General features: G+C 35.9%; 41 protein-coding genes and 1 pseudogene. 12 read left to right on the forward strand and 30 right to left on the reverse strand.

What is annotated here, in order from left to right; translation table 11 throughout:
* The 13 genes and pseudogenes from VI621_RS00900 to truA all read right to left on the reverse strand — a co-directional run.
* Positions 1 to 281 (reverse strand): thiamine pyrophosphate-dependent enzyme (locus VI621_RS00900; RefSeq protein ID WP_324216507.1); only part of this gene is annotated, 281 nt, incomplete at its 3' end.
* A 24-nt stretch (positions 282 to 305) separates the two neighbouring features.
* Positions 306 to 1,823, reverse strand: coding sequence for a trypsin-like peptidase domain-containing protein (locus tag VI621_RS00905; protein WP_324216508.1), 1,518 nt, complete (start codon positions 1,821 to 1,823; stop codon positions 306 to 308).
* Between the two features lie 87 nt (positions 1,824 to 1,910).
* Positions 1,911 to 3,644: an acetate--CoA ligase gene (gene acsA / locus VI621_RS00910; RefSeq protein WP_324216509.1), complete on the reverse strand. Its 1,734-nt coding sequence runs from the start codon at positions 3,642 to 3,644 to the stop codon at positions 1,911 to 1,913.
* 4 nt (positions 3,645 to 3,648) lie between these two features.
* Complete coding sequence (locus VI621_RS00915) at positions 3,649 to 4,098, reverse strand: OsmC family protein (RefSeq protein WP_324216510.1); 450 nt, start codon at positions 4,096 to 4,098, stop codon at positions 3,649 to 3,651.
* Positions 4,099 to 4,139: 41 nt separating this feature from the next.
* Positions 4,140 to 4,895, reverse strand: a complete 756-nt coding sequence (locus VI621_RS00920; RefSeq protein WP_324216511.1) for an SDR family oxidoreductase — start codon at positions 4,893 to 4,895, stop codon at positions 4,140 to 4,142.
* 12 nt (positions 4,896 to 4,907) lie between these two features.
* Complete coding sequence (gene ppsA, locus VI621_RS00925) at positions 4,908 to 7,328, reverse strand: phosphoenolpyruvate synthase (protein ID WP_324216512.1); 2,421 nt, start codon at positions 7,326 to 7,328, stop codon at positions 4,908 to 4,910.
* Positions 7,329 to 7,714: 386 nt separating this feature from the next.
* The gene (locus VI621_RS00930) at positions 7,715 to 8,383 is read right to left on the reverse strand and encodes an FAD-binding oxidoreductase (RefSeq protein ID WP_324216513.1); all 669 of its coding nucleotides are present in this window, start codon (positions 8,381 to 8,383) and stop codon (positions 7,715 to 7,717) included.
* A 264-nt stretch (positions 8,384 to 8,647) separates the two neighbouring features.
* The gene (locus VI621_RS00935) at positions 8,648 to 10,540 is read right to left on the reverse strand and encodes an SPFH domain-containing protein (RefSeq protein WP_324216514.1); all 1,893 of its coding nucleotides are present in this window, start codon (positions 10,538 to 10,540) and stop codon (positions 8,648 to 8,650) included.
* A gap of 276 nt (positions 10,541 to 10,816) precedes the next feature.
* Positions 10,817 to 11,128 (reverse strand): annotated as a pseudogene (locus tag VI621_RS00940) (dihydrolipoyl dehydrogenase); the annotation flags it as partial.
* A 169-nt stretch (positions 11,129 to 11,297) separates the two neighbouring features.
* Positions 11,298 to 11,999 (reverse strand): FAD-binding oxidoreductase, encoded by a 702-nt coding sequence (locus VI621_RS00945; protein ID WP_324216515.1) that lies wholly within the window; start codon positions 11,997 to 11,999, stop codon positions 11,298 to 11,300.
* Between the two features lie 285 nt (positions 12,000 to 12,284).
* Positions 12,285 to 13,673 carry a dihydrolipoyl dehydrogenase gene (lpdA, locus tag VI621_RS00950; RefSeq protein ID WP_324216516.1) on the reverse strand — a complete coding sequence of 463 codons (1,389 nt, stop codon included), beginning with the start codon at positions 13,671 to 13,673 and terminating at the stop codon, positions 12,285 to 12,287.
* A 1,071-nt stretch (positions 13,674 to 14,744) separates the two neighbouring features.
* Entirely contained in the window at positions 14,745 to 16,502 is a 1,758-nt protein-coding gene (locus VI621_RS00955; RefSeq protein ID WP_324216517.1) for an ABC transporter ATP-binding protein, read from the reverse strand.
* 81 nt (positions 16,503 to 16,583) lie between these two features.
* Positions 16,584 to 17,324, reverse strand: a complete 741-nt coding sequence (truA, locus tag VI621_RS00960; RefSeq protein ID WP_324216518.1) for a tRNA pseudouridine(38-40) synthase TruA — start codon at positions 17,322 to 17,324, stop codon at positions 16,584 to 16,586.
* Positions 17,325 to 17,530: 206 nt separating this feature from the next.
* Between truA and VI621_RS00965 the strand changes: the two genes are divergently transcribed.
* Positions 17,531 to 18,028: a metallophosphoesterase family protein gene (locus VI621_RS00965; protein WP_324216519.1), complete on the forward strand. Its 498-nt coding sequence runs from the start codon at positions 17,531 to 17,533 to the stop codon at positions 18,026 to 18,028.
* On the opposite strand, the gene VI621_RS00970 is transcribed toward VI621_RS00965, so the two are convergent.
* The 4 genes from VI621_RS00970 to VI621_RS00985 form a co-directional block, all read right to left on the reverse strand.
* A complete protein-coding gene (locus VI621_RS00970; protein WP_324216520.1) occupies positions 18,025 to 19,803 on the reverse strand; it encodes an ATP-binding protein in 1,779 nt (592 codons plus the stop codon). The two genes, VI621_RS00965 and VI621_RS00970, sit on opposite strands and share 4 nt — an antisense overlap.
* Before the next feature lie 65 nt (positions 19,804 to 19,868).
* Positions 19,869 to 20,180 (reverse strand): hypothetical protein, encoded by a 312-nt coding sequence (locus VI621_RS00975; RefSeq protein ID WP_324216521.1) that lies wholly within the window; start codon positions 20,178 to 20,180, stop codon positions 19,869 to 19,871.
* A gap of 10 nt (positions 20,181 to 20,190) precedes the next feature.
* Positions 20,191 to 20,853, reverse strand: coding sequence for a response regulator transcription factor (locus tag VI621_RS00980; protein WP_324216522.1), 663 nt, complete (start codon positions 20,851 to 20,853; stop codon positions 20,191 to 20,193).
* Positions 20,854 to 21,014: 161 nt separating this feature from the next.
* Positions 21,015 to 21,428, reverse strand: a complete 414-nt coding sequence (locus VI621_RS00985) for a DUF4293 domain-containing protein (protein ID WP_324216523.1) — start codon at positions 21,426 to 21,428, stop codon at positions 21,015 to 21,017.
* Positions 21,429 to 21,604: 176 nt separating this feature from the next.
* Here VI621_RS00985 and rho point away from each other — a divergent pair, with 176 nt between their 5' ends.
* Positions 21,605 to 23,374, forward strand: coding sequence for a transcription termination factor Rho (rho, locus tag VI621_RS00990; protein ID WP_324216524.1), 1,770 nt, complete (start codon positions 21,605 to 21,607; stop codon positions 23,372 to 23,374).
* A gap of 159 nt (positions 23,375 to 23,533) precedes the next feature.
* Here the strand turns inward: rho and VI621_RS00995 are convergent, their stop codons facing one another.
* The 6 genes from VI621_RS00995 to VI621_RS01020 form a co-directional block, all read right to left on the reverse strand.
* Positions 23,534 to 24,631, reverse strand: a complete 1,098-nt coding sequence (locus VI621_RS00995) for an endonuclease (RefSeq protein ID WP_324216525.1) — start codon at positions 24,629 to 24,631, stop codon at positions 23,534 to 23,536.
* A 312-nt stretch (positions 24,632 to 24,943) separates the two neighbouring features.
* Positions 24,944 to 26,572: an endonuclease gene (locus tag VI621_RS01000; RefSeq protein ID WP_324216526.1), complete on the reverse strand. Its 1,629-nt coding sequence runs from the start codon at positions 26,570 to 26,572 to the stop codon at positions 24,944 to 24,946.
* A 166-nt stretch (positions 26,573 to 26,738) separates the two neighbouring features.
* Positions 26,739 to 27,953, reverse strand: coding sequence for an RsmB/NOP family class I SAM-dependent RNA methyltransferase (locus VI621_RS01005; RefSeq protein WP_324216527.1), 1,215 nt, complete (start codon positions 27,951 to 27,953; stop codon positions 26,739 to 26,741).
* Between the two features lie 113 nt (positions 27,954 to 28,066).
* A complete protein-coding gene (locus VI621_RS01010; RefSeq protein WP_324216528.1) occupies positions 28,067 to 30,028 on the reverse strand; it encodes a KUP/HAK/KT family potassium transporter in 1,962 nt (653 codons plus the stop codon).
* Positions 30,029 to 30,165: 137 nt separating this feature from the next.
* Positions 30,166 to 32,133 (reverse strand): KUP/HAK/KT family potassium transporter, encoded by a 1,968-nt coding sequence (locus VI621_RS01015; RefSeq protein WP_324216529.1) that lies wholly within the window; start codon positions 32,131 to 32,133, stop codon positions 30,166 to 30,168.
* A gap of 157 nt (positions 32,134 to 32,290) precedes the next feature.
* A complete protein-coding gene (locus VI621_RS01020) occupies positions 32,291 to 33,781 on the reverse strand; it encodes a hypothetical protein (protein WP_324216530.1) in 1,491 nt (496 codons plus the stop codon).
* A 187-nt stretch (positions 33,782 to 33,968) separates the two neighbouring features.
* Between VI621_RS01020 and VI621_RS01025 the strand changes: the two genes are divergently transcribed.
* Positions 33,969 to 34,967, forward strand: a complete 999-nt coding sequence (locus tag VI621_RS01025) for an oxidoreductase (protein WP_324216531.1) — start codon at positions 33,969 to 33,971, stop codon at positions 34,965 to 34,967.
* A gap of 31 nt (positions 34,968 to 34,998) precedes the next feature.
* Here the strand turns inward: VI621_RS01025 and VI621_RS01030 are convergent, their stop codons facing one another.
* The 5 genes from VI621_RS01030 to VI621_RS01050 form a co-directional block, all read right to left on the reverse strand.
* A complete protein-coding gene (locus VI621_RS01030; protein ID WP_324216532.1) occupies positions 34,999 to 35,457 on the reverse strand; it encodes a sensor of ECF-type sigma factor in 459 nt (152 codons plus the stop codon).
* A 67-nt stretch (positions 35,458 to 35,524) separates the two neighbouring features.
* Positions 35,525 to 35,938 carry a hypothetical protein gene (locus VI621_RS01035; protein WP_324216533.1) on the reverse strand — a complete coding sequence of 138 codons (414 nt, stop codon included), beginning with the start codon at positions 35,936 to 35,938 and terminating at the stop codon, positions 35,525 to 35,527.
* 30 nt (positions 35,939 to 35,968) lie between these two features.
* Positions 35,969 to 36,508: a sigma-70 family RNA polymerase sigma factor gene (locus VI621_RS01040; RefSeq protein ID WP_324216534.1), complete on the reverse strand. Its 540-nt coding sequence runs from the start codon at positions 36,506 to 36,508 to the stop codon at positions 35,969 to 35,971.
* A gap of 74 nt (positions 36,509 to 36,582) precedes the next feature.
* Positions 36,583 to 37,701, reverse strand: a complete 1,119-nt coding sequence (locus VI621_RS01045; RefSeq protein WP_324216535.1) for an SRPBCC family protein — start codon at positions 37,699 to 37,701, stop codon at positions 36,583 to 36,585.
* A 190-nt stretch (positions 37,702 to 37,891) separates the two neighbouring features.
* Positions 37,892 to 38,080, reverse strand: coding sequence for a hypothetical protein (locus VI621_RS01050; RefSeq protein ID WP_324216536.1), 189 nt, complete (start codon positions 38,078 to 38,080; stop codon positions 37,892 to 37,894).
* Between the two features lie 80 nt (positions 38,081 to 38,160).
* On the opposite strand from VI621_RS01050, the gene VI621_RS01055 reads away from it, so the two are divergent.
* Positions 38,161 to 38,544: a nucleoside triphosphate pyrophosphohydrolase family protein gene (locus VI621_RS01055; RefSeq protein ID WP_324216537.1), complete on the forward strand. Its 384-nt coding sequence runs from the start codon at positions 38,161 to 38,163 to the stop codon at positions 38,542 to 38,544.
* Positions 38,545 to 38,607: 63 nt separating this feature from the next.
* On the opposite strand, the gene VI621_RS01060 is transcribed toward VI621_RS01055, so the two are convergent.
* Entirely contained in the window at positions 38,608 to 39,675 is a 1,068-nt protein-coding gene (locus VI621_RS01060; RefSeq protein ID WP_324216538.1) for a branched-chain amino acid aminotransferase, read from the reverse strand.
* Between the two features lie 297 nt (positions 39,676 to 39,972).
* Here VI621_RS01060 and VI621_RS01065 point away from each other — a divergent pair, with 297 nt between their 5' ends.
* The 5 genes from VI621_RS01065 (at position 39,973) to VI621_RS01085 (ending at position 42,345) form a co-directional block, all read left to right on the forward strand.
* On the forward strand, positions 39,973 to 40,464 hold the full coding sequence (locus VI621_RS01065; protein WP_324216539.1) for a DUF4920 domain-containing protein: 492 nt from the start codon (positions 39,973 to 39,975) through the stop codon (positions 40,462 to 40,464).
* A complete protein-coding gene (locus tag VI621_RS01070; protein WP_324216540.1) occupies positions 40,465 to 40,908 on the forward strand; it encodes a hypothetical protein in 444 nt (147 codons plus the stop codon). It abuts the gene before it with no gap.
* Between the two features lie 3 nt (positions 40,909 to 40,911).
* Positions 40,912 to 41,574, forward strand: coding sequence for a tRNA (5-methylaminomethyl-2-thiouridine)(34)-methyltransferase MnmD (gene mnmD, locus VI621_RS01075; RefSeq protein ID WP_324216541.1), 663 nt, complete (start codon positions 40,912 to 40,914; stop codon positions 41,572 to 41,574).
* 148 nt (positions 41,575 to 41,722) lie between these two features.
* The gene (locus VI621_RS01080) at positions 41,723 to 41,920 is read left to right on the forward strand and encodes a hypothetical protein (protein WP_324216542.1); all 198 of its coding nucleotides are present in this window, start codon (positions 41,723 to 41,725) and stop codon (positions 41,918 to 41,920) included.
* 227 nt (positions 41,921 to 42,147) lie between these two features.
* The gene (locus VI621_RS01085) at positions 42,148 to 42,345 is read left to right on the forward strand and encodes a hypothetical protein (protein WP_324216543.1); all 198 of its coding nucleotides are present in this window, start codon (positions 42,148 to 42,150) and stop codon (positions 42,343 to 42,345) included.
* 59 nt (positions 42,346 to 42,404) lie between these two features.
* On the opposite strand, the gene VI621_RS01090 is transcribed toward VI621_RS01085, so the two are convergent.
* Positions 42,405 to 43,346 (reverse strand): LysR substrate-binding domain-containing protein, encoded by a 942-nt coding sequence (locus VI621_RS01090; RefSeq protein WP_324216544.1) that lies wholly within the window; start codon positions 43,344 to 43,346, stop codon positions 42,405 to 42,407.
* A gap of 94 nt (positions 43,347 to 43,440) precedes the next feature.
* Here VI621_RS01090 and VI621_RS01095 point away from each other — a divergent pair, with 94 nt between their 5' ends.
* The 3 genes from VI621_RS01095 to VI621_RS01105 form a co-directional block, all read left to right on the forward strand.
* Positions 43,441 to 43,920 carry a DNA starvation/stationary phase protection protein gene (locus VI621_RS01095; RefSeq protein ID WP_324216545.1) on the forward strand — a complete coding sequence of 160 codons (480 nt, stop codon included), beginning with the start codon at positions 43,441 to 43,443 and terminating at the stop codon, positions 43,918 to 43,920.
* Positions 43,921 to 44,049: 129 nt separating this feature from the next.
* Positions 44,050 to 44,331: a hypothetical protein gene (locus VI621_RS01100; RefSeq protein ID WP_324216547.1), complete on the forward strand. Its 282-nt coding sequence runs from the start codon at positions 44,050 to 44,052 to the stop codon at positions 44,329 to 44,331.
* 88 nt (positions 44,332 to 44,419) lie between these two features.
* The coding region (locus tag VI621_RS01105) for a SulP family inorganic anion transporter (RefSeq protein ID WP_324216546.1) at positions 44,420 to 44,650 on the forward strand (231 nt) is incomplete at its 3' end.

The raw sequence follows: 44,650 nt of genomic DNA on the forward strand, positions 1-44,650 counted from the left end.
TACATCTCAGCCATGATAACATCAGGATCAATGCCGCGAGCCAGGGCATGACCATGTTCCCGATAGGTGCTCAACACATTGTCTTCTTCTGTTAAAGCCTGAATTACGCCCACAGCAACAGCTTCTTCCCCAATATATAAATGCAGAAAACCCCTGATTTTGGCTTTGGTGTATTGCTCTGCCGCTTTTTCTTCAAACCGCCGAATGAGCAGCATTTGATAGAAAAGCAGCAATCCTTTTTTCTCGTCCATGGGTTGCTGTATTGTGGCTGATGGTAACATGTTTTTTATTTTTAAAAACTGATTTTACATCCCAAAGGCATAATAATAGTAAGTTGGGTCGCCCGCATATTTTCCTTCCAGCATGATGCCTCCCTGTTGTGCTGCAACGGCCTCCATGAAGGACTTAACGGTAGTCACCGCCCTGTTGTTGACGGCTGTAATGACAAATCCTTCTCTTATGCCGGTGAATCTTTTGAGTTTTCCATCGTAAAGTTTAGTGACTTTTAACCCGTTTCTGACATTGTAATTTTTTTGGTCTTCCTTGCTGATGGCAATAAGTTCAACACCCAAATCCTTGAGTAAATCGATTCTTTCACTTTTTATGATTTTAGGGCTTTCTTCTTGTTTTTTGAGTATGGCCGTAAGTTCTTTTTTATCTTTACCATTTCGGATTAGCGTAATTTTTATTTTTTCTCCCGGACGTTTTCGCATCACTAGCTCCTGTAATTTTGAAGCAGTTATGGTTTCCATATTATCAATGCTGATGATGACATCTTTGGCTTTAACGCCGGCTTCTTTCGCGGCTCCGGAAGCCGTAACGCTGTCAACATAAACCCCGTTGGCTCGGTCAATATTGAGCTCCTTTGCAATGGTGCTGTTCATGTCACGGATAACAATGCCTAAAACACCTCTCTGAACGGACCCAAAATTCATCAGATCATTGGCCACTTTTTTTACGATTTCTACGGGAATGGCAAAAGCATAACCCGCATAAACCCCGGTAGGGGTTGCTATGGCGGTATTGATTCCGATGAGTTTTCCGTCTAAGGACACCAAAGCGCCACCGCTGTTACCCGGATTGGCTGCCGCATCGGTTTGTATGAAGGATTCTATGGCACCCTGATCTCTTAAGATATTTATATTTCGGGCTTTGGCACTTACAATTCCTGCCGTTACGGTGGAGGCCAGATTAAAAGGATTTCCCACGGCAACGACCCATTCTCCAACTTCAATGCCGTCACTATCGCCATACATAATAAAGGAGAGGTTTTTTTCATCAATCTTAAGGAGCGCCAGATCGGTCTGCGGATCATTACCTATAACTTTACCCGGATAGGAACGCCCGTCGAACAAAGTGATGTTAATTTCATCGGCATTTTTTACCATATGGTTATTGGTGACAATATAACCATCGGGCGTCAGTATGACTCCGGATCCGCTTCCCATAAAAGGCTCAGAATCATATTGTGGAGATTGCGGAATTTGGAATCTAAATTGTCTGAAAAAAGGATCATCTTTAAAAAAATCTTTTAAAGGATCAGGCATATTATGAAAATCATCGCCATCTTGATACTGCCGCGTTTGTGGTTTAAAAATAGATTTGATATGTACCACTCCGGGTGTCGCTACTTTGGCGGCTAATTTGAAATCTACATTGCCCGTGTAAGAAGTCTTAGCAGAGTTTGAAACAGCATTTTTCTGAATCGCATCAATGTCTTTTTCATCTTTCTTATCCTGAGCCTGACATCCTTGAAATAGCAGAAACAGGACAAACAAATATATCCTTTGACTTTTGAAACCCATTCTCTTAGTTGTGGTCATGACTGAAATTGATTTAATGAAAATTAGTATTTCGTATCTCTTATATCTTTATTTAAAATACCGGAATTGGTTAGCTTTAAATTATTTTTAGTTTTGTTCCAAGGTAGAAAGATCTCCTTCCGGCAATCCGAGTTCACGGGCTTTTAATAATCGCCTTAAGATTTTTCCGCTTCGGGTTTTGGGTATGCTTTCCACAAATTCAATTTCTTTAGGAGCCACGGCGGGACCCATTTCTTTTCTGGCAAAACCCATGATAGCCATTTTGGTTTCTTCATTCGCTTCCTTTCCGGTTTTCAATACCACAAAGGCTTTTACCATTTCTCCGATAGTGGGTTCCGGTTTTCCGATTACCGCAGCTTCCGCAACTGCCGGATGGCGCATCAAAGTGCTTTCCACTTCAAAAGGGCCTACCATATGCCCCGAAGTTTTGATGATATCATCGGCCCGACCGATAAACCAATAATAGCCATCAGCATCTTTTTTGGCCAAATCACCACTGAGGTACCATTCGCCAATAAAACATTTATTATAGCGTTCTTCATCATGCAGATAAGCCCGAAATAAGGAAGGGAATCCCTTTTTCAAAACCAAATGCCCCTTAATATTAGGTGCTGTAATTAATTTTAGTTGGTTGTCATTAACTTCCGCTATAGCAATTTCCACTCCCGGCAAAGGCTTTCCCATCGAACCGGGTTTTACTTTCATCGAAGGATAATTGGCAATCATAATGCCACCGGTTTCGGTCTGCCACCAATTGTCCAGAATTGGAATCCCGAAATTTTCCTGACCCCAAATCACGGCTTCGGCATGCAGCGGTTCACCGACACTCAAAATCAACCGAAGATTTTCAAGGTGATAAACGTCCCGGGGTTTTATATCCATACGCATCAATCTTCTGATGGCAGTGGGAGCGGTGTACCAAATGGTTACTTTATGCTCTTCGAGAATAGAATACCATCGTGCCGCATCAAATTCTTCTTCATCAACAATGCAGGTAACGCCATTGATCAAAGGAGATATAATTCCATAAGAAGTGCCCGTTACCCAGCCCGGATCGGCGGTACACCAATAAATATCCCCTTCATGAAAATCGAGTACATACTTGCCCGTTATATAATGGGTAAGTGCACCATGATGCACATGTAATACCCCTTTAGGCATTCCTGTGGTTCCACTGGTGAAATGAAGCAGCGCCGGATCTTCCGGATTCGTTTCCGGAATAATAAAATGGTCTTTGGCCTCTTCCATAAGTTTGGAAAAAGACAGTATTTTCTCTGAAACAGGTTCACTTACATCGGTCAGGATGATGTAGCGAAGCGAAGGAAGCCGGTCAACTAATTGCCTTACAGTCTTTTCAAACAAAGCGGAAGTGGTTATTAAAACCGCAGGATCACCTCTGCTGAGTCTTTGAAAAACGGGCTCAGGGCCAAAAACGGAAAACAATGGACAAAAAACCGCGGTGTATTTCAAGGTACCCAAAGCGGTAATGTATAGTTCGGGAATTCTTCCTGCCAGTGAGAAAACGCGTTCCCCTTTTTGTATGCCCAAATTTTGAAGGACATTGGCGAATTTTGAGGTTTGTTTTTTCATTGCAGCATAAGTGTATTCATCAAAACTTCTGTCTTTCCGAATAAAACGAAGTGCCACGGTATCTTTGAGACGAATGTTTGCATGACGATCAATGGCCTCGTGAGCGATGTTTAAGCCTTTTCCATCAGGAAGACCACTTAATTCCCGGGCAGTATTTTCCCATGAAAATGAAGCCAGTACTTTTTCATAATCTAAAAGATGGGGTTCCGTTTTATTTTTGATGGAAATCATATGGCTACTCTTTAGGAATAAGACTATGCTCAACAATTATTTCGGGTTCTAATCGAATGGTTGCTTTAACCGCATTGGAAATTAAACAGTTCTTTTCACTCATCTCCAAAATATGTATGGCCTTTTCCGGTTTTTGTGAAAAATGGATGACGACTTTTGGTCTTAAGATAATTTCGGTTACAGCGTATTTACCATCAACCAGGTCGACATGACAAATAGATTTACATTCAAAACTTGAATATTCAAATTTTGAGTTTTCGGCAATCGATATAAAAGTGGTCATCAGACAGCTATTTATCGATGCTGCAAATAAGTGCTCGGGTGACCAGATTCCTGCTATTCCTTTAGGAAAATCAGGAGGTGTGGCGACCTCAATGTTTTGTGGCAAATGAGGGGAAGTTAAAATCCCTTTTCTGGTGCCGGTCCATTTTAAATTTACTTCGTAAGTTTGCATTTTTATTGAATTTTGAGTTAATAAATAAATTCTGAAAATAATTATTGCGCTACAAAACCACCATCCACGGCCATCGCGTGCCCGGTAACGAAAGAAGCTTCGTCGGAACACATCCAAACCACGGCATGGGCTATTTCTTCGGGCAGACCAAAACGACCGAGCGGTTCTAAACCTTTAAATTGTTCTATTCCTTCTTTCGTTTTTCCGGTAAGCCGGTCAATCATTGGCGTTTGTATTACGCCAGGACAAACGGCATTCACCCGGATTCCGAGTGAAGCATATTCTAAAGCCGCCGTTTTTGTTAATCCGATAACACCATGTTTGGAGGCCACATAAGCGGGTAATCCGGAAAATCCAATTAGTCCGGCTACAGAAGAACAATTGACGATAGCGCCTTTGCCTTGTTTCAGTATTTCGGGAATTTCATATTTCATGCAGAGCCAGATTCCTTTTAGATTTATGCCAATGGTTTTATCCCAATTTTCCTCCGTGCAATCCTGAGTAGGGGCAGAAGCTCCTTCAATACCGGCGTTATTGAAAGCATAATCCAATCGGCCGAATACTGCTATGGTTTTTGCTACCATCGCTTTTACGTCTGTAGTTTTGGAAACATCGCATTTGATGAAAATCGCTTCATTTCCCAATTCTTTAATGAGGTTTTCCGTTTCATTGTTTTCAATCCAATCCACAACGGCGACTTTGGCTCCTTTTTTGGCGAAAGCAAGTGCCGTGGCTTTTCCGATTCCGGATGAACCGCCAGTTACAATCGCCACTTTATTTTTGAAGGTTGTTTCCATAATTGCGTTTTCTTACATTAGAATTTTTCTTTTTGTTTTCTTTTCCGCTTCCAGAATATTCTCGATTCCTTTTATCAAAGCATCAGGATTAAATGAAATACTGTCAATCCCTTCGTTAACCAAAAATTTGGCAAATTGAGGGATGTCACTCGGTGCCTGTCCACACAATCCTACTTTTATTTCGAAGCGTTTGGCGACCCGAATCGTTTCTTTAATTAAATATTTTATGGCTGGATTTTCTTCATCAAACAAGTAGCTTACCAATTCGGAGTCGCGATCCAGACCTAAAGTGAGTTGGGTTAAATCATTGGAACCAATGGAAAAACCATCAAAAAGTTTTGCGAATTCATCGGCCATTAAGACATTGCTCGGGATTTCAATCATAACATATACTTCCAATTCATTGATGCCCTGCACTAATCCGTTTTTAGCCATTTCATTAAGGACATTTTCACCTTCTTCGAATGTTCTGCAAAAAGGAATCATCAGTTTAACATTGAGCAGTCCCATTTGGTTCCGTACTTTTTTCATGGCTTCACATTCCAAAGCGAAACCTTTGCGGTAAAAATCACTGTAATAGCGCGAAGCACCACGGAAACCAAGCATGGGATTTTCCTCATGGGGTTCGTAATATTTTCCGCCAATCAGGTTGGCATATTCATTACTTTTAAAATCACTCATCCGAACAATCACATCTTTTGGATAGAAAGCCGCTGCTACTATAGCTACTGCCTCTGCCAGTTTATCGATGAAATAATTTTTAGGATCAGCATAGCCTTGGGTTAATGCTTCTATTTCAGATTTAACTTTCTCATCGGTAATTTTTTCAGGCTCACACAATGCCAGCGGATGAATTTTGATGGTATTCGAAATGGCAAATTCCATTCGCATCAAACCCACGCCCTGATTGGGATAATGGCTTAATTCAAAAGCCCTTTCCGGATCGGCAAGAATGAGCATAGGAGCTGTTTTTGGCATTTCAAGTTTACTGAAATCCTGTTCCGTTATTTCCCATTTCAGCAAACCCTCGTATATATTGCCTTCTTTGCCTTCTGCACACGAAACCGTAATTTCCTGACCGTTTTTTATCACGGAAGTGGCATCACCACAACCCACAACGGCAACGGTTCCTAGTTCCCGGGCGACAATGGCGGCATGACTCGTGCGTCCGCCTTTGTTGGTGATAATTGCCGAAGCTCTTTTCATGATGGGATCCCAATCGGGATTGGTTAAATCAGTCACTATGATTTCACCATTTTGTAATAAATCACCTTCCTGCGGACTGTTTAGAATTCGGGCTTTTCCGGAAGCAATCTTATCGCCAAGGGCAATTCCCTTGGTTAAAAGGGTGCTTTTCTCTTTGAGTTTATAGATTTCCCGAACTTGCTTATTTGCTTTTCCATGAACGGTTTCGGGACGTGCCTGAACAATGTAAAGTTGGTTATTCAAACCGTCTTTTGCCCATTCGATATCCATTGCTTTTTGATAATGTTTTTCAATTTTATAACACCATTGCGATAGTTGAATGACCTCTTTATCGTTTAGCGAAAATTGATTTTGTTTCTCAATGGGTGTATCAACATTAACAATGGTTTTTTCGGCTGAGGTACTTTCCGATTTATCGGAATAGATCATTGTAAACTCTTTTCTTCCGCACTGTTTTTTCAGCATTGGATTGAAATCCGGGTTTTCCAAGGTGGGTTTAAAAACCATCCATTCATCAGGGGTAATAGTGCCCTGAACAATATTTTCTCCCAAACCCCAACAACTATTTATGATAATAGTGTTTTCAAATCCGCTGTCCGGATCGATGGTAAAAGCCACGCCGGAGGATGCTTTGTCACTTCGTACCATTTGTTGCACACCAACGGAAATGGCAATATCCAATTTGGCAAAATCCATATCATAACGGTATTTGATGGCCCGGTCCGTAAATAAGGAAGCATAGCATCTGCGAACTGCTTCGAGCAATTGCTGTTCTCCGTTAATGTTTAAAAAAGATTCCATTCTTCCGGCAAAACTGGCGGTTGGCAAATCTTCAGATGTAGCGCTGCTTCGTACCGCTACCCCAAGATTATTTATATTGCATTGTTCACTAAGTGATTGGTAAGCGACTTCTATTTCAGCACGAATTTCCTCCGGAATGGTTGCTGATAGAATAAGATTTCTTGCTTTTTCTCCAATGGAAGAAAGATTAGAATACTGTTTGGTATCCAATGAAAATAACAAATCTTCCAGAGGTTGCTCCAGATTATTTGCTTTACGGAAAAGGCGATAGGCTTCCGCGGTAACCGCAAATCCATTGGGAATGCTGATGCCTATAGGATTGAGCTGGTTGTACATTTCGCCAAGAGAGGCATTCTTGCCGCCAACCTGACCAATGGCTTCAATGCCAATTTGGTCGAAAAACAGGATGTGTTTGTACTTTGCCATTTCGTATGTTTATTAAATAGAAACAGAGCAGTATTGTCTGTTAAAATAGGAACAATAGAAAAATAGTTGGGGCGTACTTTTTTGGTTAATCCGATAGCAAATTTTTGTAATTCAGAAGTAGGTTTGAAATTTACATATCGTTTTGCAGTAACATGAAGAATAGGGTAGTAGGTATTCCTGCTTATTGAAACCGCTACTGTAAATTTAATGAATTATTGTATTTAATCATACAAAAAACGAGGTTTTTTTAGCGAATAATACAACTTAAGTAATTGTTTAATAATCGTTTATGCTTTATTGGTCCTGTGCTGTTTTTAGGATGCCGGCAGGTGTCTCCGGATACTTTTTGAGTTTATGGATTTGTCTGTTGAAGATAAAATATTTGTTTATTTTTCAATCACAAGAGAATCTGGAGTGACACCCAAATCGAGCAAATATTCAGTGATATTTGCTACAAATTCAGTGGACCCACAAATATAAAAATGTTGCCCGAAGTCGGCTATATTTTCAATAAGGAAATTGCGGTCAATTCGGCGTCCTATGAATCCCATGACATTCTCACGGGTAAGCAGATTTACGAAATTACTTTTAAGCATCACCTGTAATTCCTCTTTCATGATTACATCTTCTGAAGTTTTATTGGAATAAATAAGTCTGTTTCCACCAAGCAGTTGTTTTTTATGTAAGTCCCGAAAAATAGAAATAAACGGAGTAATCCCAGATCCGCCTGCAATAAAGATACCAGGACCTTTGTAATGAATAGCCCCGAAAATATCATGAAGGATTAGTTCATCTCCTACATTTATTCCTCCAAGCATATTGGTAACCCCTTCATGATCCATATAAATCTTGATCATAAATTCGAGATAATTATCTTCATTTAAACTGGTAAAGGAGAAAGCCCTCAATTGATCTTTCCATTCAGGAAGATTAATGGAAATATTGGCTGCCTGTCCCGGAATAAAATCATATCCTTCAGGTTTTTCAACCACAAAACATTTTACATCATAAGTGACATAATACGATTTCAATACTTTGACAACATGATTCTCCATTGTGATTGATTTTAAAATTTTATGGTTTACTATTTTATCAGGAATAGGAGGTGTAATATAAAAAAATTAGTTGATTTGTTTATATTTATTTCTGGCAGGAAGTTAATTTATTTCAGAAAAGGAATAAATCATTCAAAATTTCAATGCATTAAGCACACGTATTTAAGAGCGTTTTATTTGTTCAATTTTAAATATAAAAAATTCCGTTTTGAAACTCAAAACGGAATTTTTGTTAATTAAATAAAATTATTTCTTTTTTGAATCTTATTGTTCTTTTTTGGTATCCATCATTTCCATTAATTTTATTCCAAGTAGACCGCTAATTCCGCCATCGGAACCGCTGTTTCCGGAAATCAATACATCTGGGATCACTTTAATTTTTCCTTTACCGATTTCTTCGGTGATTTTGTACTTCGTAAAATTATCGCCTCCCATTGCTGAAACTTGTAACTGATAAGCTTCTGCTGTAGATTTACCAATGGCCATGATTTTCTCGGCTTCAGCCAAACCGGTTTTTGAAATTCTTTCAGCTTCGGCACTTGCGGTTAATTTTGTTGCTTCTGCTTGTGCACCGGCTCTTGCTTTTGTTGCTTCAGCTTCCGCATTGGCACGCATTTTAGTTGCTTCTGCTTCCGCATTTACATTCAATTTTAAACTCGTTGCATCACCTTCCGCTTTTTTAACGGTCGCATCGGCAGTGCGTTGCGCAATTTCAACACTTTGAGATGCTTTCACGATTTCTTTTTGCATATCGGCAATGGCCGTTTCTTTTTCCATTCCCTGGCGTTGCTCTTGTGCCATTCTTTGGGTTTGATAGGTTTTTTGCTCTTCTTCGGCAATTTTTCTGTCGGTCAATGTTTTCATTAAGGACTCAGGGGGAACAATATCTCCAATAAGGGTATCAACTGCATTCACATTGTATTCGTCAAGGACTACTTTGATATGATTTTTAGCTGATTCTTGTCGTTCTTTTCTAGTAGATAAGAAAGAAATCACATCACTTTCCTGAGCCGAATTACGGAAATAGTTACCAATTGTAGGTTCTAGAACCTGAGAAACCAAATTGTTCATACTTCCAAATCGGGCAATCACTTTTGGTGCTTCATTGGCAGGAACGTGAATGATTTGAGACACATCTAAATTAAAAGGAAAACCATCTTTGGAACGAACTGTAATAGTAGAAAGGTTTTGGTCTAAATTATGGGACTCACTACGTGCATCTGCCCAATTCAGGACTAGGTTAGTCGTGGGTACAGGTTCTAGTTTAGTAGTATATTTGTTTAAAGCATATTTTCCGGGACCAAACGGTTCCATCCAAACGCCACGTTGTCCTTTTGAAACAATATTTCCGTGTTTGAAAGTATCTCCCGTAACATCCTGACCATCTTCGCCAATATATGAAATTACTACACCTACATAACCAATCGGCACATCAGTCATTGGGTTTTGTTCAATTTGGACTGCCCAAGTATTAATATAATAAGATCCTGCAAGGATTACTTGAGGTTGTAATCCACGGTTTCCACCATTTTTTAAGAATTGATCAAAATCCTGAAAATTATTATGGTTTTCTACAAATTTTCCCGCAATTTGTCCAATTGGAATAGGCTCTCCATCCATTGCCGTAACGATTCCAACCATGTTCTCATAAATTACAATTTGTGGTGTCAATACCACTTCGAATAAATGGGTATTTATACGATAGGAACCGGTGGTTATAAAAGCCGATTGACGCCCTTTTTGTCCGCCATTATTAAGAAATAATGTTGCGTCTTGAAAGTTGTCCGAGCTCACTTTTTGGGCTAAAATCCGTCCCGTTGGAATTTCTGCACCATCTTTACTTAACAATAAACCAATATTCCCCTCAGGGATAATGGTAAAAGATGCCATATCTACCGAATACTGCCAAGGCCACATCGTCCAGTATAACCCTGGCGCTAATGTTTTGGCTTGAAAACCTGCTTCGCCTTTTGTGGCGATAATTCTGCCATCGGGTAATGACTTTTCTGCTCCAAAAAGCACGAATTTTTTGGTTACCAAACCAATTTTATCTTCAGGGACGATGACCATTCCGAAGAAAACACGTAAAACAAATTTGTAAAGAACTAAACACAAAACCAAAAGTAAAACCCACCAAAAATCTGTAATTGTTGTCATTTTTTATATTAATTAGACCGCAAAATTAAGCGTAATTTTTAGATGCTAAAGCAAAAATAAAATAATTTAACGTTTGAATAATCTTACTAATTTTATTTTAAAAAGTGACTGTTTTAAGGCATTAAACGATGATGCTACGACTCGATTTTTGAGTATGCGAACTATGTTTGGTATTTTGGGTTTTAACAATTTTAAAGCCATAAAAAAATCTGTTTTGAAGTATTTCAAAACAGATTCTATATTTTATAAGCAGACTGATAAATCAGTTTTCAATTACTACAAATGAATCACTTCACCATAAGCTTCAGCAACTGCTTCACTCATGGTTGGGTGCGGGCGGATGGCTTTTAGGATTTCATGACCTGTAGTTTCCAGTTTACAAGCAACAACTGCCTCAGCAATCATATCGGTAACACCGTTACCAATCATGTGACAGTCTAATAATTAGCCATATTTGGCATCAAAAATTACTTTTACAAAACCATCCGGAGTACCGGCCGCTTTTGCTTTTCCGGATGCTGAGAACGGGAATTTACCCGATTTCAATTCGTATCCTTTTTCTTTAGCTTGTTTTTCGGCAATACCCACTTCTTCTAAACCGATATTTTCTAAAGCAGGTTTAAATTTACATAGCGTTTTACGGTTAAAATAAAGGAAGAACAGATAGGTATCTGCTTTTTGAAAATGGATACTATAAATTTGATTAATTTAAGTTTTTTAGGGAAATAAAAAGAGCTTTTTGGTTATAGTGATTTATTTACATTTCTATCACAATAACATCCAGAGCGGCACCCAAATCCATTAAGTCTTTGGTAATGCTTTTTACGAACTCAGTTGGTCCGCATACATAAAAATGCTGACCGAAGTCGGAGATATTGTCAATAAGAAACGAACGATCAATTCTCTTTCCTCTAAAACCAAGAACGTTTTCGCGGGTGAACAGTTTAATAAAACGATCTTTAAGCATCTTTTGTAATTCGTCTTGCATGATGACGTCTTCGGAGGTTTTGTTACTGTAAATAAGGCTGTTGCCTTCAATCTGGTTTTTATGGTACAAGTCACGGAAGATTGAAATAAATGGAGTAATACCAGCGCCACCGGCAATGAAAACACCAGGACCTTTGTATTGGATTGCCCCAAAAACATCATGCAGGATCAGCTCAGCACCCGCATTGGTTTTACCTAACATGTTGGTTACGCCTTCATGATCCCGGTAAATCTTAATCATAAATTCGAGATAATCCTGCTGCCTTAGACAGGTAAAAGTAAAAGGACGTAATTGATTTGTCCAAAGAGGAAGGTTGATGGAAACTTCGGTGGCCTGACCCGGGACAAAATCAAAACCAATGGGTTTTTCAACCCTGAAGCGTTTTACATCATGCGTGATATAAACTGCTTGTAACACTTTAACAATATGACTATTCATGAGAATTGGTTTAAAATGTTTGTAAGTGAACATAGCATGCAGACTGAAACTTTGTTGGGATAAAACGGGACCATAAATTTAGTAATAAAATCGCAATTTAACTACTGTTTACTTAGTTATGTTGTTGTATTTCAGTAGTTTATTTTATATGATTTGGATTTGATTATTAACATGTTTAAGAGGTTATGGATACTAAAATTATAAGTCTGGGAATCGATAAGGATGTTTTTTTATCAATTTAGCCATAAAAAAAATCCGTCTTGCTTTCACAAAACGGATTCTATATTTAATAATCGAAAGATCTAACAATCGAAAAATCTACAAGTGAATCACTTCACCATAAGCTTCAGCAACCGCTTCCATAACGGCTTCACTCATGGTTGGGTGAGGATGGATTGCTTTTAGGATTTCATGACCTGTAGTTTCCAGTTTACGCGCCACAACTGCTTCAGCAATCATATCGGTAACACCGGCACCAATCATGTGACAGCCTAATAATTCGCCATATTTGGCATCAAAAATTACTTTTACAAAACCATCCGGAGTTCCGGCCGCTTTTGCTTTTCCGGATGCTGAGAATGGGAATTTACCCACTTTCAATTCGTATCCTTTTTCTTTAGCTTGTTTTTCAGTCATTCCTACAGAAGCAATTTCAGGTGTTGCATACGTACAACCTGGAATGTTTCCGTAATCGATAGGATCAACATGCAATCCAGCGATTTTTTCTACACAGGTAATTCCTTCTGCAGAAGCCACGTGAGCCAAAGCCGGTCCTGGAACCACATCTCCAATAGCATAATAACCCGGAATGTTGGTTTGGTAGAAATCGTTTACTAAAATTTTATCTCTGTCGGTGGCAATACCCACTTCTTCTAAACCGATGTTTTCGATGTTGGTTTTGATTCCAACTGCCGAAAGTACAATTTCCGCTTCAAGAGTTTCTTCTCCTTTTGCAGTTTTTACAGTAGCTTTTACACCAGAAGCAGTAATCTCAATTTTCTCAACAGAAGAGTTGGTCATGATTTTCACTCCCGCTTTCTTCATAGAACGTTCCATTTGTTTCGAAATATCTTCGTCTTCTAATGGAACAATGTTTGGCAAAAATTCCACAATAGTAACTTCCGTTCCCATAGCGTTATAAAAATGCGCAAATTCCACTCCGATAGCTCCTGAACCCACCACAATCATCGATTTTGGTTGTGTAGCCAAAGTCATTGCTTGTCTGTAACCAATTACTTTTACGCCATCTTGTGGCAAGTTTGGCAATTCACGAGAACGAGCCCCCGTTGCAATGATGATATGGTCTGCTGAATATTCAGTTACTTTACCGTCTTTATCGGTAACATCGATTTTCTTGCCTGGTTTCATTTTACCAAAACCATCAATCACATCGATTTTATTTTTTTTCATAAGGAACTGAACGCCTTTGCTCATTCCGTCTGCTACAGTTCTGCTGCGTCCGACTACTGCGGTGAAATCTTTATCAAATTCAGAAATAGTCAAACCATAATCAGCTGCATGTTTCAGGTAATCAAAAACTTGTGCCGATTTCAGTAAGGCTTTCGTAGGGATGCAACCCCAGTTCAAACAAACACCGCCTAAGTTTTCTTTTTCGATCACGGCAACTTTGAAGCCTAATTGTGATGCTCTGATGGCAGTAACATATCCGCCGGGACCACTTCCTAAAACAATAATATCGTATTTCATAATGTATAATTTCAAATGAATTTTCAGTGCACGAAATTAAGGAATTATTTGATTATTGAAACCCACATCAAAGAATATTTTTCTTCCGATGAAATAAAAAGTGGGTTCCTGACAACCAAAATTTAAATATTTTTTCGGAAGAAAAGTTTAAGAGGCGCAAAGTTTCATAAACCAAACCGGATTGATTTTTTGAAGCGAATGGTTCGGGATTTATTTATAAATGCAATTCCCGCTTTCCCCTTTATCTCTCCGCTATGCTGCGAGGATACCAGCTCAATCGGGGCTAAAAGAGGAATCATATTAATTTCTGGCATGGTTTGGAAATATTATAAATTCCGTCAAACTTGTTTTCTCGACGGAGGAGAAAACTAATTAGTGTCAACGTTAATTCATCAACATTTGTCATTCCGACGAAGGAGGAATCTCATTGCGCGGGTTTTCTCCTTCGTCGAACACGAGCGATAGCAAACTGGCGAAGCAATGACAAAAGAGGCTGAAAAGAAAAGCTAGAGGCGAGTAATAAAAAGGTTATTAGCCCAGTTTGCTATGCCTATAACGTGGTTGACCACGTCCCTAACCCCGTTTGACCAGTTGTATAACGTGGTCAACCACGTCCTGAACCCCATTTGTCCGGTTATATAACGTGGTCGACCACGTCCTGAACGCCAATTTTCCGGTTATATAGCGTGGTAGAACACGTCTTATAACGTGGTCAACCACGTCCCGAACCCCGTTTGACCAGTTGGATAACGTGGTCGACCACGTCCTGAACCCCATTTACCACGTCCCATAACGTGGTCAGCCACGTCCTGAACGTCATTTACCACGTCCCATAACGTGGTCAACCACGTCTTGAACGTCATTTACCTCGTCCTATAACGTGGTCAACCACGTCATGAACCTGGTTCATCACGTTCTGAGTTTTAAATAAATTGGATTATTCCTTTGCCGGATATGAGCGATAACGCACTGGCAAATCAATGACAAAAGAGATTCCTCCTTCGTCGGACACGAGCGATAGCGAACTGGCAAAGCAATGACAAACGAGGCTGAAAAGCGAAGAAAAACTGTCTAAGAATTCTCTACCAAAAATTGAGAGTAGTATAAGTTTTTATAATAGCCTTCTGTTCTGTTTAACAATTCCTGATGGGTGCCTTGTTCTACAATTAAACCTTTGTCCATTACCACGATTTTATCGGCATTGACAATAGTTGCCAAACGATGCGCAATTACAATCGAAGTTCTTCCTTTAGTAATGGTTTCCGTTGCACGTTGAATCAATTCTTCCGAATAGGTATCGATAGACGAAGTGGCTTCATCCAAAATCAGAATACTCGGATTGCTCACATAAGCACGCAGAAAAGCAATCAGCTGGCGCTGACCGGAAGAAAGCATTACGCCGCGTTCCTTTACATTATAATCATACCCATGTGGCAGACTCATGATAAAATCGTGAACGCCAATTTTCTTGGCTGCAGCCAAAACACCCTCGCGGGAAATATCGGGATTATTAAGGGTAATATTGTTTAGAATCGTGTCTGCAAAAAGAAAAACATCCTGTAAAACCACAGCAATTTGTTTTCGAAGCGAATCTAAAGTATAGTCATGTATGTTTTTATCATCGATGCAAATCGTTCCGCTGTTGATTTCGTAGAAACGGTTTAATAAATTGATAATGGTTGATTTTCCGGCACCCGTAGCGCCAACAATAGCCACAGTTTCGCCTGCTTTTACATTCAAATCGATACCTTTTATCACATATTCTTCGGCGATATAACCAAAATGAACGTCTTTGAATTGGATATTTCCTTCAAAAATTGGCGCTTCGACCGTTCCTTTATCCTGAATCTGGTCTTCGGTATCCAAAATATCAAACACGCGGTTGGCGGCAATCATTCCCATTTGCATCTCGTTGAATTTATCCGCAATCTGGCGAAGGGGATTGAACAGCATTCCGATGAACATGGTATAGGAGAATAAATCTCCGAAAGTGGTGAAATTATCCCCGTTCAAAATATTATATCCGCCATAAAGTACAATAAAACCTAACGTAAAGGACGAAATAATATCGGCAATAGGGAAGAAGATGGAGTTATAAAGAATGGTTTTTATCCAAGCCTTGTTGTGCTTGTCATTAATCTGACTGAATTTTCTATATTCAATTTCTTCGCGGTTAAAGAGCTGTACGATTTTCATTCCCGTAACGCGTTCCTGAACAAAAGTATTCATGTTAGAAATCTGGGTACGCACTTCTTCAAAAGCAATTTGCATTTTCTTTTGAAAAACTCGGGTTATAATTACCAAAATAGGCATCGCGACAATCACAATCCAAGTCAGTTTCCAGTTCATGTAAAACATAAAAAACAAAATGACCACCATTTTCATCAAATCACTGATAATCATAAATAATCCTTGACTGAAGATTTTGGCAATCGCCTCAATATCCGAAACGGAACGCGTTACCAATTGTCCGACAGGCGCATTATCGAAATATTTCATTCGGAAGCTCAACATGTGCTTAAACAGTTTGGTTCGAATGTCTTTTACGATATCCTGACCGAGCCAGTTGGCCCAATAAACAAAATAAAATTGCGAAAATACCTCGCACAAAAGCACGATTCCCATTAAACTCACATAGAACAAAAGTCCTTTTGGGTCTTCGGTCTGGATGTAGTTATCTACGGTTTGTTTCAATAAATACGGACGCAAAGCCGCAAATACCGACAAGGATATGGCAAAAAGAATCACTCCGTTAAACCGCCATTTGTAGGGTTTGGTATAGAATAAAATCCTTTTGAATAAGTTACTATCGAATGCTTTTGCTTTCATTTTTTGGAGCTATTTCCTGCTATCCGTTTCAATCTTTTTATTTTTAAGAAAAAATAAAAAGGATTTCCACTGCTATCAGGGCTATTTGGGTATATAGTTATAATCAATTTTTGTTAAATATAGACCGTGAGCGGGAACTGAAAATCCGGCTTTATTACGGTCTTTGCTTGCTATTATATTTTCAAATTCTTCGAGGCTGATTTTATGTAAACCTACATTGACCAAAGTCCCGACAATGGCTCTGACCATATTTCGCAGGAATCTGTCGGCCGAAATGGTAAAAACAAGTTGGCTGTTTCCTTGTCTCCAATGCGCTTCTGTAACTTTACAATTAAACGTGTTGACATCGGTATTGACTTTCGAAAAACATTGAAAATCAGTATGATTTAATAATATTTTCGCAGCCTGATTCATCAAATCGATATCTAATTTCTGATGGTAATACCAGCTTCCGTCCTGCTGAAAAACATCTTTGAACGTATTGATATGGTATTCGTAGGTTCTTTTGGTAGCGTCGAAACGGGTATGCGCTTCTTCATGAACGGGAATAATATCAAAAACGGTGATGTCTTTGGGCAAATAGGAGTTGAGTTTGTGTATTAAATTGGGAACATCCAACGGAGTTTCAAAATCAAAATGGGCAAACATTTCCTTGGCGTGCACACCGGTATCGGTTCGTCCGGCTCCCATGAGATTCACTTCTGAATTCAAGATTATCGAAAATGCTTTGTTCAAAGTTTCCTGCACAGACGAAGCATTGGGTTGGTATTGCCAGCCGTGATAATGGGTTCCGTTATATGCTAATTTTATAAAATATCTCAAGGGAATTCTTTTGAAGCTGCAAAGATACTTATTAATGCACGATTTTTTTTATTTGAAAAGGTAACAAAATGTTAATTTGAATTTGGCATTGGATTGTTTATTTTTACCACAAAATCCTAGCCCTGATAGCAGTGGAAATCCTTTTTTATTTTTTCTTTAAAAATAAAAAAGATTGCAACGGATAGCGGGAAACAGCTCCTAGAAAAATGAAAAAAATATTATTGCTTTCCGATACGCACAGTCACCTGGATGATACGATTTTGAAATATGTAAATCAGGCCGATGAGGTTTGGCATGCGGGCGATATTGGCGATTTGAAGGTGACGGACACGTTGAAAAAACTAAAGCCTTTGCGCTGTGTTTATGGCAATATTGATGACGATAAGGCGCGGATGGAATTTCCGTTGCACAACCGTTTTATGTGCGAAGGGGTGGACGTATGGATTACGCATATTGGAGGTTATCCGGGGAAATACAATCCGAATATCAGGGCGGAACTTACGGCAAACCCGCCAAAACTATTTATTTGCGGCCATTCGCATATCCTGAAAGTGATGTTTGACAAAAAGCTCAATTTACTGCACATGAATCCCGGAGCTGCCGGAAAAAGCGGTTTTCACGATGTGAGAACGATGCTTAGGTTTGTGATTGAGGGCGACAAAATCAAGGATTTGGAGATTATTGAAATCGAGAAACGGGTTTAATTCGTATTCGGAACAGGCACTTTAATGGTTATGATTGTTCCAGTTTCCGGTTTCGAATTGATGTTTAGATTTCCGTTCATGCTCGCAATCCGGGCTCGAATTTGTGTTAATCCAAATCCGTCCAGTGATTTTGATTTGGCGTCGAAACCGATTCCGTTGTCCTCGATGGTAAGGAGCAATCGATTCGAAATGACTTCGACCATTACAATCGATTTTGTGGCCTGGCTGTGTTTTAAAATATTGTTTAAAAGCTCGGTAATGATGAAATAGATTTTCATTTCGTAATCTTCATGGAAATGGGTTCTTTGGGGAACTTTGCTTATATATTCGAACTGAATTAACGAATTGGAATTTTTCTCGCACAAATCCTGAAGCGCATAAAACAACCCGAATTTTGCCAAAAGCGTAGGAAGCAACTCATGCGATAAGTCTCGTACTTTGTCATGCGCTTCTTTGAGAATGGTTCTGGTTTTGATGATTTCTTCGGATGGCGGTTGGTGTGTGGCAACAAAAGCGGAGAGTTGCAATCCCGCCGAGGATAACAAGGCGCTGATGTTATCATGCAAAACACTGGCTATTTTTTTCCGTTCGTTTTCCTGACCGTCTATGGTGGCATTGATGATATTTTGCTGAACCTGACTTTCGAGGTCCTGGAGTTTGTTTTTTTGTTTCAGTTTGGTATTTTGAAAATAAAAGTAAAACAGGATTACACATAAAATAAGTAAGGCAATAAAAACGAAAAACATTTTTTTGTTTTTAGACTGTTTGGCTTCTAACAGTTGTTGTTTGGTTTTATATTCGCTTTCTACTCTTTCTATTCGATATTTAGTCTCAAGGTCTTTAATGTCGGCATTTGTTTTCTCACTGTATTTAGCTGAAGTACCATCAATATATTTATTAAGATACATATTGGCTTTCTTGTAATCGTTTAATTTTTCATAAGCATAAGTTATGTTATAATAAGTTGAAAGGACTTCAGAAGAAGTGGAATCATTAGGGTATAATTGCAATTGTTTCAGGTATTCCTGCTCTCCTTTTTTGTAATCTTTTTCCACAATTAAATAATAATAAGCTAAGTTTGAATAAACTGTTGCTAAGTATTCCTTGTGTTTATTTTTTGTTGCATAAATAAGTGCACTGTCTAAATACTTTTTCGCTAAATCAGGTTTGTTTATTAATGTATAATAGGCAAAATAATTATTTTGGATTAAATATAATTGATTTGCAGTATTAAGTTTTCTGCTGTATCTCTCTAATTTTTTCAAATAATACAAACAACTATCGGGATTTGGGATTGCCTCATCATTATTGATTTTATAGGAAAGCTGATTAAAATCATGTGTTAAATATTCGTCCTTATTAGCCATAGCTAATTTTCGGCCGATCGAGATGTATTTCCTTGTCTTTGCAATATTGACTAACAGGGAATATTTTTTAGCTATTTCCCTTAAAATTACAATTCGGTAATGAATCAGCTGTTGTTTTTCGGCAATATGTAAGGCATCGAACAAAACTTGAAAGGTTTTGTCGTTGTCTTTGAGTTTGAAATAAATGTTGGCTTTTGCAGTAATAATATCAAAATAGTCTTGATATTTTTTGTTCTTAAAACTAATTGCCAAATTAGTATTGGCATAGTTTAATGCTTTTTCGTATTGTCTTTTTTCTGCATAAAATGCAATAGAGTCTGTTTTTGGGTTTTGCTTAGAAAACCCAAAACAGAAACTGTTTAGTAGTAAAAAAACGAATAAAAGTAGATATGTATTTTTAAATTTCAATAGCAGGAATCGTTTTTTTAGTTTTTAACAATATTTATGTACTCAATACGATTTAAAAATATTTTTTAAATTGATAAAAGACTATTATCAATTATGACTGTTGGTTTTTTTACATAAACTAAATTTTCAATTGCGGTCAAATCCTGCTGTTCAAATTGAATCGTAAGCAGATTATTAATCATGCGGTAATCTAAATCGTAAGAGGAATAACTTGGAGAAGGATCTTTTTCTCCCGGGTTTAGCGTAATGGTAACCAAATTAACCAAATCATCAACAGAAGTGGTGTAATTGCAATTGGCGGGAATCTCGAAGGTTAATTTAAATTCTACGGTTGGATCTTTTTGGACTACGTAGTTTCTTAGTAATTCTTGTGACATATTTAATGGTTTAAGGGTTAATTAAATTATTAATTACAGCATATTTCACCAAACCAATGGTGTTTTTTACATTGAGTTTTTTTATTAAATTCTTGCGATGGCTTTCTACGGTATGGGTACTGATGAATAGTTCTTCGCTAATTTCTTTTCCGCTGTATTCCAGTGAAATGAGTTTGAGTATTTCCAGTTCTCTATCAGTTATTGCTGAATTGGTATTGGATTCGATCGGATTTACTTTTGGGTTTTTTTTCGCAAAGGAGTTGAATATTTTTTCTCGAACGGTCTGGCAAAAATATTCCTCGCCACTAAACACCACATGAATGGCTTCTACGATGTTCTCTCCGGCACATTGTTTGGTTAAATAGCCGCTGGCACCAAGATTCATGATTTCTTTGATGAGTTTGAGTTCATCATAACTGGATAAAATAATCACTTTGAAATGGAATTCTTTGCCTGATAATTCTTTCATCACATCCAGTCCGTCTTTTTCGGGCATATTGATGTCCATGATAAGGATATCGGCTCCGCTTTGAATAACATTTTCGGTGAGGTTCATTCCATTGAGAGAAAACCCAACGACTTCAAAATTTGGATTGGTATTCAATACGGCTTTCATACCATCTATAAGAACCTGATGATCATCGGCCAGATATATTTTTATTTTTGTAGTCACTTTGTAAAATTAGTTTTCTCAAATTTAACATAAATTTTGAATATTCGCATCCCTAAATTTAGGGATTTTTTCTTATCCCTAAATTTAGGGATAGGGAACAAAAAAAACCCGAACTTTTCAGTTCAGGTTTCTCTTCGCACTAATAAACTAAGTTTATAGGTTTATCTCAAACGATCCACAGATTTTACGAGATCTTCATCCTTCTTGATGGCTTTATTGGCCAAAACCAACAAAACGATAGCAACAATCGGTAGAAACATCCCAATACCTTTCTCAGAAACCATAACAGTTTCTCCAGATAGATTTAGTGAATAGTATACAAATAATCCTAATAAAATTAAATTCAATAATATATTCAATCTGTTCATCACAAATTGATTTTGTCTTTTTTTGTAAAATAAGATGCAAAGTAAGGATAGCGTAGTGCTCAGCCCGAATAATACGGTGTAAAGCATATTGGCCATAAAATAGATTTCAGATCCGTCACTCATTGTCCACAAAGGGAATAAATAAGGCAAAACTCCTGTTACCAATAAGGCAAGAATTAAATAAATAGTTTGTATTCTCTGAATCATTACGTGTGTTTTCTTTCACAAAAATATATTTTCTTTTTAATAAATACTATTGAATAATAGATTTTTATTTGTATTATTGCATAACAAACCCGTAAGTACTTCATTCTTCGGGCAGTTCAAGGTAAAAAAATACACTACCCCATTTATTATTTTCCAATTAAATTCAAATAACATTCATGTTTGATATTTCTGTATTAAAAGAAATGAAGCTAACCGAGCTTCAAGAAATTGCTAAAGCAACTAAAACCATAAAATTTAATGGTGTTAAAAAAGAAGCGCTAATCTACCAGATATTAGATTTTCAGGCAGCAAATCCTGAAGCGAATTCTAATGTAGCGGCAACGAGTATTCCAGCGGAAGACAAACCGAAAAGGGCTCGAATGCTTTCTGATAAAAAACCAGTTATTCAGAAAAAGCAAGAGAATCAATTGTTTTCAGAAAACGAAGAAGAAGAGAAAATCGCAGTTGAAGAAAAACCAACGGTTGAAGTAAAGGAAGAAATAGCTCCTGTAAATGCAGAAGCACCAGTCAATAAAGAACGAAAACTGATAAAATTCAAAAAATCAGATTACGACAAGAAAGTTGCTAATGTAAAAGAGGTTGCCGAAAACAATCCGCAAGAAAATGCAACAGAAGCAACAGATACAAAGGTTGAAAATGCGGTTTCTGAAGAACAAATTGTTCCAAAACCACAAAATCCAAACCAAAAACCCAACCCAAATCAAAAACAAAACCCGAATCAGAATCCAAATCAAAACGGGAATCAGAACGGGAATCAAAATCCAAACTTTAAAGCCAAAAAAAGTAATTTCAGGGATTCTGATTTTGAATTCGACGGAATAATAGAAAGCGAAGGTGTTCTGGAAATGATGCCTGATGGTTATGGTTTCCTGCGTTCGTCGGATTATAATTATTTGGCTTCACCGGATGATATTTATTTATCAACTTCACAAATCAGATTGTTTGGTTTAAAAACCGGAGATACTGTAAAAGGGGTGGTGCGTCCTCCAAAGGAAGGCGAGAAATTTTTCCCATTAGTAAGAGTTTTAAAAATAAACGGACACGATCCGCAAGTGGTTCGCGATAGGGTTTCATTCGAGCATTTAACCCCCGTTTTTCCATCTGAAAAATTTAAATTGGCAGAAAAGGGAAGTTCCATTTCTACCCGAATTATTGATTTGTTTTCTCCTATAGGAAAAGGACAACGTGGAATGATTGTGGCGCAACCCAAAACCGGTAAAACAATGTTATTAAAAGACATTGCCAACGCCATTGCGGCCAATCATCCCGAAGTATACCTAATTGTCCTTTTGATAGACGAACGCCCGGAAGAGGTTACCGATATGCAACGCAGCGTTAGGGGAGAAGTAATTGCTTCGACTTTTGACAGAGAACCACAAGAACACGTGAAAATTGCAAATATTGTTCTCGAAAAAGCAAAACGTCTGGTAGAATGTGGTCACGATGTAGTGATACTTTTGGATTCCATTACCCGTTTGGCGAGAGCTTACAATACAGTGCAACCAGCATCAGGAAAAGTATTGAGTGGTGGTGTGGATGCGAATGCACTGCAAAAACCAAAGCGTTTCTTCGGAGCAGCCAGAAATGTTGAAAATGGCGGTTCATTGAGTATTATTGCCACAGCATTAACAGAAACCGGTTCTAAAATGGACGAGGTGATTTTTGAGGAATTCAAAGGAACTGGAAATATGGAATTGCAATTGGATAGAAAAATTGCCAACAGAAGAATATTCCCAGCGATTGATCTGACTTCATCAAGCACAAGACGCGATGATTTGTTATTAGATGAAAAAACATTGCAACGTATGTGGATTTTGAGAAAATATCTTGCCGACATGAACCCGGTTGAAGCAATGGATACCATTAATGATAAAATTAAGAAAACCAGAAATAACGACGAGTTTTTGATCTCTATGAATGATTAAATTTTTCAGTTTGATATAAAAAAAATCCCGTAATTGGGATTTTTTTGTTTTTATTAATATAGTCTGATATATAAATTTACTTGATATTCATTTGAATCTACACAAAATGAAAAAGCCTTTCTGTTTTCACAAAAAGGCTTTTTAAATGTTCTAAAGGAATTAGTTCACAATTAGTTTTTTAGTCACCGTCTGATTCTCAGAAGTCAATTTCAAGAAGTAAAATCCTTGTGGTAAATTCTCTAAAGTATAAGTGTTATTTTGAGAAACCGGTTTTTTGATTTGCTGCATCAATTGACCGTTAATGTTGATTAATTGAATTTCGTCCAGAACGGTTTCGCTTTCAATGTTTATTCTGTGGTCGTTTGTTGGATTAGGATAAATGGAAATGTTATTAGCTAAAAGATCAAACGTTTCAGTACTTAATAAACTTCCCCAAATTTGCATTGCATATCCAGTTGGACCCGTATTATCAATAAAAGGATTTCGGTTGTTTTGTCTTGCATATACTGCATTATTTCTATCAATTTCTCTTTGACTCACCGGATCCTGATTGTTCCAAGTTAAAAGAATATTTATTGCGGTAGAGGTAAAAACCTGATTAGTGGTATTGTTAAACATATCGTAAGGATATCCAGCAACCGTATTTTCATATCTAGTGGCAAAATACAAAAGCATCCTTGCAATATCACCTTTGAATTCGTTGATTGGTTCGAAAATTGTACCGGAATATCCAGCGGAATATCCGGAATTTAAGTTAGAGCCACGTTTGGAACCATTTGAATAGGTTGAGAAACTAACACCAGTATTGACTCTCCCAAAAGGGAAATTACCTCTTTGACCATTCACATATTTATCCGAAGGAACCACAAAATGAGCATCGGAATACATTGGTGTTGCAGAACTAAATACAGATTGTGGAATTAAATGCTCTCTATTGTATTTTTGGCATTCTGCTGTTCCACTTGTCCCATCATCTTGATTAATACCATAAGTAAATTCACATTCCGTACCAGTTGGATTTTCGGTGTACATATCAAGCATTGTCCCATTATTTTCATAATAATTATCAACGTCCGATGTAGTGTAGGTTACATATAAGCCAGAGTAACCTCTATCTGTATGCCCATTAATGATGTTATATAGTTGTGTTTTTAATGTATAACCTGTTCCGGTTGCTGTATTGTAATAACCCGCCGGCGGTTGTGCAAAACTTAAAGTAAAGACAAGTAATGCTAATAAAGTGTAGATTTTTTTCATTGTGGTATTGTTTAATAATTAACCGTACTTAAAAAGTTTGGGGCGACAAATCTAAGTTATATTCTGTTACAAAAATTATTTTTCATTGTTTTATTGGGCATCTTTTATCAAATTTTAATTTAGAGCGTTAGTTATAATTAATTTAAAAAGATTACTTATTTTTTTGCTCTGATAAAGTCATATAAAACAATCAATTCCTTACTCGGAAGACAGAATTTAGAATCTTTTGCAAAGGTAGCACTTTTTCCAATTTCAGAAGGTAAGAAATGCTTAATATGTTTCTGATAATCAGGGTCTAATGTCGATTAAATTTTAGTGGCATACCCACGGAGAAGAATTTCCGGCGGCATCTTTGGCAATTATATTAAAAGATAATGTACCTGAAAATGTTACTCCAGTAATTGTTGCCGTTAAACCTGTTACGGTAGTTTCATATCCGCTGTCCATATAGACATCATATTGGGTTACTCCAATATTATCTGTAGAAGCATCCCAACTCAGTGAAACTGAATTTCCCGTTACACCTGTAATTTTTAAATTTATTGGAGCTGCAGGCACAGTGGTATCAGCCGCTGGAGCCGAGGTTGTACTATTTACGGTATTACTTGCAGGAGAATAATTAGGCGTGGCATCTTTGGCAATTACATAAAAAGAGTAGGCTGTTGAAGGTGTTAATCCTGTAATTACTGCGTTTAGTCCTGTTACAGAAGTCGCTAAAATACCGTTGACATAAATATCATAACCTGTAACGCCACCTGCATCGGTAGCAGCTACCCAACTTAAAGAAACCGTAGTTGATGTTGTTCCGGTAACGGTTAAAACTGTTGGAGCAGTTGGAGCTGTACTATCAGCGGCTGTTGTTCCATTTACGGTGTTGCTGGCTACAGAAGAATTTAATGCAGCATCTTTGGCAATTACATAAAAAGCATATGTTGTCGAAGGGGTAAGTCCTGGTATTGCAGCAGTTACTCCGGTTACGGTAGTTTTTAAAATTCCATCCATATAAACATCATAAGCTGTTACACCAACGGCATCGCTTGAGGCAGTCCAACTTAAAGAAACGGAAGTAGTTGTTGTTCCGGTTACAGCTAAACTTGTTGGCGCTGTAGGAGCTGTGACATCAGTTGAAGGATTCCAAACTCTTTGAACGTATTCCGGATGGTCAATATATGGGTTTCTGTTGTTTTGACGGGCATAAATAGCATTATTACGAGCAATTTCTCTTGCGCTTACCGGATCTTGGGCGTCCCATGCCAAAAGAATAGCCAGGAATGTAGGTGTAAATACTTGATTACTTGTGCCATTAAACATAGGATAAGAATAGCCTGAAATGGTATTTTCATAACGGGTTGCAAAATAAAAATACATTCTTGCAATGTCACCCTTAAATTCGTTAATAGGTTCAAAAACGGTTGCGGTGTACCCCGATGCATATCCGGTATTTGAATTTGGTCCAAGTTTACCTCCATTTAGAGAAGTCCAAGTTGGTGTAGTAACCATTCCATGAGGAAAATTACTTCTTTGGCCATTTACCTTTCCATCTGTTGGAGTAATAAAATGGGAATCTGAAACCATTGGTGCAACTGCACCGAAACATGATTGTGGTATAATATGTTCCCTGTTATAACAACTGCCTTCCGCACTATAAGATCCACATTGATTAGTGGTTAGGAGATAGGTATACGGATCGGTTCCGGTAGGATTTTCAGAATAAATATCTATAATGGTATTGTCATTCTCATACTGATTGTCTCTGTCGGATGTCGCATAAGTAGTCCAAAGTCCGGCATAACCATTGTCCGTGTGTCCTTTTATGATATTGTACAGCTGTGTTTTTAAAGTATAACCTGTGCCTGTAGCAGTGCTATAATAACCAGCGGGAATTTGAGCAAAGCTTATAGTAAAATAAAGCAATGCTAATAGAGAGTAGGTTTTTTTCATTCTGGTATTAATTATAATTTAAAATTTTGGGGGGAAACAAATCTAAGTTATATTTTGTAACAAAAAATTATTTTTGGCTATTTTTATTGCTATTTGATAATTTTTTAAATAAAAAAACGCTCTAAATGTAATTTAGAGCGTTAATTCTTGTTGCTAAAAGCAGAATTTATTCTTTGCGTTCCAGTAAAGCCATATAAAATCCATCAAAGCCAGATTCTGAAGCCAGAATTTTAGAATCTTTTATGAATGTAAAACTTTTCCCAATATCAGTAGTTAAGAAATGCTTAACTTGTTCCTGATTTTCAGATGGTAAGATTGAACAGGTTGCATAAACTAGTTTTCCGCCTGGTTTTACAATTTTGGAATAATTTTCTAAAACTTCGGCTTGCACTTTACGTATGTTGTCAATAAATTCGGGTTGTAATTTCCATTTCGCATCAGGATTTCTTTTCAAAACTCCTAAACCACTGCAAGGTGCGTCAATCAAAACTCGATCTGCTTTTTCGTGTAGTTTTTTTATGACTTTTGTAGAATCAATAATACGGTATTCTATATTGAAAGCGCCATCTCTTTTGGCTCTTAATTTCAGTTGTTTCAATTTGCTTTCATACAAATCCATCGCAATCAATTGTCCTTTGTTTTCCATCAGGGCAGCAATATGCAATGTTTTTCCACCGGCACCGGCACAAGTGTCTACCACACGCATTCCTGGTTTTACATCTAGAAAAGCGGCTACAAGTTGTGAATTGGCATCTTGTACTTCAAAGAAACCGGCTTTGAACGCATCAGTCATGAAAACATTGGCTCTTTCTTTCAACACCAAAGCATCAGGTTGATTTTTCAGAAACTCCGTTTCAATGTTCAAATCCATTAATATGGCATGCAGTTTCTCTTTGGTCGTTTTTAAGGTATTTACCCGAAGAATAACTTTTGCAGGTTGGTTTTGAGCTGCGATTTCGGTTGCCCAAACTTTTTCGCCCAATTCTTTTACACCCAATTCATCCATCCAGTCGGGGATAGATTCTTTTAGGGCTCTCACTTTTGAAAGTTCATCAAAACGCCCTTTTATTTTTCGTTCCGGAGTTCCTTCCAATTGTCTCCAATCTGGAATTGGATAGCCTCTTAAAACGGCCCATACGGAAAACATTCTCCAAATATTATCTCTGTCAAATGGTTCTTTTACTTCGGCAATTTCTGCATATAATCGTTTCCACCTAACGATTTCGTAGATGGTTTCGGCAACAAATTTACGGTCGGAACTTCCCCAACGTTTGTCTTTTTTTAAAGCTCTTGCAACCACTTTATCGGCATATTCTCCTTCATTGAAAATCGCATTCAAAGAATCGATTGTCGTATAAACTAAATTTCTGTGTAATCTCATTTTTTGTAATTGAGGTGCAAAGGTACTATTTAATGATGAATGTTTATAATAAATGATAAACGTGCTTTTTAGTATATAAAAAAAAACACTGCTTGTGACAGTGTTTTTTAAAATTATTTAATTCTATTCAAAACTATTTTCTCAGGAGCATGCAATACCATTGGGAATTTTTCAATTTTTACGGAACTGCTATCCAATCCAAATGCTTTTTCTTCGGACAAACTGAATTTCTTAATTAAGAAGTAGGTGTTCATAATAATTTTTTCATGCCAAAGTAAATCACTGTCGTTAGATAAGAATTTTTCGGACAAAACAAATTTGAAATCACCAATGATATTGTTTTTATTCAAAGATTCATAACGACTTGTTACATCAACCTCGCCATTTTTCACCATGTCTCTTAATACTTCTTTGAACATCAGGTTGATTTTTGTAGGTTCTCTGAATCCTAAATTAAAATCTACTCTAAATAAATCGTCTTTGATGATTTCGGTAACTTTATATTCTGTTTTATAAGGCTCGCTTAAAATATTCACATGGACAAACCAATAGATATCGGCTCTTTTTGGTCTTTTTTGCAAGATGGAATACATTACTTTTTCTTCAATTTCATCCACTCGGCTTGCATTAGTCATATAAACCAGGTGGGTTGCATATTTTGGGATGGATAAATCAACACATAATTCAGCTAATACTTTTCTGTAATTATCAATTTTTACAATTTTAGTATAATTTTTGCTAATTTTCTTAGCCATGTGCCATGTGGTCATTACGCCAATTAGTAGCACGGCAATAAATAAAGTCACATAACCGCCATGTGAAAATTTCTTAAGATTAGCAAATAAAAAGCTAAACTCAATTACTAAATAAATTAAGATTAACGGTGAAATGATGTACCAGGAAACCCTTTTTATAACCATAAAATAGGTAAGGAGTAAGGTAGTCATAATCATACATAATACGATGGCTAAACCGTATGCGGCTTCCATATTGCTGGATTCTTCAAAATGCAAAACAATCATTACACAGCCTGCAAAAAGTAACCAGTTGATGGACGGGATATACAATTGTCCTTTTAATTCTGTTGGGTATTTAATTTTTACTTTTGGCCAAAAATTCAATCTCATGGCTTCGTTTATCAATGTAAATGAACCGCTAATCAAGGCTTGAGAAGCAATTACAGCCGCAAGTGTTGCTATGATAATTCCTATTGGCAGAAACCAGTCGGCCATGATTAAATAGAATGGATTTCCGTGTGAACCGCCTAAAGTTTTTAATGTTTGTCCTTCATGTTGAATTAAATAAGCGGCTTGTCCGAAATAATTTAAAACCAAAGTAGTTTTTACAAAAATCCAACTGATTCTGATGTTTTTTCTTCCGCAATGACCCATATCGGAATACAAAGCTTCAGCTCCTGTAGTACAAAGAAAAACAGCTCCAAGAACATAAATTCCTTCTGGGTGAATAGTCAATAAATGATAGGCGTAATAAGGGTTTAGCGCTTTGAGTACTTCCATGTGATCTAACATTTGAAGAAGTCCCAGAACACCCAACATTCCAAACCAAATCAGCATCATTGGCGCAAAAAATTTACCCACTAACTTGGTTCCAAATTGTTGTATGGTAAAGAGGGCAAACAAAATTCCAATAACGATAGGAACAGTATTGATATTGGGATAAAAAGTTCGAATTCCTTCTACAGCAGATGCAACAGAAATGGGTGGTGTAATGATTCCATCGGCAAGTAACGCACTTCCGCCAATAATTGCAGGAATGATAAGCCATTTTACCTTGGTTCGTTTGACTAAAGCATATAATGCGAAAATTCCACCCTCGCCATTATTGTCAGCGCTTAGTGTAATCAAAACATATTTTATGGTAGTCTGTAATGTTAATGTCCAGAAAACACAGGAAACACCTCCTAAAACGATGTCGGCATCTATTGTATGAAGACCGATAATGGCTTTCATTACATATAATGGAGAAGTTCCAATGTCACCGTAAATGATACCTAAAGTAATTAATAATCCCCCAAAAGTTAATTTATTGTGTAGACTGTTATGTTGTGCATTCATTATACGATTCTTAAAAAGTGTGCAAATTTATAATTATAAAATCAGTTTATTGATAATTGATTCACTTTTATTATGAAGGTTGATTATTTATTTTTAAGCATAAAAAAAAGCACTGTCCATAAACAGTGCTTTTATAATTAGTGAATTCTGGTTAGTGATATTTTCTCCGGAGCATGTAATACCATTGGGAATTTTTCAATTTTTACGGAACTGCTATCCAAACCAAATCCTTTTTCTTCGGATAAACTGAATTTCTTCATTGTGAAATAAGTGTTCATTACAATTTTTTCAAAGAAAGTTAAGTCACTATCATTGGATAGGAATTTTTCAGATAAAACAAATTTAAAATCACCTATAATATGATTCTTACTTAACGATTCATAACGGCTGGTAATATCTACTTCGCCATTTTTCACCATATCTTTAATTACTTCTTTGAACATCAGATTGATTTTTGTGGCTTCTCTAAAACCAAGATAAAAATCAATTCTATAAATATCATCTTTAATAATTTCGTTTACTTTATATTCTTTTTTATAAGGCTCACTTAAAATATTAACGTGAATAAACCAATATAAATCGGCACGTTTCGGTCTTTTTTGCAAGATGGAATACATCACTTTTTCTTCTATTTCATCGCTACGGGTAGAATTAGTCATATATACCAAGTGTGTTGCATATTTAGGAATGGATAAATCCACACTCAACTCGGCAAGAACTTTTTTATAGTCGTTAATTTTGACCATTTTAGTGTAACTTTTGCTAATTTTCTTAGCCAGGAACCAGGTTGACATTACGCCGATTAACATAAAAGCAATAAACATAGTAACATAACCGCCATCATAAAACTTAGTGATATTGGCAGCTAAGAAACTAAATTCAATTGTTACATAAAGCGTAATCAGAGGTGCTATAAAATACCATTTTACTCTTTTCATTACTAAATAGAAATTTAATAACGTGGTGGTCATCATCATTCCTAAAATTATTGATAAACCATAAGCATGTTCCATCTCTTTGGATTCCTTGAAATATAAAATTATTCCAACACAACCTAAAAACAGCAGCCAATTTATGGATGGGATATACAATTGTCCTTTTACATCTGTAGGATAATTAATTCTGACTTTTGGCCAAAAATTCAATCGCATGGCTTCATTTATTAAAGTAAAGGAACCACTAATTAAGGCTTGGGATGCTATAATAGCTGCAAGTGTGGCTACAACGATTCCTATTGGCTGGAACCAGTCGGCCATGATTAGATAAAACGGATTAGGATTATGTTCATTTAGTTGGGCCAATGATTTTCCATTGTGTAATAATAAAAAGGCTCCTTGTCCAAAATAATTTAAAATCAAAGTTGTTTTAACAAAAATCCAGCTTACTCTAATGTTTTTTCTGCCGCAATGACCCATGTCAGAGTACAAAGCTTCTGCTCCGGTAGTACAAAGAAAGACAGCTCCTAAAATAAGGAATCCGTGACCAGAAACGTCTGATGTCAATAATTTGTAGGCATAGTATGGATTAATGGCTTTTAAAACCTCAAAGTTTTTAGTAATTTGAAGTATTCCTAATATTCCAAGCATAGAAAACCAAACAAGCATAGTAGGCGCAAAGAATTTACCGACAATCTTAGCACCAAATTGCTGAATGGAAAAAAGAACAAACAAAATTGCAATTACAATAGGAATGGTAGGGATGTCTGGTTTGAAAATAAGTAATCCTTCTACCGCGGATGATACAGAAATGGGCGGTGTTATAATTCCTTCGGCCAATAATAAACTACCACCGATAATCGCCGGAACAATCAGCCATTGAATTTTTGTTCTTTTAACTAAAGAATATAAAGAAAAAATTCCACCCTCACCATGATTGTCTGCATTTAAGACAATGATCACATATTTTAAAGTGGTTTGCAATGTTAAAGTCCAAAGAATGCAAGACAATCCTCCTAATATCAGTTCCTGATTAATTGTATTTTCTCCAATTATGGCTTTCATTACATACAAAGGAGAAGTTCCAATGTCACCGTAAATTATCCCTAAAGTTAATAGCAAACCGCCTAATGATAATTTACTGTGAATATCTTGATGTTGCGTTTTCATAAAAGTTTCTTAAAAAAGATGACAAATTTATCATTATAAAACAGATTATTAGCAAATGTGTTATTTTTTTTTAATGAATAAAAGTTTTTTTTTAAGTATAAAACAAAAAAAAACACTGTCTATTAAACAGTGTTTTTTAAAATATATATAATGGATATTAACCTCTACCTGAACCTCTGGATTGATTATTCTCTCTTGGAGATTCGCTTCTTTGTTGAGAATTTCCTCTTGGTGAAGACGATTCTGCTCTGTTTCCTCTTTGTGGGGAAGCTTCACTTCTTGTGTTTCCTCTTGGTGCAGACGCTTGTCCTGTGTTTCCTCTTTGAGCATAGACTTCGCTTCGTGTGTTACCTCTCTGGGTTGAAGTTTCATTTCTCGTGTTCCCTCTTGGCGTAGACGCTTGTTCTGTGTTTCCTCTTTGAGTATAGACTTCACTTCTTGAGTTTCCTCTTGGAGCAGACGCTTGTCCTGTGTTTCCTCTTTGAGTATAAACTTCACTTCTTGAGTTTCCTCTCTGTGTTGAAGTTTCACTTCTTGTATTACCTCTTGGAGCAGCAGTTTCATTTCTGGTGTTTCCTCTTGGTGTAGATGTTTCGCTTCTATTTCCTCTTGGAGCAGCAGTTTCATTTCTCGTGTTACCTCTTGGAGTTGACATTTCACCTCTGTTTCCTCTTGGAGCAGCAGTTTCATTTCTTGTGTTTCCTCTTGGAGTTGACATTTCACCTCTGTTTCCTCTTGGAGCAGCAGTTTCATTTCTCGTGTTTCCTCTTGGAGTTGACATTTCGCCTCTGTTTCCTCTTGGAGCAGCAGTTTCGTTTCTTGTGTTTCCTCTTGGAGTTGACATTTCACCTCTGTTTCCTCGGGTTTGATTTTGAGCAATTGCATTTCGTCCACCTACATTTCTGGTAGTCCTTGTTTGGTCTAATTCATGTCGATTGCTAACACTGTTTCTTTGAGAAAAAGAACGATTAGGATGTTGTCTTTCATAACCATCTGAACGTCTCGTCTGGTGCATGGCAACTGCGGCACGGCTTCTTCTAACATTCACATAATTGTAATAATTATTTATATTAATATTAATGTTGATGTTATTTCTATATCTGAAAACCGGGTAAGGATTCCAGGCATAATAATAGGTTGGGTAGTAACCCCAATACCATGAAGAATAATAGGGATGATAATTATTGACCCAAAATGAAGTATAAATTACAGGAGTATGCACATAAACAGGCTCGTAAATATAATTGTGGCCATACATATAGACATCACCAACTACTTGTACCTGAACGTTATTGTTGCGATCTCTTTCTACTTCAACGGTCGCAACATCCTGAAATACATCTCTTTCCAAGACTGCTTGGACAATGATTAAATGAGTTCTTCCTTCGACCGATTCGATAACCCGCAAATAATCAACTTCGTTATCATTATTTAAATCTAAATTCGAAATTTGAAGTTTTGGATCATTCAATCGTCTTTCAAAATCGCTCAGATTTTCGGAATCTCCAAAAATAGAAGCAACCGCTCTCAAATCTAAATTATCACTAACCTCAGAACTTGTAGCATTTACAGTAGTCCTGTCTTGTGCAAAAGTCTGATTTGCAAAGAGGGAAGCAAAAAGGGCAAGGGTAAATATTTTCGTTTTCATAATTTAAAGGATTTTGTTTCTTAACTTTTTTTTAATATCCAATTACTGTGCCAATATTTTTATTTATAAAAGCATTGTTTAAAATCCATAATATTAGTCGTAATTTAGCTTCAATAAATTGTAAACGATGAAATTTAAAAATGTTGTTTTTTTGCTCTTAATTTTGATATTTTCCTGTAAATCAAAAATGTACGAAACCCGGAAACAACCATCAAAACCTTATACTTCTGTAATTGTAGACACGCTTTTTAAGGACAAAATAAGTATAAGAGCCATAGTAGTTGATAAAAATAAAGTTTGGTATGCGGCCGATAAAAATAGATTTGGATTTTATGATTTGAATACCAAAAATAAATCCGAAAGAAAAATAACCAAAGATACTTTGAAACTGGAGTTCCGAAGCATCGCTCAAACTTCCGAAGCTGTTTTTGTATTAAGTGTGGCAAATCCTGCAGTACTGTATAAAATCAGCAAAAAAGATTTGACAACTAAAGTAGTTTATCAGGAAAAAGGAGAAAAAGTGTTTTATGATAGCATGCAATTTTGGAATGATAAAGAAGGAATAGCAATTGGTGATCCAACAGAAGATTGTTTTTCTATAATTATTACGCGTGACGGCGGGAATTCATGGAAGAAAACAACTTGCGATAATCTTCCTAAACTTGCGGATGGCGAAGCATTTTTTGCGGCCAGTAATTCGAATGTTATCATCAAAGGGTCCAAAACGTTTATTGTTTCGGGCGGAAAAAAATCAAGGTTTTTTGTGAGCGAAGACAAAGGACTTTCCTGGAATGTTTATGATACACCAATTGTTCAGGGACAAGCCATGACTGGGATTTTTTCAGCCGATTTCTATAATGAAAACCTAGGATTCGCAGTAGGAGGGAACTATGAAAAACAAGCAGACAACTCAGCCAATAAAGCCATCACTTTCGATGGTGGAAAAACCTGGAAATTAACTGGCGTAAACGAAGCTTTTGGTTATGCATCGTGTGTGCAATTCAGCACTAACAAAAACGAGTTGGTTGCAGTTGGGACTTCAGGCGTGTTTTATTCTTTTAACCAAGGGGGAACATGGACAAAAATAATGGATGATAAAGATTTGTATACCATCCGATTTCAAAATGACAGCACCGCATTTGCAGGGGGAAGAAATAAAATGATTCGAATTAATTTCAAAAAATAATGAGAGCCATTGGCTCTCATTATTTACGTTTTTATCTTCTTGGCTGTTTATCACGATACTGTTTCAATAATTTTCTATTAAAATCCTCTTCGGCTTTTTTTAGCTTTATAATTTTTACCGGGCTAATAATTCCTTTTAGATTCGAGATGAATTTTTTACGCAGTTGGTATATTTCATCTTCTGTATTTTCTATTTGAGCTAAAAAGGCAGCTGCTTCTTTCTCGGACATTTTATCGAGTGAACCGTCATTCATCCGGTTCATATAGGCTCTCATTTTTTGATGTCTTAATTCAAATTGTTTGTCGTCAAAAGCATTGTAAACCGGCCAGAATTTCTCAGCTTCATCTGCTGATAAGGACAATTCGTTAGTCAGGAAAGCTATTTTTAAAGTTTTTACCTGTTCTTTTTTCTCTCTCATTCTTCCTCCTTGAGCATAAAAACTAAAGGAAACGAGTATGAGAAGTAGCGGAAGTATATTTTTTAATTTCATTGTGCTGTTTTTTATTTTTTAAATTTAAATTGCAATAAATCTGGTGTTTATATTTTAATGATATGAATTATTCGGTTATGAAATTTTCTAAATTTCTGTTTGTTGAAAGAATGTCTTCTAAGGTTTCATCTTCGAGATTACTTTCTACTTTCATTTTTTCTATGTCTTCGGCTTCCAATAAACTTACCAAATCATATTGATTGATATTTGACTGATCGGCGATATAATTTTCTAAAGTAACTTCGTCAAGTTCTGTAGTCTTTGTCGAAAGTCTGTTGTAAACAGGAACAAACAAGGCCAGAATTAAAACCGCAGCTGCGACCAGAATCCAATTTTTTCTTTTTTGGAAAATAGAAATTACCTTTGGTTCCTGCGCAGGAATTTCTTTCATTACTTTTTCCGAAAATTTTTCGAAGTAATGCTCAGGCGTTTGAAATCCTGATTTAATTTTGGGCTCACTATCTAATCTAAAATCATTCATAGCTATAAGACAAGTTTATATTTAAAAGGTTTAATCTTTGGTCATAAAAAGTTCAATTTTTTTCACCGCATGATGATAGGACGCTTTCAATGCGCCAACCGAAGTGCCTAATATCTCCGACATATCTTCGTATTTTATTTCTTCAAAATATTTCATTTTAAAAACCAATTGTTGTTTTTCGGGCAAAAGGGCAATCGCTTTTTGTAATTTTAATTGAATGGCATTACCGTCAAAATGGGTGTCTGCAACTAAATTTTCGACTAATTTGCTTTGCATCGCTTCGCTGGTTGTACCGTTTCGTTTTGCTTTTTGATTAATAAAAGTGATGGCTTCATTTGTTGCAATGCGATACATCCAGGAAAATAATTTGCTGTCGCCATTAAATTTTTTTAAGTGCTGGTATACCTTTACAAACGTATTTTGCAACACATCATCGGCGTCGTCGTGATTCAAAACAATATTCCGAATGTGATTGTACAAAGGTCTTTGATAATCCGACAAGAGTTTTTGAAACGCTTCATTTTGCGTTTTGGGGTTCAATAACTGTTGTATGAATTCCTTTTCGTCCAAAGAAAATTATTTATCTATAAGAATGCCGCTAATCGAAAAGGTTTAATCTGTAAAAGATGTTTTTTAGCTAAAAATTAGAATTCATCCATTGCTGGTTCCTGAACTGGTTTAGGTTCAGCAGGTTTTATTTTTTTTACAGGTTGAATAGTTTTAGGTTGTACAACTGGAACCACTATTTTAGGATTTACCGCAATATAAATTTCGGTAACCCATTTTGACGGACTTTTTTCCTGTTCAACTCCTATTGTATATACTTCCATCGATGGTCCGGCAGGTTTTCTTACCAGATTATTTGCATAAATATATTCAGCAGCTTTATCCCATGCTTCTTTACTATGAGAATAATCACCGGTCAAAGTTGTTTTTACTGCTTCAAAAGGCTCTAGTTTCCCGCCCATAATATCGCTTCCCGGACTGGTAAATATTTCATCTTTTATAGGAATGCAAACAGAAAAATTAGTGATTCCATTCACAACATCATAAGTATGATAAATTACAAATGGCTTTCCATTCATAGGGATAATATTTTTTTTGAAAAAATAGTTGAGTTTAGACAACATAATTTTAAAATTCTTTGGAACATTTGAAATTTTACTTGTGATGGTTCGTTGCAAATAAAATCCACCTGGTTTGGTTACAATTCCATTTACGTTTACCGTATAGGTATTAATCTCATAATCTAGCGTTTTATCTAAATTCGCGAGACTTTTTTCATACATATCTCCAATAATTTTATCGGCACCGCCTTTTATAGTAGCATAAACTTTGAACATGAAAGGCATTGTTCCTTTTGTTCTCCAGGTCACTTTTGTTCCGCCAACGGTATCTTTAAAGGTCCAGAAAACAGATGAGGGCGTACCATCATAATTCATTTTTTGGGCAATACTGTCGTTTTCTTTAACAAAAATAGTTTTCATATTTCCATCACCTTCTTTTCCGGACCAGGAATATGAACCGCCAACTCCAATTGTTTTTTCCGGATAACTAAATTTCATTTCAGCATCATTTTCTTTCCATGAACCCCAATTTTCCCAATTTCTGTAATCGTTTACATAATTGAAAACTACTGATTTGGGAGATTTTATAACTTTGCTTCTAACAACATCATAATCTCCTTTTTGTGTGGCAACAAAAACAGATAACGCTACGAATGCGAGTAGGATTAGTAAAAATATATATTTGAGAATTCTCATAATCAATAGGGTTGGTTTAGTGATGTAAAGTTAAAAATAATAATGATATACCCGATTATAATTTGTAATTGATGGATTACAAAATATTTTTATCAAAAAGATTGATTATTTTAATTTTACCAAACGGGCTTAAAAACAAAAAAACGCCATTTTTTAGTGGACGTTTTTTTATGAAACAATGCTTTTTAAACTAATGCTTAAAAAATATTTTTATAACAAAAAGCAATGCGATGAAAATTAGAAACCCAATCAAAACCTTATAGTTCCCTTTATAAAAACTGCGATGAATGATAATATCTTTTCTATAGGAATAACCTACGGCAATAACAAAAGCTATAAAAAACAAACCTGCAAAAATTAATTGTCCCTGACTAAACATATTCGTAAAATTTTAGGCAAAAATACTCTTTTGTTATCAAAAGTTACTATTTTGCATTGCTATTTAATCAGTTAAAAATTATGCAAAAACAAATTAACGCAGTCAAAGAATTTCACCAGACTTTTGGTTTGGGATTCAGCGAAACACCAAAAGGAGATTTGGGGGAAAACAAGAATTTGCTTCGTTTCCATTTAATGAAAGAAGAAAATGAGGAATATCTCGAGGCAGTTCAAAATAATGACTATGTAGAAATTGCCGATGCACTGGGCGATATGCTGTATATTCTTTGCGGAACAATTATTGAGCACGGATTACAGCATAAAATCGAAGCTATTTTCGACGAAATTCAACGCAGTAATATGAGTAAATTAGATATAGATGGAAAACCGATTTACCGTGAAGACGGAAAAGTGATGAAAGGGCCAAACTACTTAAAGCCTGATTTTTCGGAAATATTGAAATAAAAAAATCCCGATAATTCGGGATTTTTTATTGAAGAGATTGCAAGCTGAAATCTTCCATTTGAACTAAACCTTAACGGTCCATCCAAAAGTGTCTTCCGCTAATTTATATTGAATATTATTTAATTTATCTTTTAATTGTAAGGCAATTGAATTTTCTAATTTAGGCAATTCATGGTATATGTCATCAAAGGAGAATCCAACAATCGGGTTCACAACCGCAGCAGTTCCTGCTCCGAAAATTTCTTTTAGAGTGCCATTTTTTGCGGCCTCCACAATTTCTGAAACGAATACGGTACGTTCTTCAACATTAATCCCTTCTTTTTTGGCAATGGCAATTAGACTTTTTCTGGTAATACCATCCAAAATTCTTTCACTTACAGGAGCTGTTACTAAAGTATCATTTATTCTAAAGAAAACGTTCATGGTTCCCGCTTCTTCCAGCATGGTGTGGGTTGCATCATCAGTCCAGATGATTTGTTGAAAACCTTTATCGTTAGCTAATTTTGTCGGATAAAATTGTGCTGAATAGTTTCCGGCTGCTTTTGCAGCGCCAATACCACCATTGGCTGCACGACTGAAATGTTCCGCGATAATTACTTTTACCTCACCCGAATAATATGATTTTGCTGGTGAAAGTATAATCATAAAACGGTAATGAGTTGATGGGGCAGCAATTACGCCGGTACCTGTGGCAATCATGAAAGGTCTTATATATAAGGCATTCCCTTTTCCTTTTTTTACCCAATTTCTTTCCAAATCAATCAATTGTTGTAAACCGCCCATGAAGACCTCTTCAGGAACTTCTGGCATGGCCATTCTTACTGCTGATTTATTGAAACGTTCAAAATTTTGATCCGGACGAAAAAGCCAAACTTCCTCATTTTCATCTTTAAAAGCTTTCATTCCTTCAAAAATGGCTTGGCCATAATGAAAAACTTTCGCCGAAGGATCCAATAAAAACGGTTCATAAGGAGTAATTTTAGGTTTTTGCCAGGCGCCATCAGCAAAATCACAGATTAACATATGGTCGGTAAATATATTTCCGAAAGCAATATTTTCAAAATCAATTGAATCAATTTTTGAAGTTGCAACTTTTACGATATCAATTTCTTGAGTAGCTTTTAAACTCATTTATAAGTAGTTTTTTAAATGAAATAAGTCGTTTAACATCTTGATTTCTAGTTGTCAACAAGTTAAATTCAAAAATTAAATGTTGTGTTATTTTCTGCGCTAAATTAACAAAAAATAGAACTGTTTTTACTTGAGGTAAAATTATTTCTTACTTTTTACTTTTTTCTTTTCCGTAGTTTTAATTTATTGTGAAATTCTCAATAATAATTGAAAATAGATGTAATATTACTTTGTTGTTTGAATTATCTAACTATTTTTGTTTTTTGATAAATAGATTTAATCATTAAAAAACGTAAAATGAAAAAAGTAGTTGTTTTGGTATGCTCCGTTCTTGTTTTAACAAGTTGTAAAAAAGAGAATGCTATAGTAGAAAAAAAAGCTGAAGTTGCATATGCCGCTTTTGGCGATAGTATTTCGGCAGAAAACGCTTTGTCAACAGAAGAAATGACGGCTAAATTTGGTGAAATGAAACAAGGCGATACAGTTGCTGTAAAATTTAAATCTAAAATAAAAGAAGTTTGTCAGAAAAAAGGCTGCTGGATGAAATTGGATTTAGCAGAAGACAAAGAAGCATTTGTTAAGTTTAAAGATTATGCTTTTTTTGTGCCAAAAAATGCTAAAGCCGAAGAAGTTATTATTAGTGGAAAAGCTTTTGTAAGCATTGAATCTGTTGAGGAATTAAAACATTATGCAAAAGATGGAGGGAAATCTCAAGCAGCTATTGACAGTATTGTTGCGCCAAAAACGACATACTCATTTATGGCTGATGGTGTTTTAATAAAAGGATAAATGAAAAAATATATGTTATTGTTTGGTTTTTTTCTTTTAATTGCTTGTGCAAATAAATCGGAAAAAGCAGCTTGTGCTTCTGATGCATCAGATAAAAAAAAGAAAAATTTCGAGATGTATCAAATGTCTGAAATGGCTCTTTTGATGGAGCAAATGTATGTGGACAATCAGCTATTGAAAGAAAGAATAAATAAAGGAGATACCATTGGGAAGTTTCCGAATCATTTCCTTCAGATTCATAAAGCGGTTATGACTGATGAAAGCGAAAATGATGCTTTTTTCGATGAACAGGCAGCGCTTTTTATCAAATCACAAGAACTGATTTATGAAGATCCCAAAAACGCCAAAGAGCATTTTAATAATGGGGTTAGTGCCTGTGTTCGTTGTCATGAAGTAAAATGCGGCGGGCCCATTCCAAAGATTAAAAAATTATATATAAAGTAGATTTTGAAAAGAGAAATTATCCAGACTTCCGATGGTTCCACCACCATTCATTTGCCGGATTGGGATGAATGTTATCATTCTAAACATGGGGCAATTCAGGAAGCAAAACACGTTTTTATAAAAAATGGACTCTCCTTATTTGAAGGAAAGTCCATTTCAATTTTAGAAATTGGTTTTGGTACAGGATTGAATGCTTTTATCACTTATTTAGAAGCAAAAAAGTACAACCAGACTATTGATTATGTTGGAGTGGAAGCCTATCCGATTTCAGCGGAAGAAGTTTTGCAAATGAATTATGTTGCAGAATTAAAAGCTGAAACTGAAAGTCTTGTTTTCGAAAAAATACATCAGTGTGATTGGGAAGAAAAAATAGCTATTTCAGATGATTTTGGTTTAACCAAAAGGAAACAGTTTTTTAATGAGATTGGAGATGAAGATAAATTTGATTTAATTTACTTTGATGCCTTTGGTTATCGGGTACAGCCTGAATTATGGAGTACTGAAATTTTTGAAAGAATGTATAAAGCCTTAAAAAAGGATAGTGTTCTGGTAACTTATGCCGCTCGTGGCGTGGTAAAAAGAAGTATGCAAGAAGTAGGCTTTACAGTTGAAAAACTTGCAGGACCTCCTGGGAAAAGAGAAATGTTTCGGGCAACTAAACAATGATTTTTTTTGATTCCGTTATTTTTTTAAGCAATTATTTAATATATACAGGAGAAACAATTAACTTTATATTAGTAAAAGCTTTCGGATTTTTCTCTAAATTTGATTTAAGATTGCTAAACTAACTTTAAGAAAAAGATAAATTCATTTTATGAAAAGAACCATGTTCGATTACACAAAAAACATACTTGAAAGAGTAAGTTTTGATCCTTTACTTTTCTGTAAAGAATTAGAAAAAGCATTAAAAATGTTGTTGCCATATGAGATAGAGCAACTTACAGATTGGCTTCTAAATTTCACAAATGAAAAACCTGAACTAAGACAATGTCTTATTTACATAAACAAATAGAACTAAAAGAGCTTAAAAGGCTCTTTTTTGTTTTAGATAACTAGTAACCAATGTATTACAAAATAATAAGGCCCAATAAAACACGTAAGATTTTTAATATTTTTTATGATAAAAAGTGCTAATAAACGGTTTTTTATGCATTTAATCGGCTTTTTTAATTGAACGAAAAGTAATTTATTATACATTTACAATAGGTTCTATTAAGATAACTTTTAAATCTTATTGTTATGTCCAGAATGATTTATGATTACACGAAGGAGGTGCTTGAAAGAGTGAGCTTTGATCCTCAACTTTTTATCAAAGAGTTAAAAAAAGCAGTCAAAAATTTGTTACCCTATGAAATCGAGCAACTGAGGAGGTGGCTTTTGTATTTCACAAATGAAAAACCCGAACTGAAGCAATGTTTATTTATTGTTAATGATTAAACAAACATATATCTACTGTATAAAAAAAGGAGCTTTTTTAGCTCCTTTTTTATTGCTATTTATTTCTTTGAAATTGGACTTATAATTTCTACATTTTGAAAAACGATAGCGCCTTTTATTACTCCGGCAATAGTTTGTCTCAAAGCTTCAATAATATGAATTTTTAGTTCCGTTTTCGGAAAAACAAGGCTGACTTCTCGGGCTGGTTTTGGTTCTTTAAAATGATGTAATTTGCTTTTGTCTTTTTCTTTTAAATCCAAAGTATGCAAAAACGGCAGAAGCGTAGTGCCTAATCCTTCGTCGGCCAATCTGATTAGAGTCTCAAAACTACCACTTTCCAATTGAAATGAATTTCCGGAAACAACGCCCTGATTTTTACATAAATTTAAAATTCCGTCACGGAAACAATGCCCGTCTTGTAATAACAAAATCTCATCAAGATTTAAATCCGAAACTTCTATTTCTAGCTTATTTGCAATTTTATGATTTTCGGGAATATAAGCCACAAAAGGTTCATAATACAAAACAATTTCTTTGAGCTTTTCTTCCATTAAAGGAGTGGCGGCAATGGCAGCATCAAGATGACCGTTTTTTAATCTTAATATGATTTCATCTGTGTTTAACTCTTCGATGATGAGTTTTACTTTTGGATATTTTTTGATAAAATTATTCAAAAACATGGGCAAAAGCGTAGGCATAATCGTTGGGATTATCCCCAGTCGGAATTCGCCGCCAATAAAACCTTTTTGTTGCTCAACAATATCTTTTATCCGGTTGGCTTCGTTGACAATATTCTTGGCCTGATTGACTATCTTTTGTCCAATATCAGTCAGTTGTATTGGTTTTTTTGTTCTGTCGAAAATTTGAATTTTTAGCTCTTCCTCAATTTTTTGAATCTGCATACTTAACGTAGGCTGTGTAACAAAACATTTTTCGGCTGCGAGTGTGAAATTTTTGTGTTCTGCAACGGCAAGAACATATTGTAGTTGAGTAATAGTCATGAGTATAGTAATTTCTGATACAAATATAAAAACAATCAATTTAATTTATAGTAAAAGCCTTATTTTCTTTTCTAAATTTGTGAAAATAAAAGTCATGAAAACAAATATTTTAGGATTGCCAATAAAAGAAACAGAATTATTAGTTCTGGAACTGAATATATTATTATCTAATTTTCAAGTGTATTATCAAAATTTAAGAGGAATTCATTGGAATATCAGAGGGAAGCGATTCTTTGATTTGCATGTAAAATTTGAAGAATTATATACAGATGCTCAAATAAAAATTGATTTAATTGCCGAAAGAGTTTTAACAATAGGAGGGACTCCATTGCATACTTTTGAAGATTACATTAAAAACAATCAGATTGTTGTTGGTAAAAACATTTCAAATGATGAAAAAGCAGTTCATTTAATTGTAACATCGCTATCTCATTTATTGAAAATTGAAAGAGAAATTCTGAGTAAAGCTGCAGCAATCAATGATGAAGGAACCAATTCTATGATGAGTGATCTTATCGCTGAACAAGAGAAAACCATTTGGATGATGCGAGCCTGGCTTGAAGAAAGTTTATAATCGTTTTGACATCAAAATTGAAACCAGAATGATTGCAATCTCTGACTGGTTTTTTTATAGATGTTAAATTTGGTTTAAATTTAAAATTATAATTTTTTTTCCTAAAGTTAAATTCTATTTTTGCCTCAAATGAAATTAGCCGTAAAAATACTTTTAATCGTTTTTATTACTTTTCTCTCAACTCCAACTATTGTGAGTCTGATTGAGAAAGGTACTGATACATCTTATTTTTACAGTACATCTGAAGAAGAACAAGCTCATAAAGAAATTAAAGCGGAATTTAAGTTTAATACAACTTATGATGTGATTAATTTATCCGGTTTAACCTCAAGTCTTATTCTGTCAGAGAATTTATCCAAGCACGATAATATTGCTTCTTCCATTTTTATTCCCCCACCTGACTTGGTTTAATACAATGCGATTTTAATTTTTTAAAATTCGATGCTCATATTTTTACAATGTGACAAAATTCTTTGTATTAAATTTTTAGTAAGGTATTATGACAAAAAAAATCAATCTTTTTGCTAACCTTAAATCCGATTTTGCGTCTGGTTTAGTGGTTTTTTTGGTGGCGCTACCATTGTGTTTAGGTATTGCAATGGCTTCAGGAGCCCCTTTGTTTTCAGGAATTATTGCAGGAATTATCGGTGGAATAGTTGTAGGATATTTAAGTACATCTAATATCAGTGTTTCTGGTCCAGCGGCGGGTTTAACGGCTATTGTTCTTACC

Source organism: Flavobacterium sp. (genome assembly GCF_035292545.1).
Lineage (GTDB): Bacteria > Bacteroidota > Bacteroidia > Flavobacteriales > Flavobacteriaceae > Flavobacterium.

Excerpts from the sequence above, each read along its gene's own strand:
- VI621_RS00905 (WP_324216508.1), bottom strand. The coding sequence starts at position 1,823 with ATGACCACAACTAAGAGAATGGGTTTCAAAAGTCAAAGGATATATTTG.
- acsA (WP_324216509.1), bottom strand. The coding sequence starts at position 3,644 with ATGATTTCCATCAAAAATAAAACGGAACCCCATCTTTTAGATTATGAA.
- VI621_RS00915 (WP_324216510.1), bottom strand. The coding sequence starts at position 4,098 with ATGCAAACTTACGAAGTAAATTTAAAATGGACCGGCACCAGAAAAGGG.
- VI621_RS00920 (WP_324216511.1), bottom strand. The coding sequence starts at position 4,895 with ATGGAAACAACCTTCAAAAATAAAGTGGCGATTGTAACTGGCGGTTCA.
- ppsA (WP_324216512.1), bottom strand. The coding sequence starts at position 7,328 with ATGGCAAAGTACAAACACATCCTGTTTTTCGACCAAATTGGCATTGAA.
- VI621_RS00930 (WP_324216513.1), bottom strand. The coding sequence starts at position 8,383 with ATGGAGAATCATGTTGTCAAAGTATTGAAATCGTATTATGTCACTTAT.
- VI621_RS00935 (WP_324216514.1), bottom strand. The coding sequence starts at position 10,540 with ATGACAACAATTACAGATTTTTGGTGGGTTTTACTTTTGGTTTTGTGT.
- VI621_RS00945 (WP_324216515.1), bottom strand. The coding sequence starts at position 11,999 with ATGTTCACTTACAAACATTTTAAACCAATTCTCATGAATAGTCATATT.
- lpdA (WP_324216516.1), bottom strand. The coding sequence starts at position 13,673 with ATGAAATACGATATTATTGTTTTAGGAAGTGGTCCCGGCGGATATGTT.
- VI621_RS00955 (WP_324216517.1), bottom strand. The coding sequence starts at position 16,502 with ATGAAAGCAAAAGCATTCGATAGTAACTTATTCAAAAGGATTTTATTC.
- VI621_RS00965 (WP_324216519.1), top strand. The coding sequence starts at position 17,531 with ATGAAAAAAATATTATTGCTTTCCGATACGCACAGTCACCTGGATGAT.
- VI621_RS00975 (WP_324216521.1), bottom strand. The coding sequence starts at position 20,180 with ATGTCACAAGAATTACTAAGAAACTACGTAGTCCAAAAAGATCCAACC.
- VI621_RS00985 (WP_324216523.1), bottom strand. The coding sequence starts at position 21,428 with ATGATTCAGAGAATACAAACTATTTATTTAATTCTTGCCTTATTGGTA.
- rho (WP_324216524.1), top strand. The coding sequence starts at position 21,605 with ATGTTTGATATTTCTGTATTAAAAGAAATGAAGCTAACCGAGCTTCAA.
- VI621_RS00995 (WP_324216525.1), bottom strand. The coding sequence starts at position 24,631 with ATGAAAAAAATCTACACTTTATTAGCATTACTTGTCTTTACTTTAAGT.
- VI621_RS01000 (WP_324216526.1), bottom strand. The coding sequence starts at position 26,572 with ATGAAAAAAACCTACTCTCTATTAGCATTGCTTTATTTTACTATAAGC.
- VI621_RS01005 (WP_324216527.1), bottom strand. The coding sequence starts at position 27,953 with ATGAGATTACACAGAAATTTAGTTTATACGACAATCGATTCTTTGAAT.
- VI621_RS01010 (WP_324216528.1), bottom strand. The coding sequence starts at position 30,028 with ATGAATGCACAACATAACAGTCTACACAATAAATTAACTTTTGGGGGA.
- VI621_RS01015 (WP_324216529.1), bottom strand. The coding sequence starts at position 32,133 with ATGAAAACGCAACATCAAGATATTCACAGTAAATTATCATTAGGCGGT.
- VI621_RS01020 (WP_324216530.1), bottom strand. The coding sequence starts at position 33,781 with ATGAAAACGAAAATATTTACCCTTGCCCTTTTTGCTTCCCTCTTTGCA.
- VI621_RS01025 (WP_324216531.1), top strand. The coding sequence starts at position 33,969 with ATGTACGAAACCCGGAAACAACCATCAAAACCTTATACTTCTGTAATT.
- VI621_RS01030 (WP_324216532.1), bottom strand. The coding sequence starts at position 35,457 with ATGAAATTAAAAAATATACTTCCGCTACTTCTCATACTCGTTTCCTTT.
- VI621_RS01035 (WP_324216533.1), bottom strand. The coding sequence starts at position 35,938 with ATGAATGATTTTAGATTAGATAGTGAGCCCAAAATTAAATCAGGATTT.
- VI621_RS01045 (WP_324216535.1), bottom strand. The coding sequence starts at position 37,701 with ATGAGAATTCTCAAATATATATTTTTACTAATCCTACTCGCATTCGTA.
- VI621_RS01050 (WP_324216536.1), bottom strand. The coding sequence starts at position 38,080 with ATGTTTAGTCAGGGACAATTAATTTTTGCAGGTTTGTTTTTTATAGCT.
- VI621_RS01055 (WP_324216537.1), top strand. The coding sequence starts at position 38,161 with ATGCAAAAACAAATTAACGCAGTCAAAGAATTTCACCAGACTTTTGGT.
- VI621_RS01060 (WP_324216538.1), bottom strand. The coding sequence starts at position 39,675 with ATGAGTTTAAAAGCTACTCAAGAAATTGATATCGTAAAAGTTGCAACT.
- VI621_RS01065 (WP_324216539.1), top strand. The coding sequence starts at position 39,973 with ATGAAAAAAGTAGTTGTTTTGGTATGCTCCGTTCTTGTTTTAACAAGT.
- VI621_RS01070 (WP_324216540.1), top strand. The coding sequence starts at position 40,465 with ATGAAAAAATATATGTTATTGTTTGGTTTTTTTCTTTTAATTGCTTGT.
- VI621_RS01080 (WP_324216542.1), top strand. The coding sequence starts at position 41,723 with ATGAAAAGAACCATGTTCGATTACACAAAAAACATACTTGAAAGAGTA.
- VI621_RS01085 (WP_324216543.1), top strand. The coding sequence starts at position 42,148 with ATGTCCAGAATGATTTATGATTACACGAAGGAGGTGCTTGAAAGAGTG.
- VI621_RS01090 (WP_324216544.1), bottom strand. The coding sequence starts at position 43,346 with ATGACTATTACTCAACTACAATATGTTCTTGCCGTTGCAGAACACAAA.
- VI621_RS01095 (WP_324216545.1), top strand. The coding sequence starts at position 43,441 with ATGAAAACAAATATTTTAGGATTGCCAATAAAAGAAACAGAATTATTA.
- VI621_RS01100 (WP_324216547.1), top strand. The coding sequence starts at position 44,050 with ATGAAATTAGCCGTAAAAATACTTTTAATCGTTTTTATTACTTTTCTC.